Annotated in this window: 52 protein-coding genes, 4 tRNA genes and 1 pseudogene (2 of these 57 cut by a window edge); 34 read left to right on the top strand and 23 right to left on the bottom strand. The window is 67.2% G+C overall.

Annotated elements, in window-relative coordinates:
* The 5 genes from alaS to AC4D2O_RS14200 all read right to left on the bottom strand — a co-directional run.
* A protein-coding gene (gene alaS, locus AC4D2O_RS14220; RefSeq protein WP_490907992.1) for an alanine--tRNA ligase crosses the window boundary here: on the bottom strand, positions 1-211 show its start. It extends 2,468 nt beyond the left edge of the window; only the first 211 of its 2,679 coding nucleotides appear in the window; the start codon lies at positions 209-211; its stop codon lies beyond the left edge, outside the window.
* Between the two features lie 132 nt (positions 212-343).
* Positions 344-628 carry a hypothetical protein gene (locus AC4D2O_RS14215; protein ID WP_490907991.1) on the bottom strand — a complete coding sequence of 95 codons (285 nt, stop codon included), beginning with the start codon at positions 626-628 and terminating at the stop codon, positions 344-346.
* A gap of 23 nt (positions 629-651) precedes the next feature.
* Complete coding sequence (locus AC4D2O_RS14210; RefSeq protein WP_490907990.1) at positions 652-1,026, bottom strand: DUF948 domain-containing protein; 375 nt, start codon at positions 1,024-1,026, stop codon at positions 652-654.
* Between the two features lie 153 nt (positions 1,027-1,179).
* On the bottom strand, positions 1,180-1,806 hold the full coding sequence (rpsD, locus tag AC4D2O_RS14205) for a 30S ribosomal protein S4 (protein ID WP_087075826.1): 627 nt from the start codon (positions 1,804-1,806) through the stop codon (positions 1,180-1,182).
* 356 nt (positions 1,807-2,162) lie between these two features.
* Positions 2,163-3,659, bottom strand: a complete 1,497-nt coding sequence (locus AC4D2O_RS14200; protein ID WP_490907989.1) for a replication-associated recombination protein A — start codon at positions 3,657-3,659, stop codon at positions 2,163-2,165.
* Positions 3,660-3,757: 98 nt separating this feature from the next.
* Between AC4D2O_RS14200 and AC4D2O_RS14195 the strand changes: the two genes are divergently transcribed.
* Positions 3,758-4,420 carry an acVLRF1 family peptidyl-tRNA hydrolase gene (locus AC4D2O_RS14195; RefSeq protein WP_490907988.1) on the top strand — a complete coding sequence of 221 codons (663 nt, stop codon included), beginning with the start codon at positions 3,758-3,760 and terminating at the stop codon, positions 4,418-4,420.
* Here the strand turns inward: AC4D2O_RS14195 and rpe are convergent.
* The 5 genes from rpe to AC4D2O_RS14170 form a co-directional block, all read right to left on the bottom strand.
* Positions 4,417-5,082 (bottom strand): ribulose-phosphate 3-epimerase, encoded by a 666-nt coding sequence (gene rpe, locus AC4D2O_RS14190; RefSeq protein WP_490907987.1) that lies wholly within the window; start codon positions 5,080-5,082, stop codon positions 4,417-4,419. The genes AC4D2O_RS14195 and rpe overlap by 4 nt on opposite strands.
* A 65-nt stretch (positions 5,083-5,147) precedes the next feature.
* Positions 5,148-6,731, bottom strand: a complete 1,584-nt coding sequence (locus AC4D2O_RS14185; protein WP_490907986.1) for an RsmB/NOP family class I SAM-dependent RNA methyltransferase — start codon at positions 6,729-6,731, stop codon at positions 5,148-5,150.
* A complete protein-coding gene (locus AC4D2O_RS14180) occupies positions 6,728-7,723 on the bottom strand; it encodes a methionyl-tRNA formyltransferase (protein ID WP_490907985.1) in 996 nt (331 codons plus the stop codon). Before AC4D2O_RS14180 ends, AC4D2O_RS14185 begins: the two co-directional genes overlap by 4 nt.
* The gene (gene def, locus AC4D2O_RS14175) at positions 7,720-8,316 is read right to left on the bottom strand and encodes a peptide deformylase (RefSeq protein ID WP_490907984.1); all 597 of its coding nucleotides are present in this window, start codon (positions 8,314-8,316) and stop codon (positions 7,720-7,722) included. Before def ends, AC4D2O_RS14180 begins: the two co-directional genes overlap by 4 nt.
* A gap of 146 nt (positions 8,317-8,462) precedes the next feature.
* Positions 8,463-9,338: a cytochrome gene (locus AC4D2O_RS14170; RefSeq protein WP_490907983.1), complete on the bottom strand. Its 876-nt coding sequence runs from the start codon at positions 9,336-9,338 to the stop codon at positions 8,463-8,465.
* Between the two features lie 162 nt (positions 9,339-9,500).
* Between AC4D2O_RS14170 and AC4D2O_RS14165 the strand changes: the two genes are divergently transcribed.
* From AC4D2O_RS14165 to AC4D2O_RS14145, 5 genes are all read left to right on the top strand, one after another.
* A tRNA-Gly gene (locus tag AC4D2O_RS14165) sits at positions 9,501-9,574 on the top strand.
* A 52-nt stretch (positions 9,575-9,626) separates the two neighbouring features.
* Positions 9,627-9,697 (top strand) — tRNA-Cys (locus tag AC4D2O_RS14160).
* A gap of 46 nt (positions 9,698-9,743) precedes the next feature.
* Positions 9,744-9,815 (top strand) — tRNA-Val (locus AC4D2O_RS14155).
* Between the two features lie 29 nt (positions 9,816-9,844).
* Positions 9,845-9,918: transfer RNA gene (locus AC4D2O_RS14150), tRNA-Gly, on the top strand.
* Between the two features lie 147 nt (positions 9,919-10,065).
* Positions 10,066-10,317: an antitoxin gene (locus AC4D2O_RS14145; RefSeq protein ID WP_490907982.1), complete on the top strand. Its 252-nt coding sequence runs from the start codon at positions 10,066-10,068 to the stop codon at positions 10,315-10,317.
* A 96-nt stretch (positions 10,318-10,413) separates the two neighbouring features.
* On the opposite strand, the gene zapE is transcribed toward AC4D2O_RS14145, so the two are convergent.
* Positions 10,414-11,445, bottom strand: a complete 1,032-nt coding sequence (gene zapE / locus AC4D2O_RS14140) for a cell division protein ZapE (protein WP_490907981.1) — start codon at positions 11,443-11,445, stop codon at positions 10,414-10,416.
* Positions 11,446-11,714: 269 nt separating this feature from the next.
* On the opposite strand from zapE, the gene AC4D2O_RS14135 reads away from it, so the two are divergent.
* Positions 11,715-12,641 (top strand): sulfurtransferase, encoded by a 927-nt coding sequence (locus AC4D2O_RS14135; protein ID WP_490907980.1) that lies wholly within the window; start codon positions 11,715-11,717, stop codon positions 12,639-12,641.
* Positions 12,638-13,078, top strand: coding sequence for a SufE family protein (locus AC4D2O_RS14130; protein ID WP_490907979.1), 441 nt, complete (start codon positions 12,638-12,640; stop codon positions 13,076-13,078). The genes AC4D2O_RS14135 and AC4D2O_RS14130 overlap by 4 nt, the downstream gene beginning before the upstream one ends.
* Here AC4D2O_RS14130 and AC4D2O_RS14125 read toward each other — a convergent pair.
* Positions 13,062-14,333, bottom strand: coding sequence for an alpha/beta hydrolase family protein (locus AC4D2O_RS14125; RefSeq protein ID WP_490907978.1), 1,272 nt, complete (start codon positions 14,331-14,333; stop codon positions 13,062-13,064). The two genes, AC4D2O_RS14130 and AC4D2O_RS14125, sit on opposite strands and share 17 nt — an antisense overlap.
* Positions 14,334-14,442: 109 nt before the next feature.
* Here AC4D2O_RS14125 and AC4D2O_RS14120 point away from each other — a divergent pair, with 109 nt between their 5' ends.
* From AC4D2O_RS14120 to AC4D2O_RS14080, 9 genes are all read left to right on the top strand, one after another.
* Positions 14,443-14,928, top strand: a complete 486-nt coding sequence (locus AC4D2O_RS14120) for a hypothetical protein (protein ID WP_490907977.1) — start codon at positions 14,443-14,445, stop codon at positions 14,926-14,928.
* Between the two features lie 14 nt (positions 14,929-14,942).
* Positions 14,943-15,368, top strand: coding sequence for a peptide-methionine (R)-S-oxide reductase MsrB (gene msrB / locus AC4D2O_RS14115; protein WP_490907976.1), 426 nt, complete (start codon positions 14,943-14,945; stop codon positions 15,366-15,368).
* Between the two features lie 227 nt (positions 15,369-15,595).
* Entirely contained in the window at positions 15,596-16,960 is a 1,365-nt protein-coding gene (locus AC4D2O_RS14110) for a DUF6421 family protein (RefSeq protein WP_490907975.1), read from the top strand.
* A complete protein-coding gene (locus AC4D2O_RS14105) occupies positions 16,957-17,691 on the top strand; it encodes an SDR family NAD(P)-dependent oxidoreductase (protein WP_490907974.1) in 735 nt (244 codons plus the stop codon). The genes AC4D2O_RS14110 and AC4D2O_RS14105 overlap by 4 nt, the downstream gene beginning before the upstream one ends.
* Before the next feature lie 19 nt (positions 17,692-17,710).
* Entirely contained in the window at positions 17,711-18,790 is a 1,080-nt protein-coding gene (locus tag AC4D2O_RS14100) for a threonine aldolase family protein (protein WP_490908154.1), read from the top strand.
* Positions 18,791-18,885: 95 nt separating this feature from the next.
* Entirely contained in the window at positions 18,886-19,512 is a 627-nt protein-coding gene (locus AC4D2O_RS14095) for a DUF3000 domain-containing protein (RefSeq protein ID WP_490907973.1), read from the top strand.
* Positions 19,513-19,585: 73 nt separating this feature from the next.
* Complete coding sequence (locus tag AC4D2O_RS14090; RefSeq protein ID WP_490907972.1) at positions 19,586-20,896, top strand: HRDC domain-containing protein; 1,311 nt, start codon at positions 19,586-19,588, stop codon at positions 20,894-20,896.
* Between the two features lie 87 nt (positions 20,897-20,983).
* The gene (locus tag AC4D2O_RS14085) at positions 20,984-22,243 is read left to right on the top strand and encodes a thiolase family protein (protein WP_490907971.1); all 1,260 of its coding nucleotides are present in this window, start codon (positions 20,984-20,986) and stop codon (positions 22,241-22,243) included.
* Positions 22,240-24,363 (top strand): 3-hydroxyacyl-CoA dehydrogenase NAD-binding domain-containing protein, encoded by a 2,124-nt coding sequence (locus AC4D2O_RS14080; RefSeq protein ID WP_490907970.1) that lies wholly within the window; start codon positions 22,240-22,242, stop codon positions 24,361-24,363. Before AC4D2O_RS14085 ends, AC4D2O_RS14080 begins: the two co-directional genes overlap by 4 nt.
* Positions 24,364-24,461: 98 nt before the next feature.
* On the opposite strand, the gene AC4D2O_RS14075 is transcribed toward AC4D2O_RS14080, so the two are convergent.
* The 5 genes from AC4D2O_RS14075 to AC4D2O_RS14055 form a co-directional block, all read right to left on the bottom strand.
* Positions 24,462-25,097, bottom strand: a complete 636-nt coding sequence (locus tag AC4D2O_RS14075; RefSeq protein ID WP_490907969.1) for a sarcosine oxidase subunit gamma — start codon at positions 25,095-25,097, stop codon at positions 24,462-24,464.
* A complete protein-coding gene (locus tag AC4D2O_RS14070) occupies positions 25,090-28,032 on the bottom strand; it encodes a 2Fe-2S iron-sulfur cluster-binding protein (RefSeq protein ID WP_490907968.1) in 2,943 nt (980 codons plus the stop codon). The genes AC4D2O_RS14075 and AC4D2O_RS14070 overlap by 8 nt, the downstream gene beginning before the upstream one ends.
* Positions 28,029-28,328 carry a sarcosine oxidase subunit delta gene (locus AC4D2O_RS14065; protein ID WP_490907967.1) on the bottom strand — a complete coding sequence of 100 codons (300 nt, stop codon included), beginning with the start codon at positions 28,326-28,328 and terminating at the stop codon, positions 28,029-28,031. The genes AC4D2O_RS14070 and AC4D2O_RS14065 overlap by 4 nt, the downstream gene beginning before the upstream one ends.
* 14 nt (positions 28,329-28,342) lie before the next feature.
* The gene (locus tag AC4D2O_RS14060; RefSeq protein ID WP_490907966.1) at positions 28,343-29,560 is read right to left on the bottom strand and encodes a sarcosine oxidase subunit beta family protein; all 1,218 of its coding nucleotides are present in this window, start codon (positions 29,558-29,560) and stop codon (positions 28,343-28,345) included.
* Positions 29,561-29,705: 145 nt separating this feature from the next.
* Positions 29,706-30,383 (bottom strand): GntR family transcriptional regulator, encoded by a 678-nt coding sequence (locus AC4D2O_RS14055; protein WP_490907965.1) that lies wholly within the window; start codon positions 30,381-30,383, stop codon positions 29,706-29,708.
* A gap of 108 nt (positions 30,384-30,491) precedes the next feature.
* Between AC4D2O_RS14055 and purU the strand changes: the two genes are divergently transcribed.
* Together purU and AC4D2O_RS14045 are read left to right on the top strand one after the other, a co-directional pair.
* Positions 30,492-31,418: a formyltetrahydrofolate deformylase gene (gene purU / locus AC4D2O_RS14050; protein WP_490907964.1), complete on the top strand. Its 927-nt coding sequence runs from the start codon at positions 30,492-30,494 to the stop codon at positions 31,416-31,418.
* A 55-nt stretch (positions 31,419-31,473) separates the two neighbouring features.
* Positions 31,474-33,966: a GcvT family protein gene (locus AC4D2O_RS14045; RefSeq protein ID WP_490907963.1), complete on the top strand. Its 2,493-nt coding sequence runs from the start codon at positions 31,474-31,476 to the stop codon at positions 33,964-33,966.
* A 7-nt stretch (positions 33,967-33,973) separates the two neighbouring features.
* On the opposite strand, the gene AC4D2O_RS14040 is transcribed toward AC4D2O_RS14045, so the two are convergent.
* On the bottom strand, positions 33,974-34,669 hold the full coding sequence (locus AC4D2O_RS14040) for a GntR family transcriptional regulator (RefSeq protein WP_490907962.1): 696 nt from the start codon (positions 34,667-34,669) through the stop codon (positions 33,974-33,976).
* 398 nt (positions 34,670-35,067) lie between these two features.
* On the opposite strand from AC4D2O_RS14040, the gene AC4D2O_RS14035 reads away from it, so the two are divergent.
* Positions 35,068-36,972, top strand: a complete 1,905-nt coding sequence (locus AC4D2O_RS14035; protein ID WP_490908153.1) for a BCCT family transporter — start codon at positions 35,068-35,070, stop codon at positions 36,970-36,972.
* 97 nt (positions 36,973-37,069) lie between these two features.
* Here AC4D2O_RS14035 and AC4D2O_RS14030 read toward each other — a convergent pair whose 3' ends face one another.
* Entirely contained in the window at positions 37,070-38,002 is a 933-nt protein-coding gene (locus AC4D2O_RS14030; RefSeq protein WP_490907961.1) for a LysR family transcriptional regulator, read from the bottom strand.
* A 158-nt stretch (positions 38,003-38,160) separates the two neighbouring features.
* Between AC4D2O_RS14030 and AC4D2O_RS14025 the strand changes: the two genes are divergently transcribed.
* Together AC4D2O_RS14025 and AC4D2O_RS14020 are read left to right on the top strand one after the other, a co-directional pair.
* Positions 38,161-39,465 carry an aromatic ring-hydroxylating oxygenase subunit alpha gene (locus AC4D2O_RS14025; protein ID WP_490907960.1) on the top strand — a complete coding sequence of 435 codons (1,305 nt, stop codon included), beginning with the start codon at positions 38,161-38,163 and terminating at the stop codon, positions 39,463-39,465.
* Positions 39,462-40,871 (top strand): ferredoxin reductase, encoded by a 1,410-nt coding sequence (locus AC4D2O_RS14020; RefSeq protein WP_490907959.1) that lies wholly within the window; start codon positions 39,462-39,464, stop codon positions 40,869-40,871. The genes AC4D2O_RS14025 and AC4D2O_RS14020 overlap by 4 nt, the downstream gene beginning before the upstream one ends.
* 243 nt (positions 40,872-41,114) lie before the next feature.
* Here AC4D2O_RS14020 and AC4D2O_RS14015 read toward each other — a convergent pair whose 3' ends face one another.
* The 3 genes from AC4D2O_RS14015 to AC4D2O_RS14005 form a co-directional block, all read right to left on the bottom strand.
* Complete coding sequence (locus AC4D2O_RS14015; RefSeq protein ID WP_490907958.1) at positions 41,115-42,107, bottom strand: SDR family NAD(P)-dependent oxidoreductase; 993 nt, start codon at positions 42,105-42,107, stop codon at positions 41,115-41,117.
* 330 nt (positions 42,108-42,437) lie between these two features.
* Positions 42,438-43,064 carry a TetR/AcrR family transcriptional regulator gene (locus tag AC4D2O_RS14010; RefSeq protein ID WP_490907957.1) on the bottom strand — a complete coding sequence of 209 codons (627 nt, stop codon included), beginning with the start codon at positions 43,062-43,064 and terminating at the stop codon, positions 42,438-42,440.
* Positions 43,065-43,140: 76 nt separating this feature from the next.
* A complete protein-coding gene (locus tag AC4D2O_RS14005) occupies positions 43,141-43,911 on the bottom strand; it encodes a carotenoid biosynthesis protein (RefSeq protein WP_490907956.1) in 771 nt (256 codons plus the stop codon).
* A gap of 480 nt (positions 43,912-44,391) precedes the next feature.
* On the opposite strand from AC4D2O_RS14005, the gene AC4D2O_RS14000 reads away from it, so the two are divergent.
* The 7 genes and pseudogenes from AC4D2O_RS14000 to AC4D2O_RS13970 all read left to right on the top strand — a co-directional run bounded on the left by AC4D2O_RS14000 (position 44,392) and on the right by AC4D2O_RS13970 (position 51,849).
* A complete protein-coding gene (locus AC4D2O_RS14000) occupies positions 44,392-45,231 on the top strand; it encodes a helix-turn-helix transcriptional regulator (RefSeq protein ID WP_490907955.1) in 840 nt (279 codons plus the stop codon).
* 132 nt (positions 45,232-45,363) lie between these two features.
* Positions 45,364-46,293: an SDR family oxidoreductase gene (locus AC4D2O_RS13995; protein WP_490907954.1), complete on the top strand. Its 930-nt coding sequence runs from the start codon at positions 45,364-45,366 to the stop codon at positions 46,291-46,293.
* Positions 46,294-46,998: 705 nt separating this feature from the next.
* Entirely contained in the window at positions 46,999-47,868 is an 870-nt protein-coding gene (locus AC4D2O_RS13990; RefSeq protein WP_490907953.1) for an SDR family NAD(P)-dependent oxidoreductase, read from the top strand.
* A complete protein-coding gene (locus AC4D2O_RS13985; RefSeq protein WP_490907952.1) occupies positions 47,835-48,557 on the top strand; it encodes an aldo/keto reductase in 723 nt (240 codons plus the stop codon). The genes AC4D2O_RS13990 and AC4D2O_RS13985 overlap by 34 nt, the downstream gene beginning before the upstream one ends.
* Entirely contained in the window at positions 48,497-48,796 is a 300-nt protein-coding gene (locus AC4D2O_RS13980; protein ID WP_490908152.1) for an aldo/keto reductase, read from the top strand. Before AC4D2O_RS13985 ends, AC4D2O_RS13980 begins: the two co-directional genes overlap by 61 nt.
* Before the next feature lie 535 nt (positions 48,797-49,331).
* Positions 49,332-50,432, top strand: coding sequence for a PLP-dependent cysteine synthase family protein (locus AC4D2O_RS13975; protein WP_490907951.1), 1,101 nt, complete (start codon positions 49,332-49,334; stop codon positions 50,430-50,432).
* Between the two features lie 149 nt (positions 50,433-50,581).
* Positions 50,582-51,849 (top strand): annotated as a pseudogene (locus tag AC4D2O_RS13970) (IS256 family transposase).
* A gap of 102 nt (positions 51,850-51,951) precedes the next feature.
* On the opposite strand, the gene AC4D2O_RS13965 reads toward AC4D2O_RS13970, so the two are convergent.
* Entirely contained in the window at positions 51,952-52,767 is an 816-nt protein-coding gene (locus AC4D2O_RS13965; RefSeq protein WP_490907950.1) for a class I SAM-dependent methyltransferase, read from the bottom strand.
* 260 nt (positions 52,768-53,027) lie between these two features.
* On the opposite strand from AC4D2O_RS13965, the gene AC4D2O_RS13960 reads away from it, so the two are divergent.
* The 5 genes from AC4D2O_RS13960 to AC4D2O_RS13940 all read left to right on the top strand — a co-directional run.
* Positions 53,028-53,864 carry a sugar phosphate isomerase/epimerase family protein gene (locus tag AC4D2O_RS13960; protein WP_490908151.1) on the top strand — a complete coding sequence of 279 codons (837 nt, stop codon included), beginning with the start codon at positions 53,028-53,030 and terminating at the stop codon, positions 53,862-53,864.
* A 98-nt stretch (positions 53,865-53,962) separates the two neighbouring features.
* Positions 53,963-54,736 (top strand): SDR family NAD(P)-dependent oxidoreductase, encoded by a 774-nt coding sequence (locus AC4D2O_RS13955; protein ID WP_490907949.1) that lies wholly within the window; start codon positions 53,963-53,965, stop codon positions 54,734-54,736.
* Between the two features lie 228 nt (positions 54,737-54,964).
* Entirely contained in the window at positions 54,965-56,302 is a 1,338-nt protein-coding gene (locus AC4D2O_RS13950) for an MFS transporter (protein WP_490907948.1), read from the top strand.
* A gap of 61 nt (positions 56,303-56,363) precedes the next feature.
* The gene (locus AC4D2O_RS13945; protein WP_490907947.1) at positions 56,364-57,293 is read left to right on the top strand and encodes a transketolase; all 930 of its coding nucleotides are present in this window, start codon (positions 56,364-56,366) and stop codon (positions 57,291-57,293) included.
* Positions 57,290-57,309, top strand: the beginning of a protein-coding gene (locus AC4D2O_RS13940; RefSeq protein WP_490907946.1) for a transketolase family protein. It continues 1,018 nt past the right edge of the window; the window shows 20 of its 1,038 coding nt (coding positions 1-20); it begins with the start codon at positions 57,290-57,292; its stop codon lies off the right edge, out of view. The genes AC4D2O_RS13945 and AC4D2O_RS13940 overlap by 4 nt, the downstream gene beginning before the upstream one ends.

The following is a 57,309-nucleotide window of genomic DNA, read 5'->3' as shown; positions in this document are numbered from 1 at the left end:
TGTCACCCGTGCGGATGCACTTCTGGACGCTCGTGGCCCGGGCGTAGGGGGCGACCTCGCGCGCGGTCAGGTACGGGATGAAGGGCACCATCCCGGCGACGGTGAACAGCAGCGACGGGTCGGAGGAGATGAGCGACGCAGAGGGCACGACGGTGTGCCCGTTCTTCTCGAAGTAGCCCAGCCAGCGGCTGGCGATCTCGTGGGACTTCATGGGGGATCCTTCAGGGTCGGGGCACGATGCTGCGTGGGCACGGACGGACGCCGGGCCGCTCGAGGGCGGGTCCCGGGTGCCATGCGCGCGGATGGCACCGGCGAGGTGCGGCGGCGGTCCGGCCGCCCGCGGCTAGCGGAGGGAGCGGCGGGAGGCGGGGACGTCGTCGGCGCCGGGGGCAGCCGAGGCCGCAGGCGCAGCGGGGGCCTCGACGCCGAGTGCGGCGCGGAGATCGTTCTCGCGCTCGGTCATGGCGGACCGGAGGGCGTCGGCGAAGTCGGCGATGCTGTCGCTGATCTGGCCGACGGCCCGGTTCAGGCCCTCGGGACCGAGGGTGGACTTCGCCTGCGACACCTTGCGCACGGCGACGACGCCGATGGTGATGCCGGCGGCAAGCCAGAAGGCTCTTCTGATCATCGTTCTCTCCGGTTCGTTGAGGGCTAGCGGCTGCGGCGGCGGCGCGCGGGGGACGTGCGGCCTGCGAGGGCCGACCGGACGCCGTAGGAGAACGCGGACACCTTGATGAGCGGTGATCCGATCGTGGCGGCGACCAGCGACGAGAGGGCGGAGATATTGGCCGAGGCGTCCGACACGTTCGAGGTGATGCCGTCCACCGCCTTCAGCTGCTGGTGCGTGGTGTTCACGGTGCTCGTGACCTCCCCGATCAGCGGGGTGGTCTCGTCGGTGACGGTGCGGATGGCCTTGCGCAGTTCGTCGAACACGCGGCCGAGCTTCCAGATGGGCACGGCCAGCAGCAGGACCAGGACGGCGAACACGCCAGCAGCTATCAGGCCGGCTATATCTCCACCTGACATGGGCGGTCTCCTTTACGCGGGGGCCGCCTCCGAGGGCGGGCACGGGAATTCTTGCTCTTAGTACCTTACAGAACGAAGAGCCCGTGGCGGGTGCCACGGGCTCTTCGTTCACGCGTCTCACGGTCCGGCGGACTGGTCCGCCGGGTGGGGGGACTAGCGTGCGTAGTACTCGACGACGAGCTGCTCTTCGCAGGTCACGGGGACCTCGGAGCGCTTCGGGCGACGCACGAGGCGTGCCTGGAGCTTGTCGAGCTGGACATCCAGGTAGCCGGGGACGGCGGGAAGGACGTCGCGGTGCGCACCGGCGGCCGCAACCTGGAGCGGGACCATGGTCTCGCTGCGGCTGTGGACGTGGATGAGCTGGCCCTCGGAGACGCGGAACGACGGGCGGTCCACGCGGGCGCCGTCGACCATGATGTGACGGTGCACGATGAGCTGGCGGGCCTGGGCGCTCGTGCGGGCGAACCCGGCACGCAGCACGAGGGCGTCGAGACGCATCTCGAGCAGTTCGATCAGGTTCTCACCGGTGAGGCCTGCGGTGCGGCGGGCTTCCTCGAAGATCCGGGCCATCTGCGCTTCGCGGATGTTGTACTGGGCGCGCAGACGCTGCTTTTCGCGCAGACGTACGGCGTAGTCGCTGTCCTGCTTGCGACGTGCGCGGCCGTGCTGGCCCGGCGCGTACGGCCGACGCTCGAGGTACTTCTCCGCCTTCGGGGTGAGGGCGATGCCGAGGGCCCGCGAGATGCGGACCTTGCGGCGGGCACGTGTGTTGTTAGCCACGTTTACCTTTCGATGATTTTTGCGGCGAAGAAGCGGACTTGCGCCACGGGGGCGTCCGCACTTCCTGGTGTCGCTGGCCTCCACTTGCGGAGAGCCGGGATTGGCCGCTTCCCGGTACTACAGTCCGCCGCGACCCTGGCCACCACCTTCGCCACGCGGCAGGAGACCTGCTGCGGAGCATGGGAGGACGGCTGGTACACGACGACTTGCCAGTCAGCGACCAATATTAGCAGTGCGCGGGCCGGCCGGCCGAATCGGCCGCACCGGTCAGGCCGCGGCCCGCCTCCCTGCCGCCCCTGCCGCCCCCTACCTCCCGCTACCTCCCGCTACCTCCCGCTACCTCCCGCTACCTCCCGCTACCTCCCGCGGATGATCCTGCGCAGCCGCGAGAGGCGCGCGGAGATGTCCCTCTCCGTGCCGCGGTCCGTGGGCTCGTAGTAGTCCCGTCCCACCAGGTCGTCGGGGGCGTACTGTTGCAGGGCGATCCCGTGCGGCTCGTCGTGCGAGTACACGTACCCCTTGCCGTGTCCGAGCTGCGACGCCCCGGGGTAGTGCGCGTCCCGCAGGTGGGCGGGGATGCCCTGGCCGCGACCCGCCCGCACATCCGCGATGGCGGCGTTGATGCCGTTGTAGGCGGCGTTGGACTTCGGCGCGGTGGCGATGTGCACCACGGCCTCGGCGAGGATGATGCGGGCCTCGGGCATGCCGACCAGCTGGACGGCCTGGGCGGCGGCCACGGCGGTCTGCAGCGCCGTCGGATCCGCCATCCCCACGTCCTCCGCCGCGGAGATCATGAGCCGTCGAGCGATGAAGCGAGGGTCCTCTCCGGCCTCGAGCATCCGTGCGACGTAGTGGAGGGCCGCGTCCACGTCCGATCCCCGGAGCGACTTGATGAATGCGCTCGCGACGTCGTAGTGCTGGTCCCCGGCGCGGTCGTAGCGCAGGGCGGCGACGTCCACGGCCTTCTCCGCGTGGTCGAGTGTCACCAGCACGGGCAGCAGCTCAGCCCGGCCGTCCCCGTCCTCCGCGTCCTCCGCGCCTTCCGCGTCGTCGGTTCCCGCGGCGGTCGTGAGGCGGTCCTGCCCGGGACCGCCCGCGTGCGCGTCGTGCGTCTCACGCTCGGACCGGGCGACGCCGGCGGCGGCCTCCAGGGCCGTCAGCCCGCGCCGTGCATCACCCGCGGCCAGGCGCACGAGGTGCTCGAGCGCGTCCGGCGACACCTCCACCGTGCCGGCGAGGCCGCGCTCGTCGTGGACGGCGCGTTCGAGGAGGCCGCGGATGTCCGCCTCGTCCAGCGGCCGAAGGGTCTGCAGCAGCGAGCGCGAGAGCAGCGGCGACACCACGGAGAAGGAGGGGTTCTCGGTGGTGGCCGCGATCAGGACCACCCACCCGTTCTCCACGCCGGGCAGCAGTGCGTCCTGCTGTGCCTTATTGAACCGGTGGATCTCGTCGAGGAACAGGACCGTGGTCTGCCGGTACAGGTCGCGGGAGGTCAGCGCCTCGTCCATGACCCGCCGTACGTCCTTTACGCCTGCGGTGATGGCGGACAGTTCGACGAACGTCCGCCCCTGGCCGCGTGCGATCACGTGGGCCAGCGTCGTCTTGCCGGTTCCCGGCGGGCCCCACAGGATCACCGACGACGGCGCCGCGTGCGCGCCGGGGTCGTGCTCGCCGGCGAGGGTGCGCAGGGGCGACCCGCGGCCCAGCAGGTGCTGCTGACCGACCACCTCGTCCAGCGAGCGCGGGCGCATGCGGACCGCCAGGGGGCTGCGCGGCCGCCCGGCGCCGGCGACGCGGCTACCGGCGGAGGGCGCGTCGTCGTCGTCCGCCGCCGCGCTGAATAGATCATTCACAGCGTCAACGTTACTGTGGGCCACTGACGCAGCGGGCCGCGCGGGTGCCGGCCGCAGCACCCATCGACGACCGGGCCCGGGCCCTGCGAAGGAGCACCGTGTCCACGACCAGGTCCGTGCTCGTCGAGGCACGGCGGCTCGACGGCTGGCTCACGCGGTTCGAGCAGCGCAACGGCCCCGCCATGGTGCGGCCCGCCGAGGCTGGGCCGGGCTCCCTCGAGGTCCTCGCCGAGAACGGATGCCGGGCGGTCCTGACGCCGCCCCTCCCCCCGTCCGCAGCCGGTCCCGCCACCGGACGCGACGGGCTCGTCGCGGCCCTGCTGTCGGGGATCGATCCGGCCGCGCCGGTGGGGCTGCTGCTCATCCGGCGGGGCGGCTACTCCGTGGGGGTGGCCCGGGAGGGCTCGGTGGTGGCCTCGAAGACGGGCACGCGCTACGTGCAGGGCCGCACCGCCGCCGGCGGCTGGTCGCAGCAGCGCTTCGCGCGGCGTCGCGCCAATCAGGCCGACGCCCTCGTGGAGGAGACCGCGGTCCGCGCCTCGGCGATCTTCTCCGCGCATCCGCCGTCCTGCCTGCAGCTCGGCGGGGACAGGACCCTGGCCGTCGCGGCGCTCGGCGAACCGGTCCTCGCGTCCGTCGCGGGTCTGCCGCGGGTCCCCTTCCTCACGGTGCCCGATCCACGCTTCGCGGTCCTCGAGAAGGCGGCCGGATCGGCGCTGTCCGTCCGGATCACCGTCACCGATCCGCCCGCCGTCCCCTAGGACCTCTTGCGTGTCGCGGCCAGGCGCAGGGCGGTGATGGCGGCACCGGCGTCGTCCGCTCCGTAGACGGAGGAGCCGGCCACGAAGACGGTTGCTCCCGCGTCGGCCGCGCGAAGGATGGTCTCCTCCGTGATCCCGCCGTCCACCTGGATGACCAGCGGGAGGTCGGCGCCACGGACGGCCTCGGCCGCCCGGCGGATCTTCGGCAGCGTGAGGTCCAGGAAGGACTGGCCGCCGAAACCCGGCTCGACCGTCATCACGAGCAGCATGTCCAGCTCACCGAGCAGATCGAGGTAGGGCTCCACCGGTGTGGCCGGCCGGAGGGCCATCCCTGCCCGGGCCCCGGCGCCGCGCAGCTCCCGGGCCAGCTTCACGGGCGCGGCGGCGGCCTCCGCATGGAAGGTGACGGACGCGGCCCCGGCCTCGGCGTACTGCGGCGCCCAGCGGTCCGCGTCCTCGATCATGAGGTGCACGTCGAGCGGCAGCGGGCTGACCTCCTGGATGCGCCGGACCACGGGCAGGCCGAGCGTCAGGTTCGGCACGAAATGGTTGTCCATCACGTCGACGTGCACCGCGTCGGCGGCACCGATGCGCTGAAGCTCCGCCTCGAGATTGACGAAATCCGCGGAGAGGATGCTCGGGTTGATACGGAGGTGGGTCACAGCCGTTCCTTTCGTTGCGGGCACAGGGGCGTCCGGACCACGCGGGGGGGCGCTCCCGGATCCGCTCATCCTTCCGGGTTCCTGCGGATGAGCGCCAGGTACATCGCGTCCGTGCCGTGCACGTGCGGCCAGAGCTGGGCGCTCGAGCCGTGGCCGGCGTCGAGCCCTCCCCCGATGCTCACGGCGTCGAGCGCGGCGCCCGCGTCGACCCGCTCGAAGCCGGTGCGCCTGCGGAGGCAGTCGTCGACGACGGCGTCGGTCTCGGCGTGGTGCGGTGAGCACGTGACGTACGCCACCACGCCGCCCGGGGCGACGGCGTCGAGAGCCGACGCGAGGAGCTCCCGCTGGAGCGGCGCGAGGGACACCAGGTCGGCGGGCTTGCGGCGCCACCGGGATTCGGGCCGGCGGCGCAGCGCGCCGAGCCCGGTGCAGGGCGCGTCGACGAGAACGCGGTCGTAGTGCTCCGGCTGGTCCCGGCCGATCTCCCGGCCGTCGCCGACGCGCACGGTCCAGGAGTCCTCGGGCAGGGGCCGCAGCGCCTGCCGGACCAGTTGGGCCCTGTGCGGCACCGGCTCGTTGGCCGTCAGGTGCACGCCGGCGTCCTGGCCGAGGGCTGCCAGCAGCGCCGTCTTCCCGCCGGGGCCGGCGCACAGGTCGAGCCACTGCTCGGCGTCGTTCGTCCGCCGGTCGACCGGCACGGCGGCGAGGGCGCGCGCCACGAGCTGCGATCCCGAGTCCTGGACGCGGATCGTGCCCGTCGAGACGCCCGGCAGCCGGCTGACGTCGCCGCCGGAGTAGTAGGCGGAGCCGGGCGCGAGGAGGCCCGGTTCGGCTCCTTCGCCCAGGGCGTCGTCGAGCGTGGCGAGCCCGGGCAGGGCCACGAGGTGCACCACGGGCGCTGCGTTGTCCGCGGCGAGCAGCGCGTCGATCTCCGCGGCGTCGCGGCCATGGGCGACGAGCGCCTGGCGCAGGGCGCGGACGATCCACTCGGGGTGGCTGTGCGTCAGGGCGGCGATGGCGGTGGCGTCCGTCAGACCGTCGACGAGTTCACCGATCCAGGCCTCGAGGTCGCGTGCGCTCACCTTGCGGAGCACCGCGTTCACGAGCGACGACGGGCCGGCCCCGATCACGGCACGCACGAGTCCCACGGTCTGGTCGAGCGCCGCGTGCGCGGGGACGCGCATCGCGAGGAGCTGGTGCACCCCGATCCGCAGGGCGTCGAGCACCGCGGGGTCCAACTGGTCGAGCGGCCGGTCCACGCAGCGGGCCAGGACGGCGTCATACGTCCCCTGGCCGCGCAGTGCCCCATAGGTCAGTTCCGTGGCGAAGCCGGCGTCGCGCCGGTCCAGGCGGTGCTTACGGATACTCGCCGGCAGCACCAGGTTAGCGTACGCGTCCTCGGCGGCCACAGCACGCAGGACCTCGAAGGCGACGAGGCGGGCGGGGTCCGCACGGCGCGTCCGCTGGGACGGCGCAGCCTGCGAGAACTGGCGCTCCCCGCCCCGGTTGCGTTCACGCCCCTGGTCGTTGCGGCGCCGGTTGCCACCGCCCTGGCCGCCGCTGCTGCCGGGCCCGCGGGACCTGCCCTGTCCCCCGCCGCCACCGGATCCGCGGTTGGACCCTCCGTTCGATTCCCCGTTCGCCGTCACTCGAACACCAGCTCCCCGCGCGCTGCCGCGCCTCGTGCCCAATCCAGGGCGTTCATCATCTTCTTGCCGGCGGGCTGCAGCTCACCGAGGGCCACAGCGCCCGAGCCCGTCCCGACGAGGACCTGCCGCCCCGCGACCCTCAGCGCACCCGGCGCGAGCGGCGCACCGGATCCCCCCTCGACCGGTGCGTGGGCGCCGTCCGCGGCGTCCGCACCGTCCGCACCGTCCGCGGCGGGGGTGACGGGGGTGACGGGGGTGACGGGGCCGAGCTTGACGCGCTGCCCGTCGAGGGTGGTCCACGCCCCGGGTTCCGGGGTGACGGCGTTGATGCGCTGGCGGACGGCGACGGCCGGCTGGGACCAGTCGATCCGGGCGTCGTCGATGGTGAGCTTCGGGGCGAAGCTCGGATCCCCGGTCTGCGGCGTCGCGGTGACGCGTCCTGCCGCGAGGCCCGAGAGCGTCTGCACGAGGAGGACCGCGCCACTGTGCGCGAGGCGCCCGAGGATCTCCCCGCTCGTCGCGGACGGTTCGAGGGTCTCGGTCATCACCCCGAAGACGGGCCCGGTATCGAGCCCCTCCTCGAGGAGGAACGTCGTCGCCCCGGTGACGTCGTCCCCGGCGAGCACGGCGTGCTGCACGGGCGCGGCACCCCGCCACGCGGGCAGCACGGAGAAGTGCAGGTTGATCCAGCCGTGCTCGGGGACGGACAGCCCGGCCGGCGGGACGATGCCCCCGTAGGCCACGATGGCCGCTGCCTCGAGCTCGAGGGTGGCGAGGTGGTCGATCAGCTCCGGGGTGAAGCGGTTCGCCTTCACCACCGGCAGCCCGAGCTCGTCCGCGGCCGCGGCGACCGGGCTCGGCGTCAGCACCTTCCGGCGCCCCACGGGTGCATCGACGCGCGTGAGGACGGCCGCGACATCGAAGCCGGCCTCCACGAGGGCCCTGAGTGACGGCACGGCGACCTCGGGCGTGCCTGCGAAGAGGATCCTCATCGGGTGGCCCGGCCGAACGCGCCGGTGCCGGGCTCCGCGCCGGGGGTGAAGCTCGACCCGAGGGTCCGGGCTCGCTCTGCCTCGGTGCGGGAGGTGACGCGGTTGTAGTCCGCGCTCCGGATGACCCGCAGCGCGTTCCTGCGGTCCTCACCCTGGAGACGGTCGATGTACAGGGTGCCGCGCAGGTGGTCCGTCTCGTGCTGCAGGGCACGCGCGAGCATGCCCGTGCCTTCGACCACGACGTCCTGGCCGGAGACGTCCTGGCCGGTGACGCGGGCCCATTCCGTCCTTTCCACGTAGCTTCCGAGACCGGGGACGGACAGGCACCCCTCGACGTCGGACTCGCCCTGGGACGCGCCGTCGGTCTCGAGCACCGGGTTCACCACGTGACCCTGCGCGCCGTCCACGCGGTAGGTGAACACCTGCAGCCCGATCCCCACCTGGGGTGCGGCGAGCCCCGCGCCCTGCACGTCGATCATGGTCTCGGTCATGTCCTCGACCAGCCGGGCGAGCTCCGGTCCGAAGTCGGTCACCGCGGCGGCCGGTGTGCGGAGGATCGGATCGCCGATCATGCGGATACTCAGGACGGCCATCGGTGCTCGTTCCTCGCTTCGGTCAAGGACTGCGCCGGGATGCGCAGGACGGGATGCGGTCCGCGGCGCTGGGCCGCGAGGTTCCCGTCAATCCTAGTGCCGACGCGCAGCGCACGACGGACGGGGTGTGCGCGACCCGGACCGGCTCAGGCCGGCAGGGCGGATCCGGTCGGCACCGACGGGGCGGGCGGCGGGCCGATGGGCAGCAGCGCCCGGCCGGCCTCCTCGGCGTCGAGTCCCGCCTCCCAGGCGCGGCGCAGGGCGCAGAAGCGCAGCCAGTGCTTCCTCAGCACCTCCGGATTGGCCCGCATGGCGCGGACCTCGGTCTGCCCGACGGCGACGCCGAGCAGCAGGGGCTGCTCGCCGTGCGGCCAGGGGCGCCACTCGCCCTTCTGCGGGTCCACGAGGCATTCCTCGGCCTTCATCCCGGCCACGAGCTGCATGACCACCTTGTCGTCGAGGGCCTTCACGAAGCCGTCCCGGTCGGTGTTCTTGGTCTTGTAGTCGATGAGGCAGGTGCGCCCGCCGATGGTCGCGACGAGGTCGAGCGTGCCCGCGTAGCCGAGCTCGGTGTTCCAGACCGTCAGCTCGGGTTCCACCGGGCGGACGTCGTAGAGGCTCCACCACTCGTCGAACCGCTGGGCGAATCCGGACTCGCCGTTCTCCTCGAGGGCGAGGCGGGCGGCGTCGAGCTCCTCGGGACGGCCGAGCGCGCGCAGCGCGACCTGCTCGCAGTAGTGGTGCACCCGGGTGCCGCGGAGGGCCGCCTCGTCGCGGTAGCGCTCGGCCGCGGAGGCCGCGTCCCTGACCGCGGATCGCAGCTCGGACGGGTTGCCGAGTGCCACGGGCAGCCGAGGGTCCCGCGAGAGCGCACTGGCCGCCATGTGGCCGAACCAGCCACCGAGCGAGGTGGGCAGCTGCGAGATCACGGTCGTGATCGACGGGACGGAGGGCTGGTCCGAGGTCGAGCGGGCGTACATCCTGCCGTGGGGCGTTGCGTGTGCGAGGAGCGGGGCGGTCATGGCTCCAGTCTCTCAGGTGCCTCTGACAGCCCTGCACCGGGGCGGCGACGGGCCGATTGGACGAACCCCCAAACGTCCTATAGAGTTTTCTCTCGTTGGAAAACGAAGAAACACCGCGAAATGCAAGCCATTGAGCGGGGTTCTCGGTTCTGTTCTCCTTCTGCGGACGTAGCTCAGCTGGCTAGAGCACCACCTTGCCAAGGTGGATGTCGCGGGTTCGAATCCCGTCGTCCGCTCGCAAGTCACTGTTCGGCCGGATCAGTCCGGTGGCCGGGGTTACCCGGTCATGGTGGGGTGGCCGAGAGGCGAGGCAGCGGCCTGCAAAGCCGTATACGCGGGTTCGAATCCCGTCCCCACCTCTCGACGGGACGGGCAGGAGCAAAGCAGTACGAGCACCATGAAAATGGGCGATTGGCGCAGCGGTAGCGCGCTTCCCTGACACGGAAGAGGTCACTGGTTCGATCCCAGTATCGCCCACGACGGCGCCCCCTCGGGGGCGCTTTTTTGCGGACGTAGCTCAGCTGGCTAGAGCACCACCTTGCCAAGGTGGATGTCGCGGGTTCGAATCCCGTCGTCCGCTCGCAGACCGGTCCCGATGAGGACCGGTCTTTTTCTTTGCCCGGTGCGCGGGCCGGCCGGGACTTCTCCCAGGACATGCCCATCCTGCTCGCCTATGATGGATGGAGCGGAAACGGTCCTGCGTTTCCACGACCGAAAGGAGGTGTCCGTGGGTTTATTGGACGGGCTCAAGGGCAAGGCCGGCACCCTCGCGGGTAAGGCGACCGAACTCATTGGCGATAATTCCGACAAGGTGAAGAACGGCATCGGGAAGGCCGGCGATTTCGTCGACGGCAAGACCCATGGCAAGTACTCGCGCCACATCGACGGAGTGCAGACGAAGGCTTCGGCGATGGTCGACCAGATCGACAAGAAGGACGGCAAGGGCGACGTCGGCCCTACCCCTCCGCCGGCCGTGTGATCCCAGCCTGGCAATAAGGAGCGCCGGTCCCGCCGAGAGGCGGCACCGGCGCTTCCTGCTTTCCTGTCCCCTGGCGTCCCCGGGGGCCGGGTGCGGCTAGCTCGTGACGTCGCTCCCCTGCCGCGCGAGCGCGGTGAGGCGGGACACGGCCCTGTAGTACTTCTTCATGTACCCGCCGCCCATCATCTCCTCGGTGAAGAGGTGGTCGAAGGTGGTGCCGCTGGCCATGATCGGCACGTCCCGGTCGTACAGGCGGTCCGCGAGGACCACGAACCGCAGCGCCACGGACTGCTCCGTGATGGTCTGCACGTTGTGCCAGGCCACAGCGTCGACGCCGTCGAGGAGCTGCCGGTAGCGGCTCGGGTGCACGTCGGCGAGGTGCCGGATGAGGTCCGAGAAGTCGTCCTCCGCGAGGACGCCCGCCGAGAAGGCGGCGATGCGTTCCCGCAGGGCGGCATCGTCGATGGCGTCGGGCGCCTGCGGCAGCCCACGGTGCCGGTAGTCCTCCCCGTCGATGCGCGCCACCTCGAACTGGTCCGCGAGGACCTGGATCTCGCGCTGGAAGTCCTCCGCCGCGAACCGGCCGTCCCCGAGGGAGCCCGGAAGCGTATTGGACGTCGCGGCGAGCTTGACGCCCGCGTCGGCTAGCTCGCGCATCAGGCGGGACATCAGCACGGTGTCGCCGGGGTCGTCGAGCTCGAACTCGTCGATGCAGACCAGGCTGTAGCCGCTGAGCGCGTCGACCGTCTTGCGGAAGCTCAGCGCCCCCACCAGGTTCGTGTACTCCACGAACGTGCCGAACGCCTTCCTGCCCGTGGACGCGTGCCACAGGGAGGCCAGGAGGTGGGTCTTGCCGACGCCGAAGCCGCCATCGAGGTAGATGCCGGCGCGGGTCGCGGGCTTCTTCCCGCCGAACAGCCTGCGGAGGCCCGAGGGCTCCGGCTCGTTGACAGCGCCGGCGAAGTCCCGGAGCTTGGTGACGGCCGCCGACTGGGAGAGCTGCTGCGGATCGGGGCGGTAGGAGTCGAAGGACACCTCGCCGAAGCGGGGCGACGGGTAGAACCCGTCCAGCAGATCATCGACGGAGACCTTCGGCGACCGCTCTGTCAGGTGTTCGATGGCTGGCACGGATCTGGACCGCTTTCTCTTGTCCGGGAGGTCGGCGGGAACGGCCCTGCACGCCGCCGTTCCGCTAGGCAAGACTACGGCAACCGCGCGCACCCGCCCGCGCGGGGGGCGGGCACGGACGCCCCTTGACCGGGGCCCGCCCGGGGTCGTGCCGGGCAGGGGCAGCACGCGGGTGCGCCGGAAGCTTTCGCCGCACCGCGTGGTTACGCTAGGTGGAAAGACACGTTCCGGGCCCGCTGCGCGCGCCTACAGCTATACGAAAGGCCGCAATGACCCTGACTGCAGACCCCCAGGACAAGTTCGCCGAGTACGCCCACCCCGAGCGGCTCGTCTCCACTGGGTGGCTGGCCGAGAACCTCGGCGCGGACGGGCTGGTGGTCGTCGAGTCCGACGAGGACGTCCTGCTGTACGAGACCGGGCACGTGCCCGGCGCCGTGAAGATCGACTGGCACACCGAACTGAACGACGAGGTGACCCGCGACTACATCGACGGCGAGGGCTTCGCTCGGCTCATGGCCTCCAAGGGCATCTCCCGCGACTCGACCGTGGTGATCTACGGCGACAAGAGCAACTGGTGGGCGGCCTACGCCCTGTGGGTGTTCACCCTGTTCGGCCACGAGGACGTCCGCCTGCTCGACGGCGGCCGCGACAAGTGGGTCGCCGAGGGCCGGGAGCTGACCACGGACAAGCCGGAGATCACGGCCACGCAGTACCCCGTCGTCGAGCGCGACGACGCCCCCGTGCGCGCCTACCTCGCCGACGTCATGGCGCACCTCGGCAACCCGCTGATCGACGTCCGGTCGGGCGACGAGTACACGGGCGCCCGCACCACCATGCCCGCGTACCCCGAGGAGGGCGCCCTGCGCGGAGGGCACATCCCCACCGCCCGCTCGGTCCCCTGGGCCCGGGCCGCCGCCGAGGACGGGACGTTCCGCACGCGCGCCGAACTGGACGCCATCTACCGGGACGAGGCCGGTCTGCAGGACGGCGACGACGTCGTCGCGTACTGCCGCATCGGCGAGCGGTCGAGCCACACGTGGTTCGTGCTCACCCACCTGCTCGGCTTCGAGAAGGTGCGCAACTACGACGGCTCCTGGACGGAGTGGGGCAACGCGGTGCGCGTCCCCATCGTCCGCGGCACCGAACCCGGCGACGCCCCCGCGCAGCCGGCCCTTCCCGCGCAGGCGACCCGATGACCGCCGGGGCCGTCCCCGCGAAGCTCGCGGAGATCATCGACGACTTCCAGGACCTGTCCGAGCCGGACCGCCTGCAGCTCCTGCTCGACTTCTCCCGCGAGCTGCCGCCGTTGCCCGAGCGCTACGGGGAGCACCCCGAGCTCCTGGAGCAGGTCGTCGAGTGCCAGACCCCGCTGTTCCTCACGATGGAGATCGGCGCGGAACCCGAGCGGCCGGTGCACCTGTTCTTCTCGGCGCCGCCCGAGGCACCGACGACCCGCGGGTTCGCGGGTGTGCTGCTGGAGGGCCTCGACGGGCTGCCGGCCGCGGAGGTGCTCGCCGTACCGGACGACGTGCCCGACCGCCTCGGCCTCACCCGGGCCATCACGCCCCTGCGTATGCGCGGCATGGCCGCGATGCTGGGACGCATCAAGCGGAAGATCAGGGAAGCGCAGTAGCCGTCCCGCCGTCGGGCACCTTCCCCCCGGGCAGGGTCCGGCCGTACAGGAGGCCGTCGAGCCAGCGTTCCACGACGGACTCCCACCGCTGCGGGTCGATGTTCCACTCCTTCGTGTGGCGTGCACGGTGGAACCGCTCGAGCGTCACGAAGGCCGGGTTCCTGGCTGCCAGCTCGGCCGAGGGGCCGATGGGAACGAACTCGTCGTCCTCGCTGTGCAGCACCAGGGTGGGCAGGGTCAGCTGCTCGGCGCGGGCGATCCAGTCCATGCTCTTGAGGTCGAGCGGCGCGGCCAGCCCCGTGATCCGGCGCGCGCGCTGGCTGGCCAGGAGGTACTGGCCCAGCCGCCCCACGGGCGCCGGGATGCGGTTGAGTTCGGCGTGGTGCGCGAGCACCTCGATCCAGTTGATGACCGGGCCGTCGAGCACCAGCGCGGTGATCCGGCTGCGGTGCCGCGAGAGGTCCGCCGTCTGCAGGGCGATGGCCCCGCCCATCGACCAGCCGAACAGGACGACGTCGCGGGCTCCGTGGGCCACCGCGTAGTCGATCGCCGCGTCGACGTCGTGCCACTCGGTCATGCCGAGGCCGTACCGGCCGTCGGGCGCCGAGGGGGCCTCGCCGTCGTTCCGGTAGGACAGGACGAGGCTCGTCATCCCGAGGCGGCGTGCCGGCGGGAGGGCACGCAGGGCCTCGTTGCGCGTCGCCCCGCGGCCGTGCACCATGATGGCCCACGTGCGGGCCGGCGCTTCCGCCCGGACGAGCCAGGCCGGCGCCGACCCGCCCTCCACCGGGATGAGGACCTCCTCGTCGGCGAAGCCGAGGGCCGACGGCGAGGGATAGGTGGCGCCGCCCCACCAGCCGCGGGTCGCCGATGCCAGATCGCCCACGTAGACCTTCTCCACCTCGCGCTCGACGGTACCCTCGCGCGGCACGTAGGAGCGGATGGCCCCGAGGCGGGCGTGACCCTCGCCGCGGTCGAAGTGGAGGCTGTAGGTGCCCTCGACGGTGGTGTCGTCGTTCGCGGGGAGGATCACGGTCTGGTTCCCGGCGGGTCCCACGACGGCGAGGATGTCGAGGTTCTCCTCGCGGCCGCGCGCCGGCGTCACGATCTGCCGGGCGAAGTACACCGCGAGACCGGAGACCGCACCCGCCGCCGAGGAGGCGAGCGCCGCTCCCGCCCCCACTCCGAGCGCCGTCCACTTGAGCCAGGGCGCAGGGACCCGCTGCACCGCGGGCGTCGACCTTCCAGTTGCCATGCCTCCCTTTCTACCCTGCTTGCACCCCGCCCCGCCAAGCTTCGACGATTCGCCACACCGGGCACACCGGGCACAGCGGCCTCCCGGTACGCCGCAGTACAGTGACGCCATGACCGAAACGATCCTCGTGCTGACCGAGGAAGCCCTGACCCAGCCCGATCTCGCCAATCTCCGGTCCCTGCAGGGCGAGGAGTCGGCCGATGTCGTGGTCCTGATCCCCGAGGACCGCGACGAGTCGGTCCTCGGCGAGTTCTTCCGCCACCTGAGCCTGCTCGAGGTGGGCGAGGCCTTCCGGTCGTTCTCGGCGGACGACCGGGAGCACGACGAGGCGGCGGCCCGCTCGGCCCTCGAGGAATCGCTGCGGCTGCTCGCGGACGAGGGGTTCACGGCACGCGGCCGGACGACGACGGGGAACCCGGTGGACGCCCTCGTGCAGGAGGCCGCCGACACCGGGGCGGCGCAGGCCGTGGTCATCACGCGCCCCCATGCGGTGGCGGACACCTTCCACCGGGACTGGGCCAACCGGGCGCAGGACAAGCTCGGGATCGCCGTGCTGCACCTGTACTCGGGCTCGGGATTTATTGGCGACTCCTAGGCGTTGCACGCACTATGACTACCGAACACGACGCCTACCGGCCCGAGATCCAGAAGTCCGACGACGAGTGGCGGCAGGAGCTCTCCCCGCAGGAGTTCCAGGTGCTGCGGAAGGCCGGCACGGAGCGCCCCTACACCGGGGAGTACTACGACGCGAAGACCGCCGGCACCTACGCGTGCCGTGCGTGCGGCGCCGAGCTCTTCACGAGCAACGAGAAGTTCGATTCCCACTGCGGGTGGCCGTCCTTCTGGGCGCCGCTGGCCGAGGACAAGGTCCGCTACCTGCACGACCGGTCCCTCGGCATGGAGCGCATCGAGGTGCGCTGCGCCCGCTGCGACTCGCACCTCGGCCACCTCTTCAAGGGCGAGGGCTTCGACACCCCCACGGATGAGCGTTTCTGCATCAACTCCATCTCGATGACGCTGGTGCCCGCCGAGTAGTGCAGCGGGACCCGCACACGGGGAAGGCCAGTCCGAGGACTGGCCTTTTTCGTGTGCCCGGTGTGAAGCCGCGCTGGACCTTGCACTCGGTGCCGCACCGGCCGAGCGTAAGCATTGCTTGAGCTAAGCCGGCCAGCGTGTAAGTATCCCTGTTCTGCTTGCTACTGTCACGACAACACCAGCGATGCATCCCACCGATGCAAATCCCACCGACGAAAGCAGGAGTCGTGACCGTCACTCCCCTCGCCCCCGTAGACAACCGGCCGCAGGAGCATGCGGCGTGGCACGCACTCAAGGCCGCGGCGCACCGGCTGCGCGTCCTGCAGGTCAAGGACGGCTCGATCCCCGACCCCGAGCACCACGTGGACGCCGCGGCCCACACGGAGGCCATCACCGCCGCCGTGCAGGAGCTCATGCCCCTGTTCCCCCATGACGCCGAGTACCTGGGCCGCACCATCACGGCCCTGGAGGCGTGGCAGGCGGGCGGCTTCGCAGTGCCCGATTTCCTCGAACCGCTACTGGCCTTCCAGCCGCAGCTCGATCGGATCGACGGCCTCCAGCACCTCGTGGTCTTCCCGATGTACACGCAGAACGGCAGCACCAGCCGCCTCGTCGAAGCCGTGCTCATCGAGGTCCTCTGGCCGGAGTTCATCGGTGAGCTCGAGGCCGGGGCGTACTCCAATGCGCTCTTCGTACCCATCCGCTTCCTCGACTTCACCGAGGGCTACAACACCAACTCCGCCGTACTCTTCCCCGAGACGGTCGCGGTCAGCTCCACGCCCACGTTCACGTGGGGTGCCATCTTCGCGGACCGGGAGGCCGCGCGCTTCCGCCGCGTGGTCCGCGCCGCCGCGGACATCACGCGCCTCGACCTGCCCCAGGACGCACTGGAACTCCTCGACGACCAGCAGCTCGCCGAGGAGACGTTCGTGATGTGGGACCTCATCCACGACCGCACCCACATGCGCGGCGACCTGCCCTTCGATCCGTTCATGATCAAGCAGCGCATGCCGTTCTTCCTGTACTCGCTCGAGGAACTGCGCTGCGACCTCACGGCGTTCCGCGAGTCCGTCAGGATCGAGCAGGACGACGACGCGTCGGCCGAGGCGCGCCGGCATGCCCGGCTCGTGCAGTACGCCGTCATCTTCGACCGCATCTTCCGCTTCAGCATCACCGGCAGCCGCGTGCGGAACTACGACGGCCTCGGCGGCCAACTGCTCTTCGCGTGGATGCACCAGCACCGCGTGCTGCACTGGACCGACACCAAGCTCAGCATCGACTGGGACGAGGCGGCAGGCGTCGTCGTCGCCCTCGGCGAGCAGATCGAGCAGCTGTACTGGCGGTCCATCGACCGCCCGAAGAGCGCACACTGGCTCGCCGCCTACGACCTCGTCTCCGCCACCGTCACCCCGCACCCGGCCTCCGTGTGGGCCAAGGGCCCGGACGCACTGGAGCTCATGGGCCCCCCGCGGGCCCTCACCGACGCCGTCCTCGACGACGAGTTCCCCCTCTCGATGTTCTTCGAGGCGCTGGAGAAGAAGATGAAGCCCGTCATCGAGTCGACCGCGGGCATCACCGCGCACACGGCGTGAGCTACGTACCGGGTGCCCCTGACACCCGCACGGCCGTCGTCGCCGGCGCCACGGGTGCGTCCGGCATCGCCCTGGTCCGGCGCCTGGTCTCGGACGGCCTGACCGTGGTGGCCGTGGGGTCCGACGCCGTGCGCCTGGAGGCGGCGCTCGCCGGGATCGACGGCGTCGACCGGCAGGTGTGCGACCTGACGGATGAGACCGCGGTCGGCCGGCTCGCCGAGCGCGTCCTCGCGGACCACGGCGGCGCCGACGCCCTGTTCCACCTCGTGGGAGGCTGGCGGGGCGGACGGGGCATCACCACGCAGACGACGGCGGACCTCGAGGCCCTCCACCGGTCCGTCTTCGTCACGCTGTTCAACACCAGCCGGGCGTTCTACGACCAGCTGGCCGAGCACTCCGGGCGGCTCGCCGCCGTCACGGCCACGGCCGTGACGGCACCCACCGCCGCGAACGCCTCCTACGCCGCGGTCAAGGCGTCCGTCGACGCCTGGCTCCAGGCGGTGGCGCAGGGCTTCGCCAAGGACGGGACGGGGGCGGCCGCGACCGCCGTCGTCGTCAAGGCGCTGGTGGACGACGCGATGCGGCAGCAGCAGCCCGAGCGGACGTTCCCCGGCTTCACGCACGTGGACGATCTGGCGCGGATCCTCGCGTCGCTGCCCGCCTCACCGGCCGCCGAGGTCAACGGCGCCCGCATCGACGCCGTCGGTGCCCGGCCGCCCGCTCGGGGATAATGGGACGGTGACCGACACCATGACCTCCGCCATCGCTCCCGCAGCGCCCGCGCCCCTGCACGACCGCACCTCGCGCAGCTTCGCGTCCGACAACTACTCGGGCGTGCACCCCGAGGTCCTCACGGCCCTGGCCGCCGCCAACGAGGGGCACCAGGTCGCCTACGGCGAGGACCAGTACACGGCCCGGCTGCAGGAGGTCATGGAGCACCACTTCGGCGAGGGCATCTCCATCTACCCGGTGTTCAACGGTACGGGTGCGAACGTGCTCTCGCTGCAGTCCATCCTGCCGCGCTGGGGCGCCGTGATCTGCCCGCAGACCGCGCACATCAACGTGGACGAGAACGCGGCCCCCGAGCGCGTGGGCGGCATCAAGCTGCTCACCGTCCCCACGCCGGACGGCAAGCTGACCCCCGAGCTCATCGACCGGGAGGCCTGGGGCTGGGGCGACCAGCACCGTGCCCAGCCGCTCGCCGTCTCCATCACCCAGACGACGGAGCTCGGCACGCTCTACTCCGTCGCCGAGATCAAGGCGATCGCCGACCACTGCCACGCCCGCGGCATGAGGGTGCACATGGACGGCGCCCGCCTCGCGAATGCAGCCGCGGCCCTCGGCCAGCCGCTGCGCGCCTTCACGCGCGACGCCGGCGTGGACATCCTCTCGTTCGGGGGCACCAAGAACGGCCTCATGTTCGGCGAGTGCGTCGTGGTCCTGAACCAGGAGGCGTCCACCGGGATGGACTACCTGCGGAAACTCAACATGCAGCTCGCGTCCAAGATGCGCTTCGTCTCCGCACAGCTCGTCGCCCTGCTCGAGGGCGATCTCTGGCTCCGCTCGGCGTCGCACGCCAACGCCATGGCCGCGCGCCTCACCGAAGGCGTCCGCGGCATCCAGGGCGTGATCCTCACGCAGGAGACCACCGCCAACGCCGTCTTCGCGATCCTGCCCCCCGGGGCGGCGGACCGCGTCCGCGAGAGCTTCCGCTTCTACGACTGGGACCAGGCGACCGGCGAGGTCCGGTGGATGTGCTCGTTCGACACCACCGAGGAGGACGTCGACGCCTTCATCGACGCGATCCGCCGGGAGGCAGCAGCCGCCTGACGACCGGCCCCACCAGGCCCGTGCACCGGCCGGTCGGCGCCCGCTCACCGGCGCGCCGCCGCCGAACCCACCCCCGCAGGGCATAGCCTGCGGGGGTGAGTGCTACCGATGGCGGATCGCAGCTTCCTGCCGAATTCCTCGACGCCCTGGCCGGCCTCCGGAAGGCGGCCCGCCGCAGCGAGATCCGGCTCGAGGAGATCCCGGCTCCCTCACGGCTCGCCCCGTTCGCGGTGGCACTCGGCGCGGAGATCTTCGAGGCGTCGCCGTTGCCGCTCCACGGGCCCGCGCGTGGCCTCCTCGCGCGGTCCGACCCCGAGGAACTCGCCACGGGCCGCTTCATCCTCCTCTACGACCCCGACGGCTCCGAGGTCTGGAACGGCCGGTTCCGCATCGTGACCTACATCCGCGCACAGCTCGAAGCCGACATGGGCAACGACGCCCTCCTCGGATCGGTCGCCTGGACATGGCTCGTGGAAGCCCTCGAGACCCACGGCGCACGGCATCACAGCACGGGCGGCACCGCCACCCGCATCCTGTCCGAGAGCTACGGCACCCTGGAGGACCGCCCCGACACCATCGACATCGAGCTCCGGGCGTCGTGGACCCCCGAGACCGCGGACGTCCGCCGGCACCTCGAGGCGTGGTCCGACATGGTGTGCACCTTCGCCGGACTGCCGCCCCTCCCGGCGGGTGTCGCGCACCTTCCCCACCGCAGATCCTGAGCACCGGGGAACGGTGGCAGGACACTGCTCGCTTGAGGGTCCCGGGGACCCGCGGGGATAGACTGAAAACACCATGACTTCCCATACGTCCGAGCAGACGGACAGCACCGATGTGCCCGATCGCGCCGTCGATCCCGATCCCCAGGAACTCCCCCTCCTGACCGAACCGCGCGATGGCGTCCCCCTCGTCATCGACACGCAGGCCGGCCTCGAACGTGCCGCCGCGGCGCTCGCCGCCGGTACGGGCCCCGCGGGCGTCGACGCCGAGCGGGCCTCCGGGTTCCGGTACGGACAGCGCGCGTTCCTCGTCCAGATCCGGCGCGAGGGCGCGGGCACCTGGCTGATCGACCCCGAGCCGTTCGACGACCTCCGGATCATCGACGACGCCCTCGACGGCGTCGAATGGATCCTGCATGCCGCGAGCCAGGACCTGCCCTGCCTGTCCGAGCTCGGCATGTGGCCGGACCGGCTCTTCGACACGGAACTCGCCGCACGCCTCGCCGGTCTCCCCCGCGTGGGCCTCGCCGCCGTCATCGAGTCCCAGCTCGGGTTCAGTCTCGCGAAGGAGCACTCCGCCGCCGACTGGTCCAAGCGGCCGCTGCCCGAGCCCTGGCTCCGCTACGCGGCACTGGACGTGGAGGTCCTGCCGGAACTGCGCGGCAAGCTGGCGGACCTGCTGCAGGAGGACGGGAAGCTGGGAATCGCGGAGGAGGAGTTCGAGCACATCCGCAGCACTCCCCCCGCCGAACCGCGCGTCGACCCGTGGCGCCGTACCTCCGGGCTGCACCAGCTGCGGGACCGCCGGCAGCTCGCCGCTGTCCGGCAGATGTGGCTCGAACGCGAGGATCTTGCCCAGCGCCGCGATGTGGCGCCCGGACGGCTCATCCCGGATTCGGCGATCGTGGCGGCGGCCAAGGCGATGCCGTCCACGGTCCCGCAGCTGCTGGCCACCAAGGGCTTCCACGGCCGCGCCGCCCAGAAGGAGGCGCCCCGCTGGCTCAAGTGCATCAGCGAGGCCAGGAAGCTCACGGAGCTCCCGCCCCTGCACATCTCCACCACCGCGCCGCCGCCGCCGCGCGTGTGGGCGGAGAAGGACCCCGAGGCGGCGGCCCGCCTGCAGACCGCCCGCCCCCGGGTGGCCCACCACGCCGAGAAGCTCGGCATGCCCGTGGAGAACCTGCTCACCCCGGACTACCTGCGCCGCATCGCCTGGCGGCCCCCGGCAGAGCTCTCCCTCGAATCGGTCTCGGCGGCGCTGGCCGAGCTCGGCGCACGCCCCTGGCAGATCGAGCAGATCGCCGCGATCATCACCGTGGCCTTCCTCGACCCGGACCCCCTTCCTGCCAAGAACCGCCAGGCAGGCCAGGAGCCGTCCGAGGACTGAGGCGGAGGGGCCTGGCGATCCGCTTGCACGCTTATGTTACCGGCCAGTAACATAAGCGCGGATCAACAACTCGAAGAGGAGCAACAGGTGAGCCTACAAACCGGGACCACGTCCGCCGGCAGGACGTCGCGCTCAGCGCGTGCCGTCCGCGACGTCGTCTTCGTCGACGGAGTACGGACCCCATTCGGCAAGGCGGGCGACAAGGGCATCTACGCCGGCATGCGCGCCGACGACCTCGTGGTGAAGTGCATCCGCGACCTGCTGCGCCGGAACCCGTCGCTGCCGCCCGAGCGCGTGGACGACGTCGCCATCGCCGCCACCACCCAGACCGGCGACCAGGGCCTGACGATCGGCCGCACCGCGGCCCTCCTCGCCGGGCTCCCCCGGACGGTCCCGGGCTTCGCGATCGACCGCATGTGCGCCGGCGCGATGACCGCCGTGACCACCACGGCGTCGGGCATCGCCTTCGGTGCGTACGACGTCGTCATCGCCGGCGGTGTCGAGCACATGGGCAACCACCCGATGGGCGCCGACGCGGACCCCAACCCGCGCTTCCAGTCCGAGCGGATCGTGGACGCCGCCGCCCTGAACATGGGCAACACGGCCGAGAACCTGCATGACCGCTTTCCGGCCATCACCAAGGACCGCACGGACGCCTACGCCGTCCGCAGCCAGCAGAAGCTCGCGGCTGCCTATGATGCCGGGCAGATCCAGCCCGACCTCGTGCCCGTCGCCGGCCGGAAGGCCGGTTCCGGCTGGACGCTCAACACCGCGGACGAGCCGCCGCGCCCCGGCACCACCGTGCAGGACCTCGCCGCTCTGCGCACGCCGTTCCGCGCGCACGGTCGGGTCACGGCCGGCAACGCCGCCGGCCTGAACGACGGCGCCACCGCCGCACTGCTGGCCTCGGCCGACGCCGCCGCGGAACTGGGTCTGCCCGTCCGCATGCGCCTGGTCGCCTACGCCTTCGCGGGCGTGGAGCCCGAGGTCATGGGCATCGGCCCTGTTCCCGCCACCGAGAAGGCCCTGCGCCAGGCCGGCCTGGGCATCAGCGACATCGGGCTCTTCGAGATCAACGAGGCCTTCGCCGTCCAGGTGCTGAGCTTCCTCGACCACTTCGGCATCGACGACGAGGACCCGCGCGTGAACCGCTACGGCGGGGCCATCGCCGTCGGGCACCCCCTGGCGTCCTCGGGCGTGCGGCTCATGAACCAGCTCGCCCGCCAGTTCGAGGAGGACCCGTCCGTGCGCTACGGCATGACCACCATGTGCATCGGCCTCGGCATGGGAGCCACCGTCATCTGGGAGAACCCCCACCACGAGCACTACGGACAGGATGCAGCATGAGCTTCGAACGCTACGACGAACTGGCTGCGCTGGTTCCCGCCGAGATCGTCACCCACTCCTACGTCCAGGACATCACCCTCCCCCAGGGGGCCGGCGTCCTCGCGCTCATCACGCTCGACAACGACCTCGACCACACCAAGCCCACCACGCTCGGGCCCAACACGCTCATCGAGTTCGGCCGCACCCTCGAGGGGCTGAAGGAACGCGCCGCCCGGGGCGAGATCTCCTCCGTCGCCGTCACCGGCAAGCCCTACTTCCTGGTCGCGGGCGCCGACCTCAGCACCGTCAAGAGCGTGAAGTCCGAGCACCTCGGCCGCCTCATGGCCGAGCTGGGCCACGAGGCGTACGACCTGCTCGCCGACATGGGCGTACCCAGCTTCGCCTTCATCAACGGCGTCGCGCTCGGCGGCGGGCTCGAGATCGCCCTCGCCGCGAACTACCGCACGGTGTCCACGGGCGCCAACGGGATCGGCCTGCCCGAGGCGTTCATCGGCCTCGTGCCGGGCTGGGGCGGCGTGTACCGCCTGCCGCGTCTCATCGGGCCGGCGAACGCCGTCAAGGTGATGGTCGAGAACCCGCTCAGCAACAACCGCAGCCTGGACGGCACCTCCGCGTACGGACTGGGCATCGCCGATGCCCTCTTCGAGCCGGCGGACTTCATCGAGCAGTCCCTCCTCTGGGCGGCCCGCGTGCTCACCGGCGGTGAGGCCGACGCCGTGGGGCAGCGCCGCGCCGAGCTCGCACGGTACGACGACGCCGCGTGGACCGGCGCCGTCGCCGCGGGACGGGCCTTCGTGGAGGCGAAGACCAGCAACGCGGCGCCCGCGCCCGGTCGCGTCCTGGACCTGCTGGAGGCCGGGCGGACCTGGTCGCGGAAGGAATCGGCGGCCGCCGAGTGCACGGCCTTGGCCGAACTCATGCAGACCCGCGAGTTCCACGCCACGGTCTATGCGTTCCTCGACCTGGTGCAGAAGCGTGGCAAGCGTCCGGCAGGAGCGCCCGACCGGAAGCTGGCCCGCCCGGTCTCCAAGGTCGGCGTCGTCGGGGCCGGACTCATGGCGAGCCAGCTCGCCCTGCTGTTCGCCCGGCAGCTCAAGGTGCCCGTGGTCATGACGGACATCGACCAGGCCCGCGTGGACAAGGGCGTCGCGTACGTGCACGCGGAGATCGAGAAGATGCTCGGCCGGAAGCGGCTCTCGCAGGACGCCGCGAACCGGACGAAGGCCCTCGTCACCGGGTCCGTCTCGAAGGACGTGTTCGCCGACGCCGGTTTCGTGATCGAGGCCGTGTTCGAGGAGCTGTCGGTCAAGAAGCAGGTCTTCGCCGAGGTGGAGGCCGTCGTCTCCCCCGAGTGCATCCTCGCCACCAACACGTCGTCGCTGTCCGTGGCCGAGATGGCCGCGGACCTGGTGCACCCGGAGCGCGTGGTCGGTTTCCACTTCTTCAACCCGGTGGCCGCCATGCCGCTGCTCGAGGTGGTCCGCGCCCCGAAGACGGACGACGCCGTGCTCGCCACGGCCTTCGTCCTCGCGAAGGGCCTGAAGAAGAACGCCGTCCTGGTGCAGGACGCCCCCGCCTTCGTGGTGAACCGGATCCTCGGCCGGATGTTCGGTGAGATCACGGCCGTGTTCGACGAGGGTACGGACGCGGAGACCGCGGACGGCGCGCTGCGCCCCATGGGCCTGCCCATGACACCCTTCCGGCTGCTCGCGCTGGTGGGCCTGCCCGTCGGCCAGCACGTGCAGGAATCGCTGCACACCGCGTTCGGCGACCGGTTCCTCGTCTCGGCGAACCAGCAGAAGCTGATCGACGCCGGGGTGAAGGGTCTGTGGGAGAAGCAGGAGGACGGCTCCGAGACCGTCCCTTCCGCAACGCTGGACCTCATGGAGCGCGGGAAGTCACCGTCGACCGCCGAGGAGGTCCTGCACCGGACGCAGGACGCGCTGGCGGACGAGATCGGGCGCATGCTCGACGAGGGCGTCGTCGCCGCCCCCGAGGACATCGACCTGTGCATGATCATGGGCGCGGGGTGGCCGATGCATCTCGGCGGCATCACCCCGTACCTCGACCGCGTGGGGGCGTCCGAGCGCGTTCTCGGGAAGACCTTCCACCAGGCCTGAGTCAGTCTCTGTCGAAGTAGCAGGAAGGCCCCCGACCAGCCGGTCCGGGGCCTTCCTGCTGCCTGCCGGTTTCCTCCCGCACGGTGTAGGCGGGGTGGTCAGGGAACCTCTGGCGAGGCGTACTCGCGCATCGCATCGAGGAGCCACCGGCCCAGGAAGTCCGCGAAGGAGGCCCGGGGGAAGAGCCTGAAGCTTTGCTCCCCGGTCTTCTCCAGGACCAGCGTGATGTTGCCCACCTCGGTGCTCAGGGCTGTTCCTGGGGGAAAGCTGCGGGGGTGCAGGTCCAGCGCGCAGCCCTTCTCCAGGACGGCCCGTGCGCGGGTACCGGAGAGTTCGAAGGTGGTGCGGTTCGCCGACAGGTCCACCACCTGCCCCGGGGCCCCGCCCAGGGCTGCGGTGAGGGAACCGATGAGGTCACCACCGAGCGAGTCGTGGGCGTCCTCGGGTGCGACCACCAGGAACTCGGACGGTCCCAGCCAGAGGATGCTGACGCCGTCGGCGCCGCCCACCTCACCGCAACGGCCCGGCAGGCAACCTGCCATGGCGGCCACCCGTGCGCCTTCCTCGGAGCGGGGGTCCACGCGGAGGCCCACCATGGTCTGGAACGGGCCCTCCTGAAGGACCACCGTCCCCTCGACGGAGCCTGCCTCCATCTCCGCGGTCAGGTGCGAGGCGGGGCTGCGCCGGATGTCGCGAAGTCCCTTGATGCCGTTGAGCGCTGCTGTGTCAGCCATCCTTGCGGGTCCCTTCGGGGTCGAAAAGCACGGTTTCGGCGACGACGACGTCGACCAGCTGGTCGCCCACGGCGGCCACGAGGGTCTCGCCGATACGGTTGCGGCCGTCCTTGATCAGCGCGAGGGCGAAGGTCCGGCCCAGGGCGGCACTGCGGTAGCTGGACGTGACGAAGCCCTGCATCGGAACGGGGCCGGACGCAGGATCGACGTCGATGCCCTGGTCCACCAGCTGGGTGCCTTCGGGGAGCCGGAAGGAACGGTCCACGGGTAGGACGCTCACCAGGTGCCGGCGATCCTCTCGCCTGGCATCGGCTCGGGCGTAGGATCGCTTGCCGACGAATTCCTTGGTCTTCGACACCACCCACTCCATGCCCGCGTCCTGCGGGGTGACGGTGCCGTCGGTGTCCTGGCCGACGATCGGGTAGCCCTTCTCGGCGCGGAGGACGTGCATGGTCTCCGTGCCGTACGGGGTGATGTCGAATTCGGCGCCTGCGGCTGCCACCGCCTCCCAGGTGTTCAACCCGTACCAGGACGGGACGTTGATCTCGTAGGCGAGTTCGCCGGAGAACGAGATCCGGCAGACCCGCGCCTGCACGCCGGAGGCCAGGGTGGTCTCGCGGAAGGTCATGAACGGGAAGGCTTCTGCCTCCAGCTTGCCGTCCGCTGCCAGGCCCGGTGCCAGCTTCGCGATGACTGCCCGTGATCTCGGTCCGACGACGGCGATGGTGGTCCACTGTTCAGTGACCGAGGTGCAGTGCACGTCGAGGTCGCGCCATTCGGTCTGCAGCCATTCCTCCAGCCAGTCCAGCACCTTGGCGGCGCCGCCGGTCGTGGTGGTCATGAAATAGCGGTCGTCGTCGAGGCGGAGGGTCACTCCGTCGTCGAAGATCATGCCGTCCGCCAGGCACATGACGCCGTAGCGGGCGGAACCGGGGGCGAGCTTCTTGAACGCGTTGGTGTAGATCCGGTTGAGGAACTCGCCGGCGTCCTTGCCCCGGATCTCGATCTTTCCGAGGGTGGTGGCATCCATGAAGCCGACGGAGCCGCGGACCGCGGCGCATTCCCGCAGGACCGCGGAGTCCATGTCCTCGCCCTCGTGCGGGTAGTACCAGGGACGCTTCCACTGTCCCACGTCCTCGAACAGGGCACCTTCGGCCTCGTGCCACGGGTGGATGGACGTCTTGCGGGCGGGGTCGAACAGCTCACCGCGCTGGCGTCCGGCGAGCGCCGCGAAAGCCACGGGGGTGAACGGTGCGCGGTAGGTGGTGGTACCGATGTCTCCGATGCCACGCGAGGCTTCGCCTGCCGTGCGAAGTGCGGCGGCAATGACGCCGATCGCGTTGACTCCGGAGGTCTTGCCCTGGTCGTTGGCGGTGCTGATGGAGGTGTAGCGCTTGATGTGTTCCACCGAGCGCAGGCCGGCCCCGGTGGAGCGCAGGACATCGGCCACGGACTGGTCGCGCTGGAAGTCGACGAAGTGGTGATGCCAATCGTCCGCGTTGCCTTCCTCCCCGGGGACCAGCCACAGCTGGCGAGTGGGTGCCGAGGACTTCGGCTCGCCGAGCGGTGAGGGGTCGGTGGTCGTGCTGAACCCCGCGGCGACGGCGGCGCCGGCGCCGACGGAGATACCCTCGGCGAGGCAGTCCTGCAGGTCGAAGCTGCCACGCCCGGACCCTGCGACCTGCTGGTTCGGAACTTCGGTGCTCGGCACGAAAGCCGCCAGGTCGTCGTCCCAGCGCAGTTTGCCCTGACGCTGGGAATGCAGGTGGACCAGAGGACTCCAGCCGCCGGAGACGGCCAGCAGGTCACACGCGATCTGCTCGATGTGGGCGGTGAGCGCGCCGTCGTCGTCGATGCCCCGGACGGTCACGCCGGCCAGGCGGCCTGCATCGTCCGCAGCAGTGTTGGCCACCGCGGTGCCGATCAGCACCCGGGTGCCGGCCTCGACAGCGGCAGCAGCCACGTCGGTGAGGTTCGGACGTCCGTCCACGACAGCTGCGATCTGGACACCGGCGGCACGCAGGTCCGCAGCGAGGGCGTAGGCGCTGTCGTTCGTGGTGCTGATGACGACGCGATGCCCGGCGACGACGGCGTAGCGGTTCAGGTAGCTGCGGACGGCGGAGGCCAGCATGATGCCCGGGCGGTCGTTGTTCTCGAATACCAGCGGGCGTTCGTGGGCACCGGGGGCCAACACGACCTGCGCGGCACGGATGTGCCAGATCCGCTGCCGGGAGACGCCGGGTGCGGCGGGGCTGGACAGGTGATCGGTGCGGTTCTGGACGGCGATGACGTAGTTCGCGTCGTACGCGCCGAACACCGTAGTTCGGTTCAGGACCGTCGACTCCGCACCGGACACCAGTTCTGCTTCGACGTCCGCGACCCATTCGAGGGCCGGCTTGCCCTCGATGGTCTCGACCAGTCCGGGTGCGGTCGGACCTGACAGCAGGGACCCGCCGAGCTCGGGCTGGTCGTCCAGGAGCATGACGCGTGCACCGGTGCGGACGGCTTCGCGCGCAGCGGCCAGGCCGGCGGGACCGCCGCCGATGACCAGGACGTCGGTGTGGACGTACTTCTTGTCGTACTCGGCCCGGTCGTCGTCCGGGTCCAGCCGGCCCCGTCCATCGAGCAGCTCTGCCTTCAGCCCGTCCACCAGGGTGACGGTTGTGGCGGGGAGCATGGACTCCGCGACGTGGCCGGGGAATCGGGGATACACCTTGACCAGGGCGTTCGATTCCTCCACGCCGGCGGACATGATGCCTCGGGGTCGGTCCTCGTACAGGGAGTTGCCGGCAGCGATGTGGCCGTTGGCGAGCAGGGCCGAAGCGAGCGTGTCGCCGGGATGGCCGGTGAATTCCCTGCCGTCCACGGTGAAACGCCAGGAGATGGTGCGGTCGATGCGCCCACCGGTGGTGAGGCGGGCGTCCTGGGAAGTCACGTGGTTGCTCCTTCCGGGGCGGCTTGATCGGGACGGGGCGCGCCCATCGAGTACACCGCCTGGATCTCGTAGGTCGCCGTGTCGCGAACCATGTTGAACCACTGCCGGCAGCCGGTACTGTGCAACCAGCGTTCAGCGAAGGCTCCCTTGGTGTTGTCCCTGTAGAACAGGAACTCGGCCCATTCGCGGTCGCTCAGTTCGTTCGGGTTCTCCGGGTAGGCCACGTGAGCCTGACCGCCGTAGCGGAACTCGGTCTCGTCGCGGGATCCACAGTTGGGGCATGGGATGAGGAGCATGTCCGGACTCTCTTCTAATGGGCCACGGCGGCTGCGCCGTGTTCGTCGATCAGGGCGCCGGTCTCGAACCGTTCCAGTGCGAACGGCCTGTTCAGTTCGTGCGGCGCACCGGTGGCGATGGTGTGGGCGAAAGTGAGCCCGGCGCCCGGGGTGCCCTTGAACCCTCCGGTACCCCAGCCGCAGTTGACGAACATGTTGTCCACCGGGGTGGTTCCGACAATGGGTGAGGCGTCCAGGGTGGTGTCGACGATCCCGCCCCAGGTGCGCAGTACATGGGCTCGGGCGAAGATGGGGAACAGCTCGACGGCCGCGGCCATCTGGTGTTCGATGACGTGGAAGGACCCGCGCTGGCCGTACCCGTTGTAGGAGTCCACGCCGGCACCCATGACCAGTTCGCCCTTGTGCGCCTGCGAGACGTAGACGTGGACGTGGTTGGACATCACCACGGTGGGATGGACGGGTTCGTGGAGTTCCGAGACGAGTGCCTGCAGCGGGTGGGACTGGATGGGCAGCCGGAAGCCGGCCATCTCAGCCAGGACACTGCTGTGTCCGGCGGCGCACAAGCCCACCTTCTCGGTGTGGATGGTGCCCTGGGTCGTCCTGACGCCGACGACGCGGTTGCCGTCCTTCAGGAAGCCGGTGACCTCGCAGTTCTGGATGATGTCCACGCCGAGCTCGTCGCACTTACGGGCGAAGGCCCAGGCCACGTGGTCGTGCTTGGCGATGCCGGCACGCGGCTGGTAGGTGGCGCCCATGACCGGGTAGCGGATGTTGTCGCTGATGTTCAGGATGGGGCACAGTTCCTTGACCTGTGCGGGGTCCAGCCATTCGGCGTCCACTCCGTTGAGCCGGTTCGCGCCGACCCGGCGCATGCTCTCGCGTACGTCGCCGAGGGTGTGGGCGAGGTTCATGACGCCGCGCTGGCTGAACAGGAAGTCGTAGTCGAGTTCCTCGGGCAGGATCTCCCACAGCTTGAGGGACGCCTCGTAGATTGCGGCGCTCTCGTCCCAGAGGTAGTTGGAGCGGATGATGGTGGTGTTCCGCGCCATATTCCCTCCGGCCAGCCAGCCCTTCTCCAGTACGGCGATATTGGTCATCCCGTGGTTCTGGGCGAGGTAGTAGGCCGTGGCCAGGCCGTGTCCGCCGCCGCCGACGATGACGGCGTCGTAGCTCTTCTTCGGGGTCGGGTTGTGCCAGAGGAATTCCGGGTGCTCAGGAAGTAGATCTGCCATCGGGCCACCTCGATCGTGTCGGAGGAGAGGTTGGGGATTCTCCAAAGTCGGCCGGTAATATCCCATTGATATACTAGGTTCCGGGTCGAGTATTGTACGAAGTACCCTGGCGGTCAAGAGGGGCATGTGCTGGTCGAAGGCCGGCCTATGCGGCGAAGAGTGCCTCGCGTACAGCATGCTCGAATGCACTGACATGGGTCCGTGCGAGTTCGGCCGCGCGGTCCTCATCTCCGTCGATCACCGCGCGCAGCAGGTTCAGGTGCTCGTGGACATGGCTGGTGAGGTCGGGAAGGCGATCCAGGACCATGCACCAGATACGGGTAGCGAGATTGTCGTAGCGAATCAGCACATCTTCCAGATGCGGGTTGCCCGCGGCCGCATAGATGCCCTGGTGCACGCGGGTATCCAGGCGCAGTAGTTCGATGACCGAAGCCCCTCGTGTGTCGAAGGACTCTATGACCCGCACGAGCTCGCGCAAGTGCTCTCGCGTCGATTCCGTCGCCACGCGTGCGGCCCGGGATGCGGCAAGGGGCTCGAGTTGCGTCCGGATCTCGGAGATGAAGGCCAGGTCCGTGACCTCGACCCGCGTAGCGAAAGTTCCCCTGCGTGGATAGGACACCACAAGGCGATCCAGCTCCAGCCGCTTCAGGGCTTCACGTACCGGAGTCCGCCCGACCCCTAGTTCCTTGGCGAGGCTGTCGTCATTGACGAGGTCGCCGGGCTTGATGTCGAGAACCAGCAGGCGGTCCCTGATCGTTTCGTAGGCCACATCAGCCAGGGACTTCCGTGCTGCTTCAACCCCTGTCAGCGCTTCAAGAGCCATCGCGCGGTTCCTCTCTCCCGGGCCAGAACGGTTGTTGACCTCTACTACTGCTGAGTATACGCTGAGCCGCAGATCTAATATATCAGTCTTGATGCTCTGCATATATTCATGGGAGAAGATGTGACTTCATTAACGACAACCTCCTCGCCCAGCACGCTGCCTGGACCTGGACATCGCGTCGAGGAGGTGCCGAGGAAGTTCGTGCTCACTCTGTCATGCAGCGAACGAGCGGGCATAGTCCAGGCGGTCACGACCTTTCTCTTCGACCGTGGCTTCAACATCGACGAACACCAGCAGTTCGACGACGGCCTGCGCCAGACCCTGCATCTGCGCACCGCCTTCTCGGGGTCGTGGACCTGCACGCCGGAAATGCTCCAGGAAGAATTCCTCGCGATCGCCGCGCGGTTCGACATGAAGTTCAGCTTCCATGACCAGACCAAGCAGCGCATCCTCGTCATGGTGTCCAGGTTCGGCCACTGCCTGAACGATCTACTGTTCCGTTGGCGGGGTGGGAGCCTCGGGGGTGACATCGCCCTCATCGTCTCGAACCACGAGACCCACCGGCCAATGGCCGAAGCGGCGGGTCTTCCCTTCATCTACCTACCGGTGACCCCCGAGACGAAATCCGACGCCGAACGGCGCCTGTTGGAACTGGTCGATGAACACGAGATCGACCTCGTGGTGCTTGCCAGATACATGCAGGTGCTCTCCGACGACCTCTGCCGTGCCCTGCAGGGCCGGGCGATCAATATCCACCATTCCTTCCTTCCGGGCTTCAAGGGTGCTCGCCCCTACCACCAGGCATACGATCGCGGCGTCAAGCTGGTGGGGGCAACGGCGCACTACGTGACGGCCGAACTGGACGAGGGGCCGATCATCGAACAGGAGGTCATCAGGGTGGACCACAGCTACGGACCGACCGCCCTCTCGACGGTGGGCCAGGACGCGGAGGCACTGGCGTTGTCCCGTGCCGTGCGCTGGCACTGCGAGCACCGGGTGCTGCTGGATCGCTCCAGCACCGTCGTCTTCCGATAAGTCACGACCGCCGCACCCGCAAGGACAACCCACGAGCAGCAGCAGGAGAAACCACATGGCATCGACGCCGACCATTGTCATCATCGGAGCCGGAATCGTCGGTACGAACCTGGCCGATGAACTGGTCACCAGGGGTTGGAGCAACATCACCGTTCTCGACCAGGGGCCGCTCACCATGCCTGGGGGCTCCACCTCCCACGCTCCTGGTCTCGTCTTCCAGACCAATCCCTCGAAGACCATGGCTGCCTTCGCTACTTACACGGTCGAGAAATTCTTGTCCCTGACCGAGGACGGCGTCAGTTGCTTCGACCAGGTGGGTAGCCTCGAAGTCGCCACCACAGCGACCCGCCTGACGGATCTGAAACGGAAGCTCGGATACGCCGCGTCATGGGGAATCAGCGGCAAGATCCTTTCCAGCGCCGAGTGCAAGGAACTCTATCCGCTCCTGAACGAGGAGGACATCCTCGGTGGTCTCCACGTTCCCAGTGATGGCCTCGCGCGTGCCGCTCGGGCCGTTCAGCTGCTGATCAAGCGGACGGAGGCAGCAGGCGTCATGTACCTCGGTGACACCACGGTCACGGGGATCCAGCAAGCCGGCCGCCGCGTCACCGGAGTCGAGACGTCCGAGGGCGTCATCCCCGCCGACATCGTGATCTCCTGTGCGGGATTCTGGGGTGCCAGGATCGGCGAGATGATCGGTATGTCGGTCCCGCTGCTGCCACTCGCCCACCAGTACGTGAAAACTACTCCGGTGCCGGCGCTGGCAGGCCGCAATGAGCTGCCCGACGGTGCCTCGCTTCCCATCCTGCGTCACCAGGACCGGGACCTCTATTTCCGCGAGCATGGCGACCGATACGGGATCGGTTCCTACGCTCACCGCCCCATGCCGGTGGACCTCGCGGACCTCGGCTCCTATGACTCCGACAGCGTCGACGAGCACAACATGCCATCCCGGCTCGATTTCACCGTCGAGGACTTCCTGCCCGCATGGGAGGACACCAAGCAGCTGCTTCCCGCGCTGAGGGAAAGCGACATCGATGATGGTTTCAACGGCATCTTCTCCTTCACCCCCGACGGCGGACCCCTGATCGGTGAGTCCAAGGAGCTCGACGGTTTCTACGTTGCGGAAGCCGTCTGGGTGACCCACTCCGCTGGTGTCGCCCGGGCCATGGCCGAACTCCTGACCACCGGCAAGTCACAGATCGATCTCGGTGGATGCGACATCCATCGCTTCGAGGACGTTCAGCTGACACCTGAGTACGTCAGTGAAACCTCCATGCAGAATTTCGTCGAGATCTACGACGTACTGCACCCACTGCAGCCCAAGCTCTCCCCTCGCAACCTTCGGGTGAGCCCCTTCCACGCCCGCCACAAGGCACTGGGAGGCTACTTCCTGGAATCCGGTGGGTGGGAGCGCCCCTACTGGTTCGACGCCAATGCGGACTTGCTGAAGGAGATGCCGACCGAGTGGCTGCCACCGGTCCGCGATGCCTGGTCGGGAATGTTCAGCTCACCCATCGCGGCCGCCGAAGCATGGAAGACGCGCACTGCGGTGGCCATGTACGACATGACGCCCCTGAAGCGCCTGGAGGTGTCGGGCCCGGGCGCCCTGAAACTGCTGCAGGAGCTGACGACGGCAGACATGGCGAAGAAGCCGGGCGCTGTGACCTACACGCTTCTGCTGGACCATGCCGGCGGTATCCGAAGCGACATCACGGTTGCCCGCCTGAGCGAGGACACTTTCCAGCTGGGAGTGAACGGAAACATCGACACCGCCTACTTCGAGCGGGCCGCACGTCACCAGACGGAGGGAGGAACGGCAGGTGACTGGGTACAGGTTCGCGACACGACGGGCGGCACCTGCTGCATCGGCTTGTGGGGGCCCCTCGCCCGGGACCTCATCGGCGCGGCCAGTAAGGACGACTTCTCCAACGACGGGCTTCGGTACTTCAGGTCCAAGCAGGTCATCATCGGTGGCGTCCCGGTGACAGCAATGCGCCTGTCCTATGTCGGCGAACTGGGCTGGGAGTTGTATACGAGTGCAGACACCGGTCAGCGCCTCTGGGATGCATTGTGGAAGGCCGGGCAACCCTATGGTGTTATCGCAGCGGGGCGGGCGGCCTTCAGCTCGCTGCGTCTCGAGAAGGGCTACCGCTCGTGGGGCACTGATATGACCACGGAGCATGACCCGCTGGAAGCCGGACTCGGCTTTGCCGTGAAGATGACAAAGGAGAGCTTCGTCGGCAAGGCTGCCCTTGAGGGTCGTGCCGAAGAGGAAGCCCGACGCCACCTGCGGTGCCTGACCGTCGACGACGGCCGGAGCATCGTACTGAGCAAGGAACCGGTCTACTACAAGGACCAGGCAGTCGGCTATGTCACCAGCGCCGCCTACGGATACACGATCGCCAAACCAATCGCCTACGCGTACCTGCCGGCCGCTGTCAGCGTCGGTGACTCGGTGGAGATCGAGTACTTCGGACGCCGGATACGGGCCACGGTCACCATGGATCCGCTCTACGACCCCACCATGTCCAGGCTTCGCGGCTGACGCCGGTCTAGAGTTGCTCCCTGATCAGATTCTCGAAATCTGTGACGTGCTGGGTGGTCAACCGCGCCGCGCTCTCGGAATCGCCCGCTACGATGCACTCGAGCAGCCCGATGTGCTGGGAAATGTGTTCGGACACCGGCGGAAGTTTCTCCAGGACAAGGCTCCAGATCCGTGTTGCCAGGTTGTCGTAGCGAATCAGGACGTCTTGTAGGTGCCTGCTACCCGTGGCCCGGTAGATCGTCCGATGCACGCGCATATCCAGCCGCATGAGATCCCGTTGGGGCTGCACCTTCTGCAACAGCTGGTCGATCTCATGCGCGGTATCGGTCAGTTCCTGTCGGGACTGCGGCGACGCCACGCGTGCAGCCCGCGCAGCCGCCGCGGGCTCCAGGAGATGACGAATCTCGGAGATCTCGGCGAGGTCCTTGATGTCGATGCCGGCGGCGAAGGTACCTCGTCGCGGATATGCCACTACCAGGTGGTCGCCCTCGAGCCGCTTCATGGCCTCACGGATAGGCGTCCTGCCCACGCCGAGTCGTTGAGAAATCACCTCGTCGTTGAGGGGCTCGCCCGGCTTGATGTCCAGAACGATCAATTCATCGCACAGCACCCGGTAGGCAAAATCGGCGAAGGATTCATCGTCGTACCTCTGCAACGTCGTCCTGTCAGCCGTGTCCGGCGCTGATCGGCCAGCGTTTGCCATGTTCGGAGCTCCTTCTGCCGTGCGTTCGGACATCGATGCTCCGGCCGAACCCATGATAGATGCGTGGCCGGCAAGCAACCTCTGGACACATATCAGGACCAGCAGTAGGGTGTGCTGATATATCGCCACCTATATCAACAACATATCAGCGATCACTCCTGCTACAGAGGGGCGCACGCGCGGCCTCCACGTCGACGGCACTACCGTGCTCGTCGAAACGGACGAGGCCCAACCTGTCGCCCGGCATCACCCTGAAGGTCATGTTCACCTTCAGGCCCATGGCGCACCGAGCAAAGGACCCGCTCATGACTTCTGACAGTGACCGCAGAACGTTCTCACGCCGGGGATCGGCTCCTGACGACGGGATGGCAGAGCACGCGCGGAACGGCGCGTCCGGAATGGAGAAGGTCGCCGTCGAAGATCCCGACCTCCTCGAGCCACACGAAGACGTCGCACAACCTGCACCGGACGATGACTACGACGAGATCCTCGAGGAACTGCGCCATGCGACGACCGAGCAGGCAGGCGCTGATCACCGGAGGCACAAGCTCGTTCTCGACAAGGTGATCTTCGGGATCACCGGCGTCATCGCCGTTGCTTTCGTCATCTGGGGTTTCGTCGGACGGGACAGCCTGTCCACCTCTTCGACGGGTGCACTCAACTGGGTGATGGAGTACACCGGATGGCTCTTCATGCTGATGGCGTCGCTCTTCGTGATCTTCGTCCTGTGGCTCGCCCTGGGTAAGTTCGGCAACATCCCGCTGGGCAGGGACGGCGAGAAACCCGAATTCCGCACCGTCTCCTGGGTCGCGATGATGTTCGCGGCAGGTATGGGCATCGGGCTGATGTTCTACGGCGTAGCGGAGCCGCTCTTCCACTACATCTCCCCGCCGCCGGGCACCGTTGACGGAAGTACACCCGAAGCCATTCAGACGGCCATGGCCACCTCGATCTTCCACTGGACTCTGCACCCATGGGCGATGTACGCAGTAGTGGGTATCGCTATGGCCTACGGAACCTACCGCCTGGGTCGCAGGCAACTGATCTCCGTCGCCTTCACCTCGCTCTTCGGCGTCAGGACGGTCGAAGGGCCAGTCGGGAAGTTCATCAACATCCTCGCCATCTTCGCCACGTTGTTCGGTACCGCTGCGTCCCTGGGCCTCGGTGCCCTGCAGATCGGCAGCGGAATGACCTCGAACGGGTGGTTCGGCGAGATCGGCACACCGGTTCTCGTGGCCATCATCGCCGTTCTGACCTTCTGCTTCGTCGCTTCCGCGGTCTCCGGCATCAGCCGCGGCATCCAGTGGCTCTCGAACATCAACATGGTTCTCGCCATCGCCCTCGCACTGATCGTCTTCATCGTGGGCCCCACACTCTTCATCCTCAATCTCATCCCCTCCGCGGTCGGCGACTACGCCCGTGATCTGGCTGAGATGTCCTCCCGGACCGAAGCGGTGGGCGACGAATCCCTGCGGAGCTGGATGACCAGCTGGACCATCTTCTACTGGGCCTGGTGGGTGTCCTGGACGCCGTTCGTCGGTCTGTTCATCGCCCGAATCAGCCGCGGTCGCACCATCCGCCAGTTCGTCACCGGCGTGCTGCTGGTACCCAGTGTCGTCAGCGTGATCTGGTTCTCGATCTTCGGGGGTACCGCGTTCTCCATCCAGCAGGAAGCCGACAGGGCCAACACCCCCGGCCTGGTCACCGTCGTCGACGGTGCACCCACCATCAACTTCGACGGTGCGCTCTTCGATCTGATCAACAACCTGGGCATGCCCGCCTGGGCCACCACCGCCGTCGTCCTGCTGGCCATCGTTCTGGTCGCCATCTTCTTCATCACCGGCGCCGACGCCGCCTCTATCGTGATGGGCTCGCTCAGCTCCAACGGCGCCGAACATCCCCGCCGGGCGGTCGTCATCTTCTGGGGCTGCCTCACCGGCGCCGTAGCCGCGGTAATGCTGCTGGCGGGAGGCGACGAACCATCCGAAGCACTTGCCGGCCTGCAGAGGATCACCATCGTGGCGGCGCTTCCGTTCGTCATCGTCATGGGGTTGCTGTGTCTCGCCCTGACGAAGGATCTTCGTCGCGATCCGCTGTCCCTCAGGCGTCGCTTGGCCACCTCCGTGGTGGAACGAGCCATGCGCACGGGAGTGGAACAACACGGCGGTGTGCAGTTCGACCTCGTGACGAAGCACGACTGCGCCGAGAAGTGCGACGCCTCGGACTGCCCGGGGGTGTCGGCCAATGGCATCCCGGCGACGGGGCCACGACATGCAGACCCGAAGAGGAGTCAGCCCCAGTAAGAGGCCGCGGCGAGTCGGGCATCTACGGCCCCGGCATCATCACGTCCCTGCACCTCCGGCCCGGAACCACCCGGACACGACCGCATGACGGCTGGTGTCAGGAATCGCCTTCGGGCCGGGTCGTGAGGATCCGGGCAGCACTGACCTGCAGGATCCCGAGCGACTCCTGGATCAGGGGCGATGCGTAGCTACCCCTACGCACTGCGGCGACGATGCGCCGGGTGGGCTTCCCCCGTCCGGTGATGCGCAATCGAACGACGCCATGGGGAGAGTTGAGGGGAGCAAGACGAGGCAGTAGTCCCACACCGAGCCCTGCACCGACGAAGGCGATCAGTGTCTCCCACTCCACGGCTTCGTGGGCGATCCGCGGTGACATGCCGACTGCCGTGAAGGCCGCGGTGAACAGGGAACGGTATGTGGAACCTGCAGCGTCGGTGATCCAGGGTTCCGACGCCAGCTCTTCGAGCGTCACCGTTTCCTGAGAGGCCAGCCGATGACCGGATGGGATGATCACATCCAGGGGATCGTCGAGCAGGACAGTCTGCTCGAAGCGCGGATCATCCTCGACATGGGTTTCGGACTGCATGGCGACGACGACCGCCAGGTCGATCCGCTCAGCGACCAACAGGTCGAAGCAGCGGGTCGGGTTCGCCTCGAGTACCTGTACCTCCAGCAGCGGACGTGTCGAACGCAGCGTGGCGGCCAATGGCGCGAGCAGTTGAGCGGCTGCCGTTGAGAACCCGCCGAGACCGAAGCTGGCCTGCACCTGGTCACCGGCCTCCATGGCCGCCGTGCGCAGCCTTTCCCAGTCCGCGATGAGAGCGTTCGAGCCTGCCACGAGAATGCGCCCCGTGGCGGTCAGCCGCACACCCCGACCGTCCTTCGTCAACAGCTGCATTCCGAGCACGCGCTGGAGTTCCCGTAACTGCGCGGATACGGCGGAGGGTGAGTAACCTGTCAGCTCAGCGGTTGCACCGACAGAGCCGCAACGGGCGAAAACCCGGAGAGTGATGAGCCGGGAGTCGATCATGCAACTATTCTGCATGATCATCCGTTGAACCTTCCTCTTTTATCGAACGGGCTCCACCCGTACCCTGTGAACACAACGATTGCGGAACGATTCGGCGCGACGCCGATCCGTGGTTCCGACGGTCAGCGCTCTCACCCGATCCATGCGGGAGGAAAACCATGTCTGCTCACGTGAACGCACTGCGCAGCTCGCGCGGAACGCTCGAAACAGCGGTACCTGCCGAGCAGTTGAGGGAGATCGCCGCACTCTTCGATACCCGCCGCGTGGGGTACTCCCTCGAGGCACCCTGCTACACCGATCCGACGATTTTCGCCATGGACATGCAGGCCGTCTTCGGTCGGCACTGGATCTTCGCGGCGAGCATCGCCGAGCTTCCGGCGCCGGGCGACTACATCACCGTCGACTACGGGCCCTACTCCCTGATCGTGCTGCACAACGACGACGGCGGCGTGAACGTCCTGCACAACGTGTGCCGCCACCGCGGCGCCCGCGTCCTTACTGAACCTGCAGGGACCACCGGGAACCTGGTCTGCGGGTACCACTCGTGGACCTACTCCCCCGCCGGTAACCTGATGCACGCCTCGGCGCCGGGCGAAACGGAGTTCGACAAGGGATGCTTCGGCCTCAAGAGGGCCCACAGCCGCGTGATCGCCGGACTCATCTTCGTCTGTGTTGCGGACGAACCGCCGACGGACTTCGATGAGACCGGCAGAATCTTCGAGCCCTATCTTGCGCCCCACGAGCTGTCGAAAACGAAGATCGCCTATCAGCAGAACATCGTCGAGGAGGGCAACTGGAAGCTCGTCATGGAGAACAACCGTGAGTGTTACCACTGCGACGGTCACCCCGAGCTCGCCTGCTCACTCTTTCCCACGTGGGGCCTGACGGAGGGGCTTGTTCCTCATCATCTGGAGGAGGTGTGGGACCGCAACAAGGAAGCACAATCCGTTCTGGAGGACCGTTGCCGCCGCTACGGTCTTCCCTACGAGGTCGTCGAGGAGCTCGACACCCGCGTAGCCGGGATCCGCATCTCACGTGAGTCACTGGACGGCAGTGGCGAATCATTCTCGCCGGACGGGCACAGGCTCTCCAAGAAGTTGCTCGGCGACCTGCGGGATTTTCGCCTGGGCCGATGCTCGATGCACCTTCAGCCCAACAGCTGGTTCCACTTCCTCGGCGACCACGTGATCACGTTCGCCGTCTTCCCCGTCAACGAACACCAGACCCTGGTACGCACCACCTGGCTGGTAGCCGACGACGCCGAGGAGGGCGTCGATTACGACGTCGAGAAGCTCACCCACACGTGGAAGCAGACCAATCTGCAGGACAAGGCGTTCGTGGAACTGTGCCAGAAGGGAGCCGGCAGTCCGGTCTACGAGCCCGGCCCGTACATGAAGAGCGAGTACCAGGTCGAGGCATTCATCAACTGGTACGTACACCGCATGCAGGAGTACATGGCATGACCGACATGCGGCCGGTCACCGCCCCCCAGGAGCCGCAGCGCATTCGCGGGCTCGAGATGCCGTGGAACCGAGTCATGGGTAGCACGGGCGGCCCCGCAGGTGCCGCCCGAGCTCTGGGTCCCTGGCACCCGCAGGAGTTCCTGGCCGAATGTGTCGAGACGGTTCCCGAAGCCGGCGGCATGATGACCTTCGTCTTCCGCCGCTCCGACGGTGCGCCCCTGGCGTTTCGCCCGGGCCAGTACGTGAACATCGCCTTTCCCATCCATGGTGAGGACCGTGACGCGGTGGATCGCAGCTATTCCGTGTCCAGTTCGCCGACCCAGCCCTGGACCTTCGACATCACGGTCAAATCCGATCCGACGGGACTGGTGTCACCGTGGGTGCACGCGAACGTCAGGCCTGGCACCGTCCTGGAGATGATCGGGCCGGTCGGGGCCTTCCACCTCCCCGATGTCGACCGCCGGGCCAGGTATCTCCTGCTTGCCGCCGGCGCGGGCATCACCCCCATCATGGCGATGGTGCGAACGATCCACTCCCTTCCCGGACAGGCCGACGTCGTCGTGCTCTACCACGGAGCGGCGGCGGGAGGCTTCGCCTTCCACCAGGAACTGGCATACATCGCCTCCGTCGACTCGCGCATCAAGGTCTTCTACTCCCTGGGCGACCGCAGTCGCGTCGAGGGATGGGAATGGTTCACCGGCAGGCTGACGACAACGATGCTCGATGAGGTGGCGCCCGATGCCAATGGCCGCCAGGTGTATGCCTGCGGCCCCGAAGGTTACCTGAACACCGCAGCTGAGCTCCTCAGGAAGGTCGGCGTGGATGACACGTCCATCCACATGGAGTATTTCTCCGGAAGCCGCCAGACGCTCCTGGAGTATCAAGCGGAGCTCGCCCTGGCCGTAGACATCGCGGAAGGGATCGCGGAGGAGATTGCCGACTCCGCCGAGGTGTACTACGAGGGTCAACCCACTGCGTTCGGGCTCTATGAGCCCGGATACGACGCCGAGGGAACCACGGGCGCCCGGGGCCTTCCGCTGGTAGCAGCCGGCGCGGCCCGCGCCGGAGCCTTCGATCGCCTTCCGGACGAGGGGCTGGAGGCCGACGCCCCCGATGCCGCCGGCTTCGACACGGTGGGGACGGGAAGTCTCACCCTGTCGTTCATGCGAACCGGAATCAAGGTGCGTATCGATCCGACGGACCAAATACTCGGGGTGGCGCAGCGCGCAGGCGTCAGGATCGGCGCGAACTGCAAGGAGGGCATGTGCGGGTCCTGCAAAGTCGTCAAACTCTCCGGGGACGTGGAGATGAACCACCAGGGCGGAATTCGCTCGCGGGAGATCGAGGCGGGCAAGTTCCTGCCCTGCTGCTCGGTTGCGCTGACCGACATGGTGATCGACGCCTAGCCATTCGCACCTACTGCATGCCAATGGATCCGGAACTTACGCTTCCGTGAGCTTCCAAAGTAGGTCACTCACCCCCTGTCCGTGAATCCGAGAGGGATCGGCCTGTTATGCGTCGCTTCACGGTCCGTCTCTTGGATCAGCTGAATGATACGGCGGCAAGTTCCTCCATTGTCGTCCAGTACTTGGAGGCGAGCTCAGCGTCCTGAGCGCTGTCGGGGATGATAGCGAACCCTGGTAGCCCGCTCAGGCCTCGCAGTTGCTTAGGCCCGTAGTAGCCTCCGCCGGCGGCCTGGGTGACGTGGCAGCGTAGAGGGCGGGGAGGGCGCCGATCGCAGGGTCTTGCCATAGGGGCGGTATGTACTGGAAGCGCCAGCCTTCCGGTGAATCAGGCCCTGGTCCATCCAGAACGATGTTCGTTCGGCAGACACCGGGGTGTACGGCAATGCTGGTGATGCCCCATCCGGCGGCCTTGCTGCGGCGCTCACATTCGAAGGCCATGAGGAGATTCCCGAGCTTGGTGTCGTCGTACGCTTGCCCGTAGTCGTAGGTGCGTTCCTTCTGCAGGTCGTCGAAGTCGATGGATCCGACGCGCGAGCTCGACGTCCAGATGATGCGCGGCGTATTCGCCGCTTGAAGGAGTGGTCGTAACTGCGCTGACAGGGCGAACGGCCCGCGGGCGTTGGTCGCGAAGACCCGCTCCAGGCCGTCTCGGGATTCTTCGCGTTCTCTGCGTCCCTGGACGCCGGCGTTGTTGACGAGCAGATCCAGGCTTCGCCCGGATTCCTCCATGCGTCGTGCGAGGAGGTTGATGGACCCGAGATCAGTGAGATCAAGGGTTTCGAAGTGAATAGCTGCTCCTGGGACTTCAGCGCGGATCCTGCGGACTGCTTCCTCGCCACGCTCAAGGTTGCGGGATGCGATTGTCACGTCCGCGCCGGCTGCGGCGAGCGCCAGTGCTTGGTGGTAGCCCAGCCCGCTTCGTCCCTCGTCCGGGTAGCCGTTGCCGCCGGTGATGACTGCACGTCTGCCGGCCATGGACGGCATGTCGTCGGCTGTCCAGTCCGGCAGTTCGGCGCCGGGGGCGGTGATGCGGGCTGCGCCGAAGCCGACCGTGCCAGCTGCGACACCAACCAAAGCCATGCGGAGCAGCGAACGGCGCGATGGACGCCGGTGTTGCTCGGCCGCATTGACGTCCTTCGGGCGGCGGTCGGCTGAGGGTTTGTTGTCGGGGACCATGATTGTTTCCCTTCTCGTTGGGATCTCTTCGCGAATCGGCATGGGCTGAAGCACTCATGTGCTGCCCGAGAACGATCATCGGCATGGCTGTGCCAACGACGAGGTTCGTGATTGTGCCTGGTGCTTTACAGGGACGACGCGTGGGGCTGGACCCTTCTCGTCCTTCGGGCTTCGGGCCCCGAACGGCACAAGGGGGAGGGAAAAAGAGTGCGCTTGTACTGCGAAAGGCTTTGCTCTCACACCAGTAGTGCGGCGGCATCAACCACGATCGAAGCCGCCGCAGCTGTTATCGCTTGGGCTGGAGGTGGTGGACGATAACCCAGGGGGAAGCTAGGGAAGTGGTTCGGGTGAACGGCTGAGGGCACTGATCAGGAAGCGCGAAACGATTTCCGCGTCCGCAGTTCCTATGGCGTGCGCTCCGCTGAATCTGCGTAGCGCTGCCTGCATGACCCCGACCATGAGTGCCCGGGTCAGTGCGGGATCGTCCACCGGTGCGAACTCTCCTGCTTCGACGCCCGCCCGTACGACGTCGATGATCCGATCACCAATTTGGTCACGGAAGGGAATGACAGCGTCGGTTACGCGCTCCTGCCGGAGGGTGCGCTCTATTGTCTGCATCGCGATGAATGCGCTCGTGCTCTGGGCGTGTTCGGTGAGCAGGACGATCACGATTTCGCGGAGGCGCTGAGCGGGCGAGAGTGACGTGTTGTCGGCTCGGCGTGCAACCGCTTCGTCCATCTCGGTACTGCCGCGCTTGGCCGCCTCGATCAGCAGGGTGATGGTGTCGGGTGCGTAGTTGTAGATGGCGGTCCTGGCGACCCCTGATCGTTCGGCGACGTCACGCATAGAGATCGTCTCGAAAGGACGCTCGAGGATGAGCGCGTCGACGGCGTCGAGCAGCAAGCCCCAGGTGTGCAGCTTGTGTTCGGCGATCGTCGCGGCGGAGATCTTTGGCACTACGCTCCCTTTCCGATACTTACTTGGCGGGCAAGGCAGTGGCACGCGCTCAGATCGTTGAATATGCGCGCCGGCGCTAGACCCGTCTCAGGTCCCCTCTGGCGATCTTGGCGATCGCGAACAGTGCAACCGGGACGACGCTGAAGATGTTGATGATCATCAGTGTCTCATTGAGCGCCGCTGTGTCCCATGGAGCGCCGCTTGGGTCCAGGATCGTCTGCGGTCCGCCGTCGGCGATGAAGGTCGTCGTGGAGAGAACCGCGAACATCGCGTAGGTCAGCACGGGCTGGAGGTAGGACACCTGGCGAAGCGGGCTCGTCAGCCGGACCGGACGCCGTGTCTGAGCAGCGGCGAGGATCAGGGTGAAGACCTGGAAGAAGGCCCAGGTGACGAACCACCACCCAAGATAGTTCGTGAAAGGGACGCCGAAGACCCCTCCGCCATCCTCCCAGATCCAGATGCTTCGTACGGTCGAGATCAGCGAGTCCGCTCCGACGTCGAACATCGTCATGACAGCACCGGAGAGCGCGGGCAGGGCAATGACGTTGACTCGGCCGGCCCGTGTGCGGAGGTCCAGGCGCTCATCGGCGCGATCGAGAATCGTGATGGTTGTCATCCAGCTGACCCAGCCGATACCGAAGTAAATGACGCCGACGATCACGGGAACGTAGAACAGCTGTGGCATGAGCGTGTAGTAGTAGTTGCCGAACGGGAACCCCGTGATGATGCTGACGTTTTCCCAGAAGTTGCTGATGACGAAGCAGATCGCGAAGAAGGCAAGGAAAAGCCTCCATCCATACCGGCGGGAACCCTGAACAACGGCCAGGGCCAGAGCGAACAGAGACACTGCCTGAGCAGCCGCAAGCAACCCGGCCAGCGGAATGATGACTGCGGCGGCAGCAGCCCCCGCCACGGCACCCCATCCCAGCAACCAGCGGATCCTCCCATCTGAATGTCTCCCGACGCCTCGCCTCACGAGCTGGACTGCATCGTTGACTGGTTCGTTCACTGGTTCGTGGACTGGTGCATGCATGGAAGTCGTCTCCTTCACAAGGCTGGACCTGATTTTATTGACATCGTGTCAGGAAGATAATTACATGGTGTCATGAAAAAGAACAAGAGGGTCCTGCCCGTGATGGTTTCTGGATCGCACCCCATGCGTGATGCCTCTGGACGGATCAGTTCGAGGTATCGCAGGTCTGGCAGGTCCCTTGATTCTTACTGCTGCCATCGAGCTCGCGCCCTTATCAAAGGGGTGGTCTGACAGACCGTGGATAGCAGACGGTGCACACGATAGACAGAAGGTCTCACCCCAAGGAGGTACAGAATGATCGATCGTGAGGGTCTGGGCTCGTTTCTGCGTCATCGCCGCGAATCGCTCCAACCCGAGGACGTCGGGCTGCAGCGGGGTCAGCGGCGGCGGACCAACGGCCTGCGAAGGGAGGAAGTGGCCGCGCTGTGTCACATGTCCAGCGATTACTACGCCCGCCTCGAACGCGGCACCGGCCCACACCCCTCCGAGCAGATGGTCGCCTCCATTGCCCAGGGCCTGCACCTGACCCTGGACGAGCGTGATCATCTCTTCCGCCTCGCAGGGCATACCCCACCTCCGCGCGGGACCGACAGTGAGTTCGTGAGCCCGGGACTGCTACGGATCCTCGACCGGCTCACCGACACTCCCGCAGAGATCATCACCGAGGTCGGGGACACCCTCCGGCAGACCCCGCTCGGCAAGGCTCTCTTCGGTGACGCCTCGCAGCGCACCGGTCCCGGCCGGAGCATCGGATACCGGTGGTTCACCGACCCCACAGCCAGGGAAGCCTACCCATCCGAGGAACGCGAGCGGCTCTCCCGCGTCTACGCCTCGGGTCTGCGTCAGCTCGTAGCCCTCCGCGGGCCAGGCTCGCGGGCAGCCGCGCTCGCCGCGCTCCTACAGGACAACGCAGACTTCCGCAGCGTCTGGGACACCCAGGAAGTCGGTGTGCAGCCACCCGAGGTCAAACGCTTCCTCCACCCGACAGTCGGTCGCCTCGATCTGAACTGCCAGACCCTGCTCGATCCGGATCAGTCCCACCGCCTCCTCGTCTTCACAGCCGCACCCGGCAGTGACAGCCACGAGAAACTGCAACTGCTGGCTGTCATCGGCTCGCAGTCCATCACCTCCTGACCGCCGCCAAGCCAGCAGCCACTGCCTCGCTAGCCGTGGATCGACAGGTCCTAGCTACGCCCCAGCAACCGGTAAACCATGAGATCAGGCACCAGATCCAGTGACCTCACCACTCGAACGAAGGAACCCCTCATGCCTCGCACCTACGACCTCACCATCCCCGACCTGACCGGCACACTCGCCGTCGTCACCGGAGCGAGCGACGGTATCGGCACCGTCATCGCGACACGGCTGGCCGGATCCGGCGCGGAGGTCATCATGCCCGTCCGCAACCAGGCCAAAGGCGACGCGGCAGCGCAGCGGATCCGCGCCGCCGTCGACGGCGCCAGGGTCAGCACCCGATCCCTGGACCTGTCCTCGCTGAAATCCGTCGCGTCCCTCGCGACCACGCTCATATCAGAGGGCCGCGCCATCAACATCCTGATCAACAACGCCGGCGTCATGCAACCACCCACACGCCAGGAGACCCGTGATGGATTCGAACTGCAGTGGGGCACGAACCACCTCGGCCACTTCGCCCTCACCCTGGGCCTGCTGCCGCTCCTGCGCGAAGGCCGCGCCCGCGTCACCCACCAGACGAGCGTGGCCGCCCGGAAGGGCGCGATGAACTGGGACGACCTGAACCACGAGCAGAGCTACGACGTCATGAAGGCCTACACCGGGTCCAAGATCGCCGTCGGCCTCTTCGCCCGCGAACTCGAGGCACGAAGCCGCGCCAATGGATGGGGCATCAGCAGCAACCTCTCACACCCAGGCATCTCGCCCACCAACCTGCTCGCAGCACAACCCGCCATGGGCCGCGACAAGACGCCCCCGGCGCGCCGCCTCATCGGATTCCTCTCCCAGATCGGTCTCGCCGGGACCCCGGACAGCGCAGCACTGCCCGCTCTCATGGCGGCGACCGACCCTGAATATGGGGGCGACCAGTTCTTCGGGCCCAAGCGCATCGCCGGCGGGCCGCCGGCCCTCCATGAGTTCTGGGCGCCCCTGCACGACATGGACGACGCTCGCCGCATCTGGGAAGTGTCCGAGCAACTCGTCGGCACAAGGGCCAATCACTGACGTAGATGCCGGTAATCGAGAAGTCGGCCGACATCCCACAGCAAAGAAGCAGCCTGACCACGCACAATTCTGCTCTCTCGGCGAACTCTTCCGGACTGCGAGAGATAACCACGCCAGAACCGGTCCTACGAAGGCCCCTGGACCACCGGGCACAGTGCCGATCTTCAGCAAAAGGAGGTGTATCCCACCGCCCACCGTGCGCGGCAAAGCCAAGTTCAACTAGCGCACCTACGAGCGGCATAGGCAGCGTCCGGGCAGCAACCCAACGCTGAAGTGTCTGCTCAGACAGCTACAAGAACAAAGCGCTGAGTATGCAGAAAATGGTGAAGGAATGTCATCGGAACGCTCTTCGAGGACCATAAGACGGTGATTCACCCCGAAGGCAGCCGTCTCGAGCTCGATTATCAGGCACTAATCAGCAAGAACCGTAGCGAAGGCCTTCTAATACTTTCGGCTGCGCCGCGAAGTAAAGCAACTGACAAGCCCGCCCTGCTCAACGTAGTTGGACGAAATCGTATCTATTCGACGTTCACTGGTCTCAGAGCGACGGCCCTGGGAATCTAGAGAGATCGAGAGACGTCCTGTTCATGCGATTCCGGCCGAGAATCTATCAGCCAACGATTAGCTTCTCTCAGAAGAAAAAGGGAAAGGTAGTCGATCGCTCGCACAATAAAGACACGACTCAAAATTCTAAGGATATCCCAAATGACAAATCGTATCGCCCTCGTGGCCGGCGCAAATCAAGGAATGGGCAAACACGTTGCGGAGGAGCTCGTCTCGGACGGCGTCACCGTATTCGTCGGAGCCCGAGATCTCGAGCGCGGGAAGAAGGCTGCCAGCGACATCGGAGACGGTGCAGTCGCTGTCCAACTCGACGTGACGGATGCCGCGTCCATCAGCGCAGCGGCCGAGCAAATCTATTCGAAAGCCGGCTGTCTCGATCTTCTCATCAACAACGCCGCCGTCTCCAGCACCCGAACCGATATCCAAAGCTTCGAAGAACTGCGCGCGTCCTCCACGGCAAGCAAGGTCCCCTTGGAGGAGGTACGAGCCGTCTGGGAAGCCAACGTCTTCGGGCCGCTGGCGGTGTATCAAGAGATGCTGCCATTGCTTCGCAGATCCGCCAACGCCCGCATCATCAACGTCACAAGTGCAATGGGTTCACTCCACATCATGAGCGATTCGATGTCTCCGAATCATTCGGCGTACGAGCCGGTCTACTCGGCTTCGAAGACAGCGCTCAACGCCATAACGCTATCCATGATGGTCGAACTGGAATCGAGCGGAATCAAAGTCAACCTTGTCTCGCCCGGCTTCGCAAAGACCGCACTGGTCGCCTTCCAAGGAACAGAGACCGTTGAGGAAGCCGCGCGCGAGATCGTACGCGTAGCTCGCCTTGGGCCCGACGGGCCAACCAACACCTTCACTACGTGGAACGGAACAGCCTCCCCTGGTAATCCAATTTCTACGCGCCAACGATTGAGTACGCAAGCGACGTCCATTATCCCGACCCGCTGGCACTATCCACCACAGGAGACCTCATGCAAACACGCACACTGGGCACTCAGGGCCTAACCACGTCCGCCATCGGTTACGGCTCGATGGGAATCTCAATGGCCTATGGAGCGGCCGACGCTGAGGGTGGTTCCTCTGCGATTCAGCGCGCCTACGATCTGGGCGTCACCTTCTTCGATACCGCCGAGCTGTACGGCTGGGGAGAGAACGAGAAGGTCGTTGGCCACGCGGTGAAGAACTTCCGCGACGATGTCGTCATCGCGACGAAGTTCGGCTTCACCAGAGAGTTCGGGTTCGACAGCCGGCCGGAGCACATCCGCGAGGTCGTCGACAACAGCCTCCGCTACCTCGGGATGGACCACATCGACGTCCTCTACCAGCACAGGGTGGATCCCGACGTCCCCATCGAAGACGTCGCCGGGACCGTGAAGGACCTCATCGATGCCGGCAAGGTCAAGTACTTCGGGCCCAGCGAAGCCGGACCGGAAACGATGCGACGCGCGCACGCCGTCCAGCCCGTCTCGGTCCTTCAGACCGAGTACTCCCTCTTTGAGCGTGAAGTCGAAGTGCTGTTCCCGACCCTGAACGAGCTCGGCATCGGTTTCGTCCCCTATTCGCCCTTGGGTCGTGGGTTCCTCACTGGTGCCGCGAAGCCGGCTGCCGAGTACGAGGAGGCCGATATGCGCAGCTGGGACGCCCGCTGGCAGCCCGGCAACTTCGGGAAGAACTTGAGGCCACACGCCGGCTGACCGAGCTTGCCGCGTCCAAGGACGCGACCGTCGCACAGCTCGCCCTTGCCTGGCTGCTCGCACAGGGAGAGAACATCGTTCCGATCCCCGGTACCCGCAGCGCCAAGCGCGTCGAGGAGAACGTCGGCGCCGCTGACCTGATCCTCACCGAAGCCGATCTCACCCGCATCAAGGAGATCCTCCCCGAAGGAGGGTTCGGCTCGCGCTACCCCGAGGGCATGAACCCGAACTGGCAGTAACACCTACGACGGTGCAGGCGCGAGGCGCTGGCCGCCTCGCGCCTGCACCGTTTTCCAGGGGAAGACGCCCTCATTGCACTAGTAGCTCGACCAACGTGGATTAGGACAGAACGCATCGATATGAACGAGAAGGTCGATTATGAAGAATGGATCGGCGAGGAACGCGAACGACATCGAAGCAAGGAACACGATGACGGTGTAGAACAGCAGCGGTTTGATGCGCGGTGGCTGTCCTCGGGCCCCTGGCCGAGACCAGCCTGCGCAACGCGCTCATGTCGGCCGGTGGGGACGCCAGCGTCCTGGTCTCACCTTGGAAGCTCGAACGCCTGTATTCGAGAGCTGCCGAAAGTCGTTGAAGGAGCGTTCGCCAGGGCACCTCAACTACACACTGAACGGTAGTTACTCACTGACCCTCACAGCTCACTTGTGCTCCTGTACTTCGATAGCATCTATGCTGCTCGAATCGATCGGACATCGTCATCCCAAGCTGGCTCCGCTCTCGCGGCACCCTGAGGCTGGCTTGTAGGCTGGCGAAGTGCCTAGATTCACCACCGCCGACAGATCGTGGTCCGACGAAGCCGTTCGGCGCATTGAGGCGGAAGGCAACCGCTCGGCGGACACGCACCTCTTCGCCGTACCGCTTCCCGAACACTGGGGCGTGCAGGTGTATCTCAAGGACGAGTCCACCCACCGGACCGGCAGCCTCAAACACAGGCTGGCGCGGTCCCTCTTCCTTTTCGGCTTGGTCAACGGCTGGATCACGGAAGGGACCACGATCGTGGAGGCATCCAGTGGCTCGACGGCGGTGTCCGAGGCGTACTTCGCTCAGTTGCTGGGTCTGCCGTTTATTGCCGTGATGACGACGACTACGAGCCCGGAGAAGGTCGCGCTGATCGAGCAGTACGGCGGGAAGTGCCGGTTCGTCGAGCACGCCTCAGACGTCTACGCCTCTGCCGAGGCGGTGGCGCGGGAGACCGGAGGCCACTACATGGACCAGTTCACCTTCGCCGAGCGAGCTACCGACTGGCGCGGCAACAACAACATCGCGGAGTCCATTTTCGGACAGCTCGCTCTCGAGCCTTATCCGCTGCCGACCTGGATCGTCGTGGGTGCCGGGACTGGAGGGACGAGCGCGACGATCGGCCGGTACCTGCGCTATCACCGTCACCCGACGCGCCTCGCCGTCGTCGACCCCGAACACTCGGCGTTCTATCCGGCATGGGCTCATCCGGGCTCAGCCCCGACTGGTCGTTCCTCCCGCATAGAGGGCATCGGCCGGCCGCGCCGAGAACCGAGCTTCGTGCCGTCCGTCATCGACGCGATGATTCGGGTACCGGATGCCGCATCAGTCGCCGCCGCGCAACATCTTCGGACACTCACCGGGCTGCACCCGGGACCCTCGACCGGAACCAACCTCTGGGGCGTATGGCAGCTTGTCGCGGATCTCATCGCCGACGGCCGTTCGGGAAGCATCGTCTCGCTCATGTGCGACTCCGGCGACCGTTACGCGGCCACGTACAACGACCACGACTGGCTGATGCGCAAAGGCTTGGACCCGTCCCATGCGCTCACAACTCTTCACGACTTCTTTGAGACCGGCGTCTGGCCCGAAAGGACGCTGGAACGGGCTGACTGAGATTCAATCGCCCTAGCTGCTGAACACACCGATACAGAGCAATGTGTCTGGCAGGGGCTCGGGACTGTAAGAAAAACGGTGTGTGAGGGTCCGGGCTGATCTGAGAGGAGATGGCCGTGAACGACTTCACGACCGATGCAGCAGAGGCGATGATCGATCCTGTGACGGGAGAGATCATCGTTTCTGTTGGACCTTGCCGAGCGGCTGCTCGCCCAGGCCAGGGAGCAGGGCGTGAGCCTTGTCGGTCCGGTGGGCTGCTGAATCAGCTCACGAAGAACGTCCTCGAGGCCGCGTTGGAGGCGGAGCTGACCGAGCATCTCGGGCATGAGCACGGGCAGACGCCGATCGCGGAGAACATGCGCAACGGCACCCGAGTGAAGACGGTGCTGACCGAGATCGGCCCGGTCGAGATCGAGGTGCCCCGGGACCGGGACGGGTCCTTCGACCCGGTCATCGTGCCCAAGCGGAAACGCCGCCTGGACGGGATCGATCAGACCGTGCTCTCGCTGTCCGCCCGCGGGCTGACGACCGGTGAGATCGCGGCACTCTGCGAGGAGGTCTACGGGGCGAAGGTCTCGAAGGTCTCGAAGGTCTCCAAAGACACCATCAGTCGGATCACGGAGAAGGTCGCCGGTGAGCTTGCCGAGTGGTCCTCCCGTCCCCTGGACCCGCTCTACCCGGTGATCTTCGTCGATGCGATCGTCGTGAAGGTCCGGGACGGGCAGGTGCGCAACACCCCGTTCCATGTCGTCATGGGCGTCACCACGAACGGGGAACGCGACATCCTGGGCATCTGGGCCGGCGACGGAGGTGACGGTGCCAGGTTCTGGCTGCAGGTCTTTAGTGAGCTGAAGAACCGCGGCGTCCAGGACGTGCTCATCGCCGTCTGCGACGGACTCAAGGGCCTACCGGAGGCGATCACCACGACCTGGGAGCGCACGGTCGTTCAGCAGTGCATCGTGCACCTGATCCGCAACAGCTTCCGTTACGCCGGCCGCCAGCACCGCGACGGCATCGTGCGGGCACTCCAACCCGTCTGCACGGCTCCGAGTGAGGCCGCGGCGAAGGACAGGTTTCAGCGGTTCACCGCCGAATGAGGTGAGCGGTATCCGGCGATCATCAAGCTCTGGGAGAGCTCGTGGGCGGAGTTCGTGCCGTTCCTCGAATACGACGTGGAGATCCGCCCGGTGATCTGCACGACGAACGCGATCGAGTCGATCAACGCCCGCTACCGCCGGGCCGTCAGAGCCAGAGGCCAACTCCCAACGAAGCCGCCGCCCTGAAGTGCCCTTACCTCGTCACCCGGTCCCTTGATCCGACCGGCGGCGGCAGAGCACGCTGGGTGATCAGGTGGAAACCAGCGCTCAACGCGTTCGCAATCACCTTCGCCGGACGGTTCGAGAAAACCACTCACTGATGAAACGCCGGACCCCACACACCGTTTATCGGACAGTCCCGGATCATCCACCTGTGGGCGGGGGGAGCTCAAGGTCGTCCACCTGTGGGTGAGCCGCTGCCTCTACTGTCGTGGGGTAGCTACCCAGATGGTTCGTGTGGCTTGAGGTTGTAGGGCGAGGTCTCCAGTTAGTTGTTCGAGCAGATGGGTCACGTCATCACGGTCTTGGGAGCTCAACGTCTTTAGGTGCGCGAAGCGGCTGAACCACTGGTGTGCGTACTGGCGCGCCTCGTGTGTGACGGGAGTTGTGGTCGTCAGCGTGCTCTTCGTGACGGTGAACCCGGAGGCTTCGATGGTGGGTGTCCAGTTGGGATGGTGATTCCAGCCTTCTGCTGTCGCCGCTGCGTGGCAGCGTTCCTCGAGCTGGGCCTGAGGTCCGTGGCTGAGGAAGCTGGGGAGGGTCGCGAGTTCGACGACGAGCAGCACGCCCTCTGGGGCCAGGAACGGACTGCTTCCGGCTAGTAGTCGAGCGGGGTCGCTGATGTGGTGGAGGGACGATGATGCCCAGATCAGGTCGACGGAGTGCGCTTCAATGTCGGTCAGGGAGGGGAACCCGTTGTTGAGGTCGGCTTCGACCACGGCGAAGCCTTGCGCCCGCAGCTGGTTCACCATGTGCGGGTCGTTGTCGACACACAGCACCGACGCTTCCGGGTATCGGTTGCGCAGGAGCCGGCTACCGGCACCGGTGCCGGCGCCGAGGTCAACGATGGCATGAGCCTCAGATCGGTCCGCATAGTCCAGAACGGCCGCGAGTTGGTCGCTGAAGACGAGGGCATCGAGGTCGAGACCCGAATGGTGGTCATGGTCGCCACCGTAGGGAACGGTTCGGTAGGACTGGTGCTCATGATCCGGTGTTGGCAGCGCGTCGTGAGGAGTCATCCCTCGACCCTAAGCACTCACGCGACTACACCATAGATGCTCGTTCATGAAGCAGGGCATCAATGCCCCGAATCAGACAATGGTTCCAGGCCCTGTAGCTTCCCACTCGGTGGTGGACTGCCGGACTGCACTGATGGCGTCAAGGATTGCGTGCTCTCGGGCCGTGCGTCGGATAACGCGCCTACCGGTTTTATGTTGACTGTTAACACACATCTAAGTAGTGTGCTTCAAGTCACGTCCGTCAGTGTGAGGTCACGATGATGTTCCACCCCCGGCTTGTGTGCTCGTCCATCAGCTTTCGACACCTCAGCCTTCCGGCTGCTCTGAACACCATGAGGACGCTGGGTTTCTCCACGCTGGATCTTGGCGCCCTTCCGGGCGTGTGCGACCATGTCCCCTTCGTCCTAGATAACTTGGCTGTGAAGGACGCCAGTTCTGCCATCCGGTCCTCCGGGATGAGTGTCCGGTCGATCAATGCCGACATCGGGGACCTCAACGCGATCCTGGACCCCGCAGGCTCCGCACGCCGCGAGGAGCATCTCGACATGCTCCTGAAGCTGGCAGAAAACGTCGACGCGCCCGCCCTAGTCCTTCCCTGCGGAGCCCAATCTCGAGACCCGGCCGCCACCCTCAATAAAGACATGGAGCATGTGGCAACCGCGCTCGAGGACGCCTCACAACGTGCTGCAGCTGTCGGAGTAAATATCTGGGTGGAGGCACCGCACTTCTATCGCCTGTGCTGGGACCTGGATCGAACTGTCGACCTTCTGGCGCACCTACCCGAGACCGTGGGTCTTGTCATGGACTTCAGCCACCTCGAAGCCTCAGGTGCCGATGCCGTCGAATACGTCGACATCTTCCGGCATAGGATCCGCCACGTACACCTCCGCGATGCCGTCGCCGGTGACATCAACCGCAGCATCGGCAACGGCACCGTCGACTTCGCGGCAGGCCTGGAAGCCCTGGCAGTGTCCGGATACGACGGTCATTTCTCCCTGGAACTCGAAACCCGGGACGTCACCGATGACGAACGTCCGCAAGCCACGATGGCGGCCGCAACCTACATCTCGCAACTCCTCGGGTCTCCCGCGGCCTGACGCCTGCCCACTCACCCACTTCACTGAACCACTACCTAAACCCAGTTCACTACAAGCACCCAAACCAGTAACAGCACCATGACCAGTACAGGAGCATCATGACCAGCACCCAGCGAACCGCCGTCATCACCGGAGCAACCTCCCCCCGCGGAATCGGGGTCACCACCGCCCGCCGCTACGCCCAGGACGGGTGGGCCATCGTCGTCCTTGACCTCAACGGCGAAACGTCCGCGAAGGTCGCCACGGAGATCAGTAACGAATTCGGAGTCCCCGGCTTCGGCTACGAGGTCGACGTCACCAGCGAAGCCTCCGTCACCGCGGCCCAAGCCGCTGTAGCAGCTGAAGTCTCAGCCGGTAACCTGCCGCCCGTCGGGGCACTCGCCAACATCGCGGGTATCACCTCACCTGTCCCGTTCCTCGAGACCACCCTCGAGCTGTGGAACAAGGTCATGGCCGTCAACGCCACCGGCACGTACCTGGTGACGAAGGCCTTCCTGCCGGCCATGCTCGAGAACGGCTGGGGCCGCATCGTGAATATGTCCTCCGTCTCCGCTCAGCGCGGCGGCGGCGTCTTCGGCAAAGTCCCCTATTCCGCAGCCAAGGCCGCGATCCTGGGCTTCACCAAGGCACTGGCCCGGGAACTGGCCGACAGCGGCGTCACCGTAAACGCCGTCACCCCGGGTGCCGTCGACACCAACATCCGGGTCGGCAGCACACCAGAACAGGAAGCCGCCCTCGCCCGGGACATCCCCCTGGGCCGCACTGCGACAACTGACGAAATCGCTGGAGTCATCGCCTTCCTGTCCTCCGACGACTCCTCCTACCTCACCGGCACCACGATCGACATCAACGGCGGAAGCCACATTCACTAGACCCGGCCTTCTCCCCCGTCCCCTGGCATGAGCGAGGGGTGGCAGGCACGCAACTCCCATAAAACCCACTCCGTCCAGCCACCCCCTGCCGTCCCAGCCGCCTAAAAGACCCCAAAGCACCTTCTGCAAGGGCACTTTCTGTCGACTGTTGACAATACATGTGCCTTAGGTCACACTAATAGGACGCAGTGTTAACAGTCGACAATTCCTCTCAGTAAAGGATGCACGATGAGCAACGAAGCTCTCCAGATGCGAGGCCACGTCCATGGGACGAAGGATGCCCGCAAGGTCGCTGTCGGGTCAGGGGTCGGGGCGGTAATCGAGACCTACGACTTCATCGGCTTCGGGACCGCCGCGGCTCTCTACTTCGGGCCAGCCTTCTTCCCCGGGGCGGATCCTGTCACCGCAACCCTGGCCTCGTTCGCTACCCTGGGCGTCGGTTTCGCGGCCCGCCCCCTCGGCGGCATCATCGGCGGCCACCTCGGGGACAAGGTAGGCCGCAAGCCCGTCCTCGTGGCGTCGCTGATCATCATGGGGCTGGCGACCTTCGCCATCGGGCTCCTGCCGACCTACGCGACCGTGGGCATCCTCGCGCCGATTTTGCTGGTGATCGTCCGCATCATCCAGGGACTGGCGTTCGGCGCCGAGTGGGGAGGCGCAATCCTGATGAGCTACGAGCACGCCCCGTGGAAGTCCAAGGGCAAGTACACCGGCATCGTGCAGGCCGGCTTCCCCGTCGGACTTCTCCTGGCGAACCTCGTCTTCCTCGCCAGCGCCAACCTGATCGGCGACTGGGCCTGGCGCATACCGTTCCTGGCCAGCATCGTGCTCGTCGCCGTCGGCCTGATCATCCGGTCGAAGGTCCCCGAGTCCCCGGTCTTCGAGGACGTGAAGGAACACGGCGACATCGTCAAGAACCCCATCGTGCAGGTCATCCGGCAGGACTGGCGCAGCATCGTCCGCGGCATCTGCCTCCGCGTCGCTGAAACAGCCGGCTACGCCGTCGCGGTCACCTACATGATCTCCTACCTCAACACGACCGAGCTGGCGACCCGCACCGAGACGCTGACGTCCCTCTGCGTCGCGTCGTTCATCGGTATCTTCGCGACGATGGGGTGGGCACGACTCACCGACCGTGTCGGCCGACGCCCCGTCTACATCTGGTCCTGCGCCTTCGCGGTCCTGTTCGGCATCCCCATGTTCCTGCTCGCCAACACGGGCCTGTTCATCTGCGTGCTGATCACCATCGTCATCTCCTACGCCGTCTGCCAGAATTCACTCGCCGGTGCGCAGGGCGCCTGGTTCCCCGAGCTGTTCCAGGCCAAGACCCGGGCCTCCGGCGCCTCCCTGGCCTACCAGATCTCGGCCATGGTCTCTGGGTTCACCCCCTTTATCACCACCCTGCTGTACATCCAGCTCGGCTGGCTCGGCCCGGCCCTGCTGTTCTCCACCTACGCCCTCATCGGCCTCATCGCCGCACTCATGACCCGCGAGACCTGGGGCGCGAAGGAACGACAGCTCGCCGAGGAAGCCGGCAAGAACGTCCCCCTGCCCCAGCACGTCTGACAACCACCTCTGCCTAATACTTCTGACCGATACCTCTTCCCGGGAACCAGAAAGAGCACTCATGACTCTGACATCCACCCCCGCCACCAGCACCACAGCCACCACAGAGACCACTGTGCGTGGTGCCGATCAGCCCGATTTCAACGCCCGGGTCGCCGCCGTCGAGGCAGCCGCCTACCGGGCCCGCCACTACGCCCTGAACATGGGCGAAGTACAGGGCCAGGGGTACGTCGGCCAGGCACTCGGCTCCGCGGACATGTTCGCCGCCGTCTACGCCGACCAGCTCCGCTTCCGCCCGGAAGACCCGCACTGGACCGACCGCGACCGGTTCCTGCTCTCCACCGGCCACTACGCCATCGGGCACTACGCTGCCCTGGCCGAAGCCGGCATCATCCCCCTCGATGAACTCGAGACCTACGGGTCCGATGACTCCCGTCTCCCCATGTCCGGCATGGCCTCCTACACCCCCGGCATGGAGATATCCGGCGGGTCCCTCGGCCACGGACTCGGAGTCGCCGTCGGCCTCGCACTGGGACTGCGGTTGCAAGGCACCGAGTCGAGGATCTTCAACTTCCTCTCCGACGGCGAACTCGACGAGGGATCGACCTGGGAAGCGGCCATGGGAGCCCACCACCACCAGCTCGGCCATCTCACCGCACTGGTCGACATGAACGCGCTGCAGGCCGACGGAGCCACCAAGACCGTGCTCAGCATCGAACCTGCCGCGGACAAATGGGCGGCCTTCGGCTGGCACACCCAACGCGTGAACGGCAACGACGCCACCGCCCTCCTGGAAGCGCTCGACATCATCGCCCGCGAGGCCGCCCCCACTGGACGGCCCTCCGTCATCCTCTGCGACACGAAGGTCGGCAAAGGCGTGCCTCTTCTCGAGGAGCGCGAGAAAGCCCACTTCATGCGCATCGAAGAACACGAATGGCAGATCTGCCGTGAGCAGCTCACTGCCGGACACGAAGGAAAGGCCGCGCAATGAGCACCACCACCAGCAC

Source organism: Arthrobacter sp. TJ-238, from assembly GCF_058269215.1.
Note: the sequence above shows the minus strand (reverse complement) of the source record. Positions and strands in the feature narration are given on the sequence as shown.

Bases quoted from the DNA above. Each gene is read 5' to 3' on its own strand.
- AC4D2O_RS14215 (WP_490907991.1), bottom strand. From the start codon at position 628: ATGATCAGAAGAGCCTTCTGGCTTGCCGCCGGCATCACCATCGGCGTC.
- AC4D2O_RS14210 (WP_490907990.1), bottom strand. From the start codon at position 1,026: ATGTCAGGTGGAGATATAGCCGGCCTGATAGCTGCTGGCGTGTTCGCC.
- AC4D2O_RS14180 (WP_490907985.1), bottom strand. From the start codon at position 7,723: ATGAGGATCCTCTTCGCAGGCACGCCCGAGGTCGCCGTGCCGTCACTC.
- def (WP_490907984.1), bottom strand. From the start codon at position 8,316: ATGGCCGTCCTGAGTATCCGCATGATCGGCGATCCGATCCTCCGCACA.
- AC4D2O_RS14170 (WP_490907983.1), bottom strand. From the start codon at position 9,338: ATGACCGCCCCGCTCCTCGCACACGCAACGCCCCACGGCAGGATGTAC.
- AC4D2O_RS14135 (WP_490907980.1), top strand. From the start codon at position 11,715: ATGACCCTGACTGCAGACCCCCAGGACAAGTTCGCCGAGTACGCCCAC.
- AC4D2O_RS14130 (WP_490907979.1), top strand. From the start codon at position 12,638: ATGACCGCCGGGGCCGTCCCCGCGAAGCTCGCGGAGATCATCGACGAC.
- AC4D2O_RS14125 (WP_490907978.1), bottom strand. From the start codon at position 14,333: ATGGCAACTGGAAGGTCGACGCCCGCGGTGCAGCGGGTCCCTGCGCCC.
- AC4D2O_RS14120 (WP_490907977.1), top strand. From the start codon at position 14,443: ATGACCGAAACGATCCTCGTGCTGACCGAGGAAGCCCTGACCCAGCCC.
- msrB (WP_490907976.1), top strand. From the start codon at position 14,943: ATGACTACCGAACACGACGCCTACCGGCCCGAGATCCAGAAGTCCGAC.
- AC4D2O_RS14100 (WP_490908154.1), top strand. From the start codon at position 17,711: ATGACCTCCGCCATCGCTCCCGCAGCGCCCGCGCCCCTGCACGACCGC.
- AC4D2O_RS14090 (WP_490907972.1), top strand. From the start codon at position 19,586: ATGACTTCCCATACGTCCGAGCAGACGGACAGCACCGATGTGCCCGAT.
- AC4D2O_RS14080 (WP_490907970.1), top strand. From the start codon at position 22,240: ATGAGCTTCGAACGCTACGACGAACTGGCTGCGCTGGTTCCCGCCGAG.
- AC4D2O_RS14075 (WP_490907969.1), bottom strand. From the start codon at position 25,097: ATGGCTGACACAGCAGCGCTCAACGGCATCAAGGGACTTCGCGACATC.
- AC4D2O_RS14065 (WP_490907967.1), bottom strand. From the start codon at position 28,328: ATGCTCCTCATCCCATGCCCCAACTGTGGATCCCGCGACGAGACCGAG.
- AC4D2O_RS14060 (WP_490907966.1), bottom strand. From the start codon at position 29,560: ATGGCAGATCTACTTCCTGAGCACCCGGAATTCCTCTGGCACAACCCG.
- AC4D2O_RS14055 (WP_490907965.1), bottom strand. From the start codon at position 30,383: ATGGCTCTTGAAGCGCTGACAGGGGTTGAAGCAGCACGGAAGTCCCTG.
- purU (WP_490907964.1), top strand. From the start codon at position 30,492: ATGGGAGAAGATGTGACTTCATTAACGACAACCTCCTCGCCCAGCACG.
- AC4D2O_RS14045 (WP_490907963.1), top strand. From the start codon at position 31,474: ATGGCATCGACGCCGACCATTGTCATCATCGGAGCCGGAATCGTCGGT.
- AC4D2O_RS14040 (WP_490907962.1), bottom strand. From the start codon at position 34,669: ATGGCAAACGCTGGCCGATCAGCGCCGGACACGGCTGACAGGACGACG.
- AC4D2O_RS14035 (WP_490908153.1), top strand. From the start codon at position 35,068: ATGGAGAAGGTCGCCGTCGAAGATCCCGACCTCCTCGAGCCACACGAA.
- AC4D2O_RS14030 (WP_490907961.1), bottom strand. From the start codon at position 38,002: ATGATCGACTCCCGGCTCATCACTCTCCGGGTTTTCGCCCGTTGCGGC.
- AC4D2O_RS14025 (WP_490907960.1), top strand. From the start codon at position 38,161: ATGTCTGCTCACGTGAACGCACTGCGCAGCTCGCGCGGAACGCTCGAA.
- AC4D2O_RS14020 (WP_490907959.1), top strand. From the start codon at position 39,462: ATGACCGACATGCGGCCGGTCACCGCCCCCCAGGAGCCGCAGCGCATT.
- AC4D2O_RS14015 (WP_490907958.1), bottom strand. From the start codon at position 42,107: ATGGTCCCCGACAACAAACCCTCAGCCGACCGCCGCCCGAAGGACGTC.
- AC4D2O_RS14000 (WP_490907955.1), top strand. From the start codon at position 44,392: ATGATCGATCGTGAGGGTCTGGGCTCGTTTCTGCGTCATCGCCGCGAA.
- AC4D2O_RS13995 (WP_490907954.1), top strand. From the start codon at position 45,364: ATGCCTCGCACCTACGACCTCACCATCCCCGACCTGACCGGCACACTC.
- AC4D2O_RS13990 (WP_490907953.1), top strand. From the start codon at position 46,999: ATGACAAATCGTATCGCCCTCGTGGCCGGCGCAAATCAAGGAATGGGC.
- AC4D2O_RS13985 (WP_490907952.1), top strand. From the start codon at position 47,835: ATGCAAACACGCACACTGGGCACTCAGGGCCTAACCACGTCCGCCATC.
- AC4D2O_RS13965 (WP_490907950.1), bottom strand. From the start codon at position 52,767: ATGACTCCTCACGACGCGCTGCCAACACCGGATCATGAGCACCAGTCC.
- AC4D2O_RS13960 (WP_490908151.1), top strand. From the start codon at position 53,028: ATGTTCCACCCCCGGCTTGTGTGCTCGTCCATCAGCTTTCGACACCTC.
- AC4D2O_RS13955 (WP_490907949.1), top strand. From the start codon at position 53,963: ATGACCAGCACCCAGCGAACCGCCGTCATCACCGGAGCAACCTCCCCC.
- AC4D2O_RS13950 (WP_490907948.1), top strand. From the start codon at position 54,965: ATGAGCAACGAAGCTCTCCAGATGCGAGGCCACGTCCATGGGACGAAG.
- AC4D2O_RS13945 (WP_490907947.1), top strand. From the start codon at position 56,364: ATGACTCTGACATCCACCCCCGCCACCAGCACCACAGCCACCACAGAG.